Source organism: Legionella sp. PC1000 (assembly GCF_014109805.1).
GTDB lineage: Bacteria > Pseudomonadota > Gammaproteobacteria > Legionellales > Legionellaceae > Legionella > Legionella resiliens.
Genome location: NZ_CP059400.1, coordinates 3,365,515 through 3,423,185 on the forward strand (window position 1 = coordinate 3,365,515; position 57,671 = coordinate 3,423,185).

Below are 57,671 nucleotides of genomic sequence, written 5' to 3' on the forward strand. Positions count from 1 at the left end.
GGAACTACAGGTGATGTGCTCAACACAACTTCTGGTTGCACCATCCAATTTTGAAAAGACATAAACCTCTCCTTGTCACCAACTGTGCCCTAGATATAGCGCACCCGATTAATAGGATTTTATTTAGACCACGATTGCTTTAAATAAACTGCAGCCCCTAATATCCCTGGCTGCTCGGCAGTAATCACATAGGTCGGTATTTTTGCATTAAACGCTTTAAAACGACCTTTTTCTTCAAAACACGATCTAAAATCACTGCGGTCCAGCATTGAAATAAGCCGTGGCACAAGACCACCAGCGATATAAACCCCGCCCAAAGCTGCAAAAATTAATGCCAAATCCCCTGCATAAGAGCCTAGAATTGCAAAAAATTGCGCTACTGCCGCTTCGGCGACAGTACATTGGCGTGCTAAGGCCAATGTAATAATTTCTGAGGCAGGAGCATACGCTTTTTTTTGCTGGTGGAAAGCACTCAATGCTTGATACAAATTTTCCAAACCATGGCCTGACAATAAGCGCTCATAGGATACATGATCATACTTTTCCTTCAGATAACAATAAATGAACCACTCCTGCTCTGTTTTTGCACCCCAGCTCGTATGCCCACCTTCCCCTGCTTGGGCAGAATATCCGTCTTGATTTGATGCGAGGAAAGCAACACCCAATCCTGTTCCCGCCCCCAATACCGCTCTTGCACCATTTTTCTCTGCAGTGCCTCTTCCTATCTGGAGTAGTTGTTGGTCTGATAAGACAGGCAAGCTCATGGCAATCGCATTAAAATCATTCAAAACCTTGAGCTCTGTCAGACCTAATTTATGTTTTAATTCACTAATGGAGAAGCGCCAATGTGCGTTAGTCATACAAATAACATCATCAAGCACTGGACATGCAATCGCCAGAGCTGCGTGCTTTATTTCTTTTAATTCGTGTTTTGCCTTATAAGCTAATAAAACTGATTCAAGACTGTCGTATGCGGCACATGAATAAATTTCAATTTTATCCATTACCAAATTTTCTAAATTAACTCGACTGAAACGCGCAAAAGTTCCACCAATATCAGCAACAATCGCATAAGATGTTGAATCATCAAAAATCATAACAAGACTCTTTTCCCTGAAACAAACTACACGCTCCCTGTTCAGCCCCAGTAAACTGTACTCTTAGGCTGGTAAACAGCTCTCGGCCAATGCCCCGATTGAATTCCGCTTCATTTAAAACAGCACGGCTCCTTAGCCCCAATGCATAATCAGTAACTAATAATTGCAATATCCCTTGCTCAGCATCAATTAAAATCATATCTCCTGTTTCGATACGGCTTAACACTTCATTATCGATTGCCTCAGGGGTAACATGAATCGCCGCAGGAACTTTACCTGAAGCACCAGACATACGTCCATCAGTTACTAAAGCAACATGATATCCTTTATCCATGAGAACCCCAAGCTTGGGTGTTAATTGGTGTAATTCAGGCATTCCACAGGCTTTAGGTCCCTGAAAGCGAAGTACAACCACACAATCTTGCTCCAAAATACCTTTTTGAAACAATTGCTCAAATTCTTCTTGGCTGGAGCAAACCACCGCCGGAGCCTTAATCTTACTTTTCCCCGCGGCAAGTCCTGAGGTTTTAATTACAGCACGCCCTATGTTTCCGCTTAATACTTGCAATCCACCTTGAGCCCTAAAGGGAGTTTTAGTTGAAGTTAATACGCTTTCATCATTTGAAACAGAGGGTCCAGAAATCCATAGTAATTGCTCATTATCCAATAAGGGTTGTTGCGTATATCGTTGCAAACCATAGCCTATTACTGTATGCACGTCTTCATGCACTAATTGAGCATCCAGTAATGCGTGAATAAAATATGCCATTCCACCAGCTCGTTGAAAATGATTGATGTCCGCATGTCCATTAGGATAAATTTTGGCAATCAAAGGAGTTACTGCAGATAATTGAGCAAAGTCATCCCAATTGATCGAGTAACCCGCCATGGCAGCTACCGCAATTAGGTGCATTGTATGATTGGTTGAACCACCCGATGCCAACAATGCGACAATCCCATTAACAATATTTTTAACATCCATCAGTTGGCCAATAGGTAAATAATCTTCACCTAAATCAGTTAAAGAGAGAATCTGTTGTGCCGCAGCCCAGGTTAGCGCATCACGCAACGGTGTACCAGGGTTGATAAACGAGGAACCAGGAAGTTGTAATCCCATAGTTTCAATAATTAATTGATTGGAATTCGCAGTGCCATAAAAAGTGCATGTCCCTGGAGAATGATAGGAGGCAGCTTCTGCCTCAAGCAATGCATTTTTATCTGCCTTTCCTTCTGCATACAATTGACGTATACGCGCTTTTTCCTGATTGGATATACCCGACGGCATGGGGCCTGCGGGTATAAAAATAAACGGCAAATGCCCAAAGCTCAAAGCAGCCATCAATAATCCAGGGACTATTTTATCGCAAATCCCCAGCATGAGGCCGCCATCAAACATGTTATGCGACAAACCTATAGCCGCTGACATGGCAATTACATCACGGCTTAACAAGCTTAACTCCATTCCTATTTGGCCTTGAGTAATCCCATCACACATTGCTGGAACGCCTCCTGCAAATTGTGCCACACCTCCGGCAGCAGAAATGGCATCTTTGATTAAAGATGGATAATTCCAATAAGGTTGATGTGCAGATAGCATGTCGTTATAGGCAGAAACAATAGCTATATTTGCTTTGGTCATCCCGCTCAGATTTGCTTTATCCATCTTCGCACAAGCGGCAAAGCCATGTGCTAAATTACCGCAGTGAAGCATACTGCGCTGAGGGCCTTTCATACGCAATTTTTCTATATGTTTCAGGTATAAATCTCTGTTATGCGCACTACGTTCACGGATGCGATCTGTAACTTGAACTACAACGGGATGCATTCTTTTTCCTTAAGGTGCATACATCACCTGAACGTCATTATTAAAGTTATTTAAAAAAGCACTAACTGGCATAATCATCGGATCGTGCTCTGCCATTGCTTGATGCAATATAGTCAATTTTTTCTGACCCAGCACATGAAAAAAAATCTTGCGGCTGTTTAATAGTCTTTTTTTGGATAAACTTATTCGCTTATGGGGTGCTGTCTTCGGACTGACAAGAACTACTGCTGAAGCATTATCATCCATCCCCATTGCAAGCTCATCAGCGCAAGGAAATAAAGATGCAATATGCCCATCCTCGCCCATCCCTAACACAACCGCATCAAAAGTAGGTAAAGAAGCGATTATATGCTCTGTTTGCTCTAATGTATGGCCTTCTTTATATAAACTCAAAAAATGGGCTTTGGATGCATCATGCTGAAGTAAAAAATGTCGAACTAACCGCTCATTTCTATCCGGATCATCTGCAGGGACACAACGCTCATCGGTTAAAGTTACAGTAATTTTCTCCCAGGGAATATGAGTTTTTGCCAGTGCCTTGAATAAATCAACAGGAGTTTTTCCACCGGAAACTGCTAAATAAGCATGACCACGATATTCTATGGCCTCACAAAGAATTTGCTTTAGCTGACTCACTAAGTCATCAGTTAATAAAGGGGCTTCACTAAAACTACGTAACCGCATTTTGCTCCCCCCATACATGTGCTTTGCCATTATATAAACGAATTACTTCCAAAGGTCCCCAAGTACCCGATGGATAAGTATAGAGAGGGGTATCTTGTCTTTTCCATGCTTGCTCAATTTCATCAATCCATTTCCATGCTTGCTCTACTTCTTCGCGGCTAACAAAGAGATATTGGTGTCCCAACATCACTTCCAACAATAAGCGCTCGTATGCATCAGCAATTCTTTGTGAATTAAATAGATGATTGAAATTTAAATCCAACTTACTGTCCCTTAATTGCATGCTTTCACTCAGGCCAGGAATTTTATTCATCATTCGCAGTTCTACGCCTTCATCGGGTTGCAAACGAATAATGAGTTGGTTAGGAGAGAGTTCTTGTTTGAATTGTTTAAAAATATTGTAGGGTTGAGGCTTAAAGTAAATTACCACTTCACTTTGTTTTTTTGATAGTCGCTTACCTGTTAATAAATAAAAAGGAACTCCAGACCAGCGCCAATTATCTATGTATGCTTTAATCGCTACAAAAGTTTCAGTAGTTGACCCTTTATGAGCACCTTCCTCATTTAAATATCCAGGTAGCTGTTGGCCTTTAATCATGTTTCCCGCATATTGAGCCCGCACTGTATGTTCGTGAACATGTGTATCAGAAATAGGTCGTAATGACTTTAATACTTTTAACTTTTCACTACGAATACATTCAGCAGATAAGCTCATTGGCGGTTCCATCGCCAAAAGAGACAATATTTGTAATAAATGATTTTGCAGCATATCCCTTACTTGACCTGATTTATCATAATAAGCCCACCGTCCTTCAACTCCTACCTCTTCTGCAACGGTAATTTCAACCTTATCGATTGCCTTATTATCCCAATTTGAGGAAAAGATCGCATTAGCAAAGCGCAGTACCAGAAGATTCAAGACCGTTTCTTTACCTAAATAATGATCAATTCGATAAATCTGATCCTCAGCAAAAAAGTGAGCGACTTCATTATTAATTGCAATAGAGGAAGGCAAATCGTGGCCAATTGGTTTTTCTAAAACGACACGAGACGGTTGCCTGGTTAAACCAATACTTGAAAGACCCTGGCAGGTTTGTGCGTACAATGAAGGAGGAATCGCAAAATATGAAATAGTAATCCGCTCTGCACGATTTACATAATCCATTATTTTTGTATAGTCCTCAGGCTTTGTAAGATCGAGCGGGCAATAAGCCATCCTTTGAATAAGACGTGACCAAACCTCATCCTCCAGTTCCTCGCCAAGAAACATTTGTATTTTAGATTTTATTAACCCAGCACAGTCCATTAATGTTAATGAGTCGCGTGCACATCCTATAATACGTGTATTCGCGTGAAGCAAATGTGCACGTTCTAGCTGATATAAAGCGGGAAATAATTTACGACAGGAAAGATCCCCTAAAGCACCGAATATAATTAAATCACATGGATACTTTACAGTGACTTCTTCAATCATGTTCATCCTACACAATCCTATTTTTGAGGTTCAATACTAAATTGAAAGACCGTACAGATCAACTCCAATCAAATCATTGGGAAAATCAGTCACAATGTGCATGAAAAATTTTTAATGTGCTAATTTTCAGGGGTAATCATTGCAAAACCTTTTTTTTATGCTATATGAAATAAATAAGATAGCCGTTCGCTTCTGCCTGACATCCAATGGCTTAGCTATGGAGCGATGACTTAGATGAGTAATTTGTATGTACTTACCTTAACTAAATCATTATTAGGAGAAGCAGATGCTTAATAAGAGATTTTCAGAAAGACTTAATAAGGAGCTTGATAATATCGGTGCGCCCGAATCAAGTGCAGAGCGCATTGAAGTATTATCAAAGCTGGTTAAGATTCCCAAATTTAAAGCAGAAGCATTGCTTAATGGTGCCACAAGCCCAGATGAAAAGCTGCTCAACGCATTAGCACAAGAATTCGAAGTCAGTGCTGATTGGTTAGTTGGTAAAAGCGATAAAAGCGATTCATCTCATTAATAACATTTCGCACTATTGCTCGCATAAAACATTTATTGACTATAATTAAAGCAAAAATAGAGTAATTATGGGATATTGAATTATGCAAGCAATAATAGATTCCTCAACTGTAACTTCATTACAGAAACAAATCGGAAAATACACGTCCCAAGGACCATTTTGTATTGGCTTAGAGGGGGAACACGAATTATATAAAGGGATAAGTGATTATGACAACGGGCATATGCAACAAGTTCACGACTATAAATCAACCTATAAGAAAGAAGACAGTTTTGAAGAAGACAGTTTTGAAGAAGACAGTTTTTTAGAGTCTACTGATCCTCAATTTTTTAGAAAAAAATTCATAGAATATATTCAGATGTATTCCTTTCCTGAATACGACGGAGACCCTGAGACAAGGACAACTCATCCGGAAGAAGCAACCATAAGTATGTCAAAATTTCTTGGCGTACAAGGACTTGAATTATTTCAGCTGGCTTTAGAAGAAGAAATGTATAGCAAAGAATTCAGAGAGGCAGTAGTAATACAATCAACGTCGCATTTTGAGGGTCCTAAATGGGAAGAGCGTCCTGTAGTGATCGTCGCAGGCCCTTCAGGAAGTGGAAAATCATATGCTGCTAAAGCAGCAGTGGAAAAAGCGAATCAACTTTTATCAGTGAGTTCTGATCTAAGCGGAAATTATGTTATGGCTGCTGATGGAGGAATTATTCGTGAAGTGTCTCAAATGCGCAAGCTCGCAATTCAATTAGCGAATAATCAGGGATTTACCGGAATAAAAGATTTACATGATCAATGTAAAATTTTAGACAAAGTTAAAAAAAGGATGCGAAAAGCGGCTTTTCTAACCCCTGACTTAGGGGTGGTTATTCCAGAGACATTTTCCAAATGGAGAGATCCGCGGAGCAACATTCAAAGTTTAATGAAAAAAATTGATATGTTGGATAATACAAAACAGATTTTTACACGTGTAGAAGGCCATGATCCGGATAATTTTCGAAAAGTTGTTGCCTTTATGGGTTCCAGGAGAGCCTGGAAAACAAAGGACTTTGATCTGCAAGACTTCGATTTGAATAAAACAGGGCTATCAGAGTCCAAAGAGTATAACCAATTTGGATTTTCCTTCGGCGAAAGTGGATCAAAAGCTGCAGAAGCTTGGTTTATGGCGCATAGTAAAGACAAATTGCACATGATAATAACTAATGACTTGATTCTGTTAAAGCCCGATTCTGCACAACCAGGAAACTGGGTTGCTGCAACCCAAGATGACGAGGGTGCACGTCTATTCCCTGAGAACCTTTATAAACAATGGGAACAATTACAACACAAACCTGATCTGATTGACTACTGTAAATTAAATTCCAAAACTCAAATTGCAACCTCCGCCCACCTAGACTTTGCTATAGCAAAAAATATAGTTCTAGAAAGAATTGGGGCATGTCATAAAAAAATAGAGAAAACAATAAAACAAGAACCGCCTGATGAAGAACGCCTTCATTATCTGCAAGCACGACTTGATTTATTAGAAACACTTGCTCAGTTTCCAGCAGAGAGTTTAGGAAGTTACGATGAAATACAGAAAATGCAACGTGATGTTGATAATCGAGTTCTGATAATAAAAGAACAGCTTGGAGATAACTGGTCACGCGTTTTTACAAAAAAAACAGACAGAGCATTAAATGAGTTTAGAGCTGCGCTGGATAAGGCTACTTATGCTATTGAGAACACCCCAATATATTATGTAAGTCTTTCAGATACTTCTTCGAACTTTAAAAATAAATATAACGAAGTTATAAATAAGGATTCAGTTGAGGAAGCGACGGACCAAGATAAAGAAGGTACTGGAGCATGTCCAACATCCTAAAAGCATTTCTTCTTTTTAATTTGGAGACACTTCAGGATTCATTATCAATCCTGAAGTGTTCGCCTTTCTTTTTCATAAAACATTAAACGATCATTTTGATATTTTTCAATTCAATTAAATTGGTTGATGATAAAAATCATAAACGATAAACCCAAATATAAAGCACATAGAGACAAAAGACGTCGCATACAAAAGGAGGATAATGCGAGCTTTTGTAACACCAAAAATTTTATTCCTTGTTTTAAAATAGATATTACTTTACAATTTTTCCGCATAATTTGGTTAAAATTTACCTTTTCTAGATTTTTTTAAAACATAATCACTAGGATGAAACGTGTCTAAAGTCAATAGTTATCAATATAAATGGTATGCTTTTATTGGAATCGCCTTGCTCTCTTTTGGGTGTTATCTCGATTATACAGTCGTTAATGTTGCCTTACCCACCATACAACAGGAACTCCAAGCAAACCTTGTCTCAATGCAATGGGTAATGAATATTTACTTTCTCGCATTATGCGTTTTAGCGACAGTTATGGGAGGCTTTGGTGATTTATATGGCCGCCGGCGTTGTTTATATCTTGGTAGCGCAATTTTTGTTATTGCGTCGATTATCGCTGGTCTTTCTTCCGATATCCATTGGTTAATTTTGGGTCGACTACTCCAAGGAGTCGGAGCTGCAATCATCTTCCCTCTAGGCCTTTCATTGCTACCACAGTTTTTTCCTGAAGAAGAACGAGGTAAAGCCGTAGCATGGTTTGGTAGTATAGGGGGTATTGCTTTGGCTTTAGGCCCTCTTTTAGGTGGACTTATTGTCACTTATTTAGGATGGAGATGGATTTTTTTCATTAATATCCCTATCTGTTTATTAGGGTACTTATTTTGTTTCAAATCGGTTTCAGAATCGCAAACAAATGCTCATCAACTTGCTTTAGATATAAAAGGCATGTTCTTACTTGCATTTACTATGAGTGGCATAGTCCTTGGTTTAATTTATAGCCAAACCTATGGTTGGACTGCATCCCTTACTTTAATCTGTTTTGCAGTAGCCATTATTACAGGTATCTTATTAATTAAAGCTGAAGAGAATCACCCTAATCCCCTTATTGATTTTAAAGTTTATTCCAACTTGCTCTTTTCGGCAGGAGCTATTCTCTGCTTTTTAGCGGGAGTGTTAAGCTCTGTTACTTTGTTTTTTGATCCCCAATATTTACAAATCATAAAAAATCAATCTGCAGAATTATCCGGATTTATTTTATTCGCTATTCCTGTCTCTGTTTTTTTAATAGCATTTTTTGTAGGAAAACTTATTAGTCGTCTGGGATTATTACATACCATATTATTAGGATTGTTTTTGGCATGTTGTGCTACACTATTACAGGTGTTCTTTACCAGTACTATCTCACTATTTTATGTTATTTTTGCATTTATTTGTCTTGGTAGCATGTGGGCACTGGGCAACACTGTTTCAGTCATTGCAGCACAAACCGCTGTAGGTCCTGAACGTGCAAGCGTGGCAACAGGCTCTATGGTCACTTTGTTTAACATCGGGGGGTCTATAGGCTTAACACTTGCAATTGTTATTTATAATTATGTAACGAATAATGTTTTAACGAAAACTAATGAATTAAACGAATCACAGATTTCCAGTTTAAAGGATTTCATCGCAAATCCTACGCATTCGCTACAACTTCCTGAAAATGATGTAATTCATCAATTGTTTAATAAAATATTCATGAATGGTTTTATTGGGGTGATGGCTTTTTTATTCATCTCTTCCCTTATTGCATTCGTAGTGGTTTGGCGAGGTAAACGAGTTGAACGCAGAATTAAAGTAAATACCCTTGCCAATGTTAAGCGCAACGGTTCTATCGCCTAATCAATTATAATCCAGTTGGCTCTTTTGCCACTGTCTCTTGGTCCCATTCAGCCTAGGCCCTGCGGCTTGGGACCAGTGTTTTTAGCACCATCCTCTGGACCCCCGGCCAAGCCGCGGGACATCGGAGCAGAGTTGGACTGGGTTTCAGGGATGCGTAGAAGATTCAGTTGTAAATAACCGGGCACATAAGAATCTCATGGCATTTACCGTTAACCATGGAACCGATCATTAGCACTAATCGGTTTTGCATGCTTCTCAATATATTCAATAATTTTTCCAGCAATATTAATTCCAGTAGCCTTTTCTACGCCTTCAAGACCAGGGGACGAATTAATTTCCAAAACCAAAGGCCCATGATTCGAGCGAATTAAATCCACACCGGCAACTTTTAAGCCCATCGTTTTAGCGGCGCTGACTGCAATTGAGCGCTCTTGTGGCGATAGTTTTACTTTGAGGGCTTTTCCGCCTTGATGTACATTCGCACGAAACTCTCCATCTTTTGCTTGGCGTTTTACAGCCGCAACTACTTTCTCCCCTACAACAAAACAACGAATATCGACACCCTTTGATTCTTCAATAAATTCCTGCACCAGAATGTTGGCATGCATTTCTTTAAACGCATTAATGATACTCACCGCGGATTGATGACTGTCTGCCAGGATTACGCCTTTGCCTTGTGTGCCTTCCAATAACTTAATCACTAAGGGGGCCCCGCCAACCATGCGAACTAAATCCTCGGTGTCATCAGGTGATTGAGCAAAGCTAGTTAATGGCATAGGAATACCTTTGCGTGCTAATAACTGTAAGGAACGAAATTTATCTCGAGAGCGTGCAATCGCTAAAGATTCATTTAAAGGATACATGCCCATCGTTTCCATATGACGCAACACTGCAGTTCCATAATAAGTATTCGATGCTCCAATCCTTGGAATTACTGCATCAAAATGCGGCAAAGGAGACCCGCCCCGATAATGCACCTTAGGACAGGAGGCAGCGACATTCATATAACAATATAAAGGATTAATAATTTTAATTTCATGGCCAGCAGCTTCTCCCTCTTCCTTCAGACGCTTATGGGAGTACAAATGTGGGTTGGTGGCCAATATTGCAATTTTCATGAAAAACGCATTCCTCAACTTTTTTTATTTTTATTATTAGAAATTCCTGGGCTACTAAAAACCTTATTTACAACTGGTTCATATAAATAAAGCCTAGTCTAAAAAATGGAAATTCACATTGGAAAAACGAAAATATGTTTATAAAAAAATCCTCTATATCAAGAAACCAATAACAGGTAATCCTTGGCTAATAAATCAGCATGATGCGGCGTAGTAAAAAATGCATTAAGTTTTCCTTGAGGGTTAAATAGCATTAAAGCTCCACTATGCTGAATATCATAATTTGTTGAATCATTTCCATTCTCAATGACTTTAGCATAAGCAATACCCATTTCCCGAGTCATCGATTTAATAGATTCTTCATCTCCTCGTGCTCCGTAAAAATCAGGATGGAAAGAAGTTACATAACTAGCTAATTTTTCCTGGTGATCACGTTCAGGATCGATTGATATCATCACAATGCGTGGTAAATTCTTTACACCCTTATCTTCAAGAAGATGATACATTTTTGTTAATTCTGCCATCGTAGTTGGGCAAACATAACCACAGTTTGTAAAGCCAAAAAACATTACAGTCCATTTTCCTTTTAAGCTGTTATTATCAAATGATTTCGCATCAATTCCTGTCAAACTGAATCGATTAACTGGCCGCGGATTTTCAAGGTAGGTACCATGAAAAGTCGACACATCGATTTTTTTCTTAAAATGGACATGTTGGCCCACAAAAATTCCCGAAAATAATCCTGCAAGGGCCAGCAGAACAACTACTGTAAACGTAACGCTTTTAGCCTTCAAACTCATTTTATCTCCTTAGAGGAACGTATGAAACAACTCTCAAAAATCGATTTTCATAAGAATATCGATTCATATTGTTTTAGAGCTTATTTTCAGTAACTATTCCTATAAATAATGATCAATCAATAAAAAAACAAACAATAACATTAAATACACTATTGAAAATCTGAATGTTTGCATTGCTACCACAGGTTTATCTGTCCGATAGAGTTTATGCGACCAAAACAAAAATCGCGAACCAAGCACTAACGCACCAAGTAAATAAAATAAACCACTCATACCAATAACAAAGGGCAATAGGCTGACTACCAGTAATAAAATGGTATATAAATAAACATTCAATTTAGTAAATGCGATGCCATGGGTTACAGGCAACATAGGAATTTGTGCATGTTGATACTCTTCATAACGATAAATAGCCAAGGCCCAAAAATGAGGGGGTGTCCAAATAAAAATAATTAACACCAGCAATAAAGCTTGAGGATCCAGTTGATTTGTCACTGCGGTCCAACCAAGCAATGGTGGCGCAGCACCGGCTAATCCGCCTATGACTATGTTTTGTGAAGTAGCCCTTTTTAAATAGCCTGTATAAATACCTGCATAGCCAATCAATGTAACAAAAGTCAATACTGCAGTTAATTGATTAACAAAAACAACTAAAACAGTCAGCCCCAGAGTTCCTATGATTAAAGCAAACAATAAAGCTTGACCTACTGAAACTTGACCACTGGCAACAGGTCTTTTTTTGGTTCTCGCCATAATGGCATCGATTCGTTTATCCACCAAATGATTAATTGCAGCAGCGCTTCCTGCGCATAATCCAATTCCGAGTAATGAAAAAAGCAATAAAGGCAGACTAACCCATCCCGGCGTCGCCAAATACATGCCGACAATTACCGTCAATAACATGAGTAATACTACTCGCGGCTTACATAACTCAAGATAATCACGCCAAGCAGTTGACGAGGATTGAACTACATGATCAGCGCGCATCATTTTGCCCCTTACGCGTAAAATGCAGTGTACTAAATAGTGTTGCTAATAATAGTGCTGCGCCCCCATTATGAGCTACAGCAACACCAATTGGGAGTAAATAAATCACATTCAAGATACCTAAAGTAAATTGAACCAACACAAGTAACAACATCACTACGGCTGCTGTTTTAAGATAATTAAAATCGCTTCTTACTAAGATCCATAACGCGAGCACAAGTATATAAGCTGCGGTGATTATTGCTCCCAATCGGTGAATGAATTGAATTGTTACTCGGACCTCATGATCAAGTAAACCCCCTTGATAATTAGCTCCTACGGGTGAAAATAAATTAAATCCTTGCGCAAAATGCAAATCCGGTATCCATACCCCATTACACATAGGGAAACCAATACATGAAATCCCTGCATAATTTGAGCTTACCCAACCACCTAAAGCAATTTGTAGAAAAACGATAATCGCTCCAAGACGTAGCCAAAAACGCCATTGTGCTAAGTCTTTCCCCTTTAGCGAACTGATTTGTAAGCGAAAACGGCTTAAACATGCAACGATAAGCATCCCACCTAAAAGATGGCCCATAACTACCACAGGCAACAGTTTCAAGGTTACTGTCCACATACCCAAAGCAGCTTGAAACAGGACCAGTATGATTAATGCTGCAGGTAAATGCCAAGGCAAATCATTACCCTGTATACGCTTACGTACCACATAAAAACAGATAAAGAAGATTAACAATGCCAAAGAACCTGCGGCATAACGATGAACCATTTCTGTCCATGCTTTTCTAGACTCAATAGGAATTTGGGGGTATTGAGTTTGTGCCGCCTGCAATTTTTCCTTGGCACTGGGAAGGACCATCTGGCCATAACAACCAGGCCAATCAGGACAACCCAAACCTGCATCAGTCAAGCGTGTATATGCGCCCAGCATGACAACTAATAAGGATAAAAGCACAGCAAATGTTACGGCATATCGTAATAACTTATTCTGCATCAGACTAATCACTCTTGTTTTCCGTTGCATTGAGCAACAACTTTAAATCTTTATATACATCCTCAGGATTAGCTTGAGATGCATAGCTGAGAATTAAATAATTACCTGGATCAGCAATAAACACTTTTGCTTTAGACAATAAAGCATCTTTAGTAATCAAGTCAGCTGCAGATAATTTCGCCACTTTAAAATCAACTTCCTTTAAAAAGGCTTTTTGTTCTTGCGATAAAGAAGGTGATTTATCGCTGATAAGAAGCCACTGATCTACCTGGTACAATTTACGCCCTAATGCCAGGCGAATTCGGGCTAGAACATCCAACTTTTTCATGCATATCTGGTCGCAAGCTGCTGGACTCCAAAAAATGATACGCCATTTGGGCTTTTCGTCCAGAACACTCAACTTTACTGGGGGATTCAGTAAATCCCCTTTATTGACCCGTGAGGATCCCAGCCAGGAAGGATGCTGGTAAAATAGATATGCAGCTACTCCAGGAGCGACAAATATTATAACCAACAACAATAAAATATAATATTTACTAACTTGTTTTCTCATTTTCTTTCTTCAGATTTAATCCCACAAATATAATTAGTATCACCAATGCCATCACAAACCATTGTAAAGCATAAGCTAAATGGCGCTGTGGCGGCATGGATACCGTCTCCCACTCCCGCACAAATCCATTTGCATCATGCCTGTCGAGGCGAATAATAAACGGAGAGACTGATTTTTGCAAAATTTGACTTATCAATTGATCATCCACACGCTCCAAAATAATTATTTTATTCTCTTTTTCTTCCAAAGCAGGGCCCAAAACCCATTGAGTTTTACTGGGAAAGTATGCCGAGCCCTGCAAATTTATCATTCCTTTGGGAGACTGAATGTTTGGGAGAACGCGACGTGTCAATTCGCCTGGAACCCAACCTCTATCTATAATAATGATAGAGCCATCAGATAATTCCAAAGGTGATAACACATCGTAACCAAATTGATGATTATGATGCTGGTTATCCAGTAAAAAAACCTGAGATAAATACCGGCCTTTGATTACTATACGTTCATATTGCAAAGGCAATTTTTCCTTTGCAGTCCAGGGAACCGGTTTTTGCTTCTCTTGTGTCTTTTGTGCAACAATCATTTTTGTTTTTTCATCAGCACGATGAATTTGCCAAAAACCAAGGCGTACAAATAAAGAAAAAAATAAGAGGGCAAGAATCAACATCGACCAGCTTGGGGTGAAACGAAATTTAAAACAGGTTAAACTAGGCATCATATTAATTGTTCAAATGTTAGTCATGATAAGACAGCAATTTCGGGAGTATAACAAATGATCACTAAAATTATCATCATCTGCGTCATGATTATCATCGCCGGCTCTCTAGCAAGCGGTCTTTTTTTTCTTATTCGAGACTCAGGTAATTCCAAACGCACTGTTAAAGCGTTAACTATAAGAATAACTATTTCGGTGAGTTTATTTATATTTTTATTAATTGCTTTTAAACTGGGTTTAATTAAGCCACATGGCATTTAATTAACGTAAGTTCAAAATAAAAAGTTTTATTTTGCTAAACGAACGTTATCCCGTAAAAATGCGAAGCATTTTGTATGGGATCCATTCTAAATAACCTGACTTTAAGGATATATTATGCGTATCTTGTTAATCAGTTTTCTATTTGTCTGTAATTGGATACATGCCGACACGATAAAAAACTATATGAGCATTGCTGATAATATTCCACAGATGGAAATTAAAGCAGATCCCCAAGCTCAGGCATGGGCCCGGTCAGCTCGTCATGTTTTAACCATAACGTGCGAAAGCATCGCAGAAACAATGATTCATGCAAATGAAATTGCAAAAAATCAAGGTAACCCTATATTTTGTTTGCCAGCAGGGGTACAACTTAATGCCTTTACTCTTTGCGAGTTGATTCAGCAAACTTATAAGGAATTATCAAGCCAGCAAAGCGATAAAGATTCCATGACTGTATCACAGGTGGCCTGGTTAGGCGCGAGTAAACATTACCCCTGTCAACAAGCTAAAAATGCAATATCTCATGTTTCTGCGGCATTCGGACGACCTTCAGATCAGCATTAATCGAATGGCTGTATTTGCCGCATCTTGTGAGAAAATTGGAACGAAAGCATAGCAGCCTGGATTTTATTTCATTATCGCCCCCAGGCTACTTTAGGCATTACGTCAATTATTTGCTAAATTCTTCAAAAGCTTCTAAAGCTTCAGCAGCATACATTAAAGATGGGCCGCCACCCATGTATATAGCCATACCTAAGGTTTCCAAAAGTTCTTCGCGCGTTGTTTGTAATTTAACTAGGGTTTGAGAATGAAATCCGATACAGCCTGGGCATTGTTTCGCAACGGCCAAAGCCATAGCAATTAATTCCTTGGTTTTTTTATCTAATGCACCATCTTTAGTCGCTGCTTGAGCCAACGCTGAAAATCCAGACATTACTTCTGGCATTTCCTTACGCATTTTCGCTAATTGGGTACTGATATCTTTGGTGACTTGAGAAAATTTATCTGACATTAAGAAACTCCTTTTTGAAACCACTTATTTATATTTCATCTTTTTTATTATTCATGAGTTAACAAGTAAATGGTTTAATTTAAATTATTTTTAATAATAAATACCGAGAAGGAACTCTCGGGGCCTATTTACATTTCTACTATCTTGCCAACCTAGCGAAATGAAAACAGGTTCTAAATTTACCGCATTACGTTGTTTAGAAAAAGATTATTAATTAAGAAACAGCACGATTTAATGTTTCTTTTGCTAAGGTCAGGCGACGTTCTACTTCCCCTAATTCTGCTTTTAAATGCAAAATTGCACTTGAATTATGATTATGTTTCAAATGTTCCAAGGTCTTGGTCATTGCCTGCTGTTGTTCTAAAAGCGTATGAATTTCCATTTCAAGATCATTTATCCATTGTTGTCTGGTACTCAACATTTTTATGCCAAAATAAACTTTTTCCTTGGGTTTATTTTTGCCTTGATGCATTTGGCATAAAACGACTAAGACATTAATTTTTTGTCTGATCCGCTCTGCCAAATAAAAAGCACTGTGCCTGTTCGACTGTTTGGACAACGCATGAATGTCCGCCTTAATTTCTGCAATGCATGCAGAACCACTTGCGTCTGCATCAAAACGAAATAAGCCCTTAGGTAACTGGTGACTTGAAAAAAATGAGCCGAGCTCGCTAATTTTCCATTCCAACTCAGGTAATCGTTCCATTAACTGGCTCAGTAATTCATTCGATGCTTCTACGGGTATATCCATACTTTATCTCAAATGCCCTTAACTCGGGACTTTCTCTTAGGCACAATTCACCGAAAAGCTCTGTTTGGCGCGCCTTGGGTGCAAATGATTTAATCGGGAAGAGCAACCTCCAATACAGCTGTTTTTCTTTGTGACCAAGTACTTATAAACGGTGGTACACACATTAAAATTAAACCCCCAATTAAGGTCAACTCATAACGTGACAGGCTACCTACATTAATCCCTTCTGGTGGGATAAAACTCACTGCCAAGGTGGCACATACACCAATAATGCCTACACCTGCAACAAATAACATACCGATTAAACCGCCGGGAATTTGAAAAGGACGATGATGATGCGGCTCTGCAAATCGCAATTTAATTGCGGCTGCAAACATAATGAAATACATTAACATGTACAATTGTGCAGCTAAAGCCGTTAATAACCAATAAGAGCCATTCACGCTAGGCATAAACAAGAATAAGCCAGACAATACAGTAACAATGCTTGCTTGAGTGTAAAGCATGACAACTGGCGCACCTTTTGCATTAGTGCGTTGGAAATATTCAGGTAAATTGCCATCTTCCGCAGCAACCAATAATCCTTTTGTCGGTGCAATTATCCAGTTACTGACACCACCAAGTCCCCCTAAAACCAGCATTACCGCAACTACAGGCATCATCCAAAACAAGTGATACCTGGAAAAAAATGCTTCGAATGCTTGCATAATTCCTGCTACCAAATTAATGTCCTTTCCGGGTAAAACAATTGCTATGGCCAAAGATCCCAGAATTAAGGTACTTAAAATAATTCCTACTGAATAGATTAAGACTTTAGGAAATGTATGCTGCGGGTTGTCGACATCATTAGCATGAACTGTAGCAATTTCGATACCACAAAATGACATGATAATTGCAGTTAGGGAAACCCACATGGATTTATCATTTAAATGTGGCACGATGCTCGGAATATCAAATTGGATTTGCAAAGGATTACCTTGAGTAACCCAAACAACTCCAAGACCGATAATCAGCGACATGGGTAACAACAAACCTGCAAGAGAACATAGATTACTGAATGCGGCTGAAGATTTCATGCCACGCAAGTTTAATATCGTAGCTCCCCAAAACGAACTCACGATAATCGCCCAGAGAAAATAAGGATTACTTGTCAATGTCGGATTAATTAAATAGCCGATCGTTCCTGCGACAAATGATAAAATCGTTGGGTACCAAATTACATTTTCTATCCACTGTAGCCAAATGGCTAAAAAACCCATTTTTTTGCCGAATGCCTGTTTGACCCAAATGTAAATCCCACCCTGTTTTGCCCATCCTGAAGCCAGTTCAGCTGAAACCAAGGCTGTTGGGATTAGAAAAAATAAAGCACCTAAAACAAAATAAAAGATTAATTGACTACCAAATAAGGCTGTAGCAGGCAAATTACGTATGCTATCTACAGAACCAACTGTAATCATAGTCAAACTGAAAAGTGTCAGTGAATGTTTTTTATCGATCATCGCATTCCTTCAGTGCAGTTTTGGGCATGCAGAAGCCTAATTATATAGAAATTAGCTTAAGAAACCCTTAATAATAGGGTAATAATTAAACAAAATGTCCCTTAATTTCATTTACCAACCCACAAGCTTTTAGCGTGCACTGTAAAATAACATGATTTAATCAGAAAATCTCTGCCTTTTTTCCTGTCTTTATGCACAAAATCATTTACTCCGCTGGGAGGTGAACAACATCAAAAACTTGCTGCTAAATTAAAAAATTATCTATTTGCAGAAAATACCGACTTCGCTTGAAAAAGAAAAATCTCCGGTTAGCTCTCGCCTACCCAATTAAATATTCACGCACTGAAAAAATCATTTAAAAGCCTAATTTGAGCAAATTTTGCCAACCTTCATTATACTAATACCTATGGACTTAATCCTTAAGATTGTAGCTAGGATAGTAACCTTAACCTACTTCAAATTGGATGATGGGCTGGATAGTTTCATATCATAGCTTCTCTGTGCTATAGTTCCTATTTTTTTCGGGCAACATATCATGTTTGAAACCTTAACCGAACGTTTGACCCGCACCTTCAAAAATCTACGAGGGAAGGGTCGATTAACTGAAGATAACGTACAACACGCCTTGCGTGAAGTCAGGCTTTCACTGCTGGAAGCAGATGTTGCCTTACCTGTCATTAAAGAATTTATAGACCAGGTGAAGCAGAGGGCTTTAGGGCAAGAAGTTTTAACCGAATTAAATCCCGATCAAGCCTTTATTAAAATTGTTCATGATGAATTAATCCATATCATGGGCGATGAGCGTGCTGAACTTAACTTTAAAACCCAACCTCCTGCAGTATTTCTAATGGCTGGATTACAAGGTTCGGGAAAAACCACCAGTACTGCAAAACTCGCCCGTTATTTGAAAGAGTCTGAAAATAAAAAAGTAATGGTAGTCAGTGTCGACGTTTATCGACCCGCTGCAATCCAACAGCTTAAAGTATTAGCAGAACAAATAGATGTCACTTTTTTCCCGGCAGAAGCAAACGAAGAACCTCTCGCTATTGCAAAAAAAGCACTTGATACCGCGAAAAAGCAATACATGGATGTGTTGCTGATCGATACAGCGGGTCGTTTACATATCGATACCGATATGATGAACGAAATTAAAAGCTTAAATCAGGAACTGCATCCGATTGAAACCTTATTTGTTGTAGACAGCATGACTGGACAAGATGCTGCAAATACAGCAAAAGCCTTTCATGAAGCGTTACCATTAACAGGGGTCATTCTGACTAAAACAGATGGTGATGCGCGTGGGGGCGCTGCTCTGTCTGTAAGGCAGATTACAGGAAAACCAATAAAATTTATTGGTAGCGGTGAGAAAATAGAAGCTTTAGAGCCATTTCATCCTGAGCGAATTGCCTCAAGAATTCTTGGTATGGGTGATATTCTTACCCTTATTGAAGAGGTCGAACGCAAAGCTGACAAGCAGGCGAGTGAAAAACTGGCTAAAAAGCTGAAAAAAGGCAAAGGTTTTGATCTGGAAGATTTCAAACAACAATTACTGCAAATGAATAATATGGGTGGTATTGCTGGTATGATGAGCAAGCTACCGGGTGTCAGCCAAATGATGCCGCAACAGGCAATGAATCAAGTGAGTGATAAAGCCATGGCACAAACCATTGCGATTATCAATTCCATGACTCCCAAAGAACGCCGCATTCCCAAACTCATTGTGGGTTCACGCAAAAAACGTATTGCCTTGGGTTCAGGAACACAGATACAAGACGTGAATAAGTTATTAAAGCAATTTGAACAAATGCAAAAAATGATGAAAAAATTTACCAAACCCGGTGGGATGCAAAAAATGATGCGTGGAATTGGTGGTATGGCTGGGTTAAAAGGCATATTACCCGATGATTTTAAATAATTCGCAAGAATTACTTCACATGCTGAATTAATTTTCGTACAATACACGGCATTTTTACGTAACCACTCTAAAGTAGAGGAAAACAATGGTCGTTATACGTTTATCAAGAGGTGGCGCCAAAAAGCGTCCGTTTTATCATATGGTCGTTACTGACAGCCGCAAACGTCGCGATGGCAGCTATATTGAGCGCATCGGTTATTTTAACCCTATAGCACGTGGGCAAGAAGTACGGCTGCATATTGATACAGAAAAATTGAGTCACTGGCAAAAAGTGGGTGCGCAATTATCCGATCGCGTCAGTGCTTTAATTAAAGAATTTAATAAAAAAGGCGAAGCTGCTTAATAACGTGAATAATCAGGAAAACTGGATAGTGATTGCCCGTTTCGGGCGGCCTCATGGTGTTAAAGGTTTTGTTACGGTTCATTCCTTTACAGAGCCTCGTGATAATGTTCTAAAGTATGCAGATTGGCATGCATTTATTAACAATAAATGGCAACCAATCAAATTATTGCATGCCGAAGTACAAAATAAATCCATCATAGCCCAAATTGAAGGTTATCCTGAACGTGAACTCGTAGCAAACCTCACTAATATAGAAATTGCAGTTCAACAGGGGCAACTGGAAAATCTAGAACCTGGTGAATATTACTGGCACCAACTCATAGGGATGAATGTGATCAACCAACAAGGTGAACCTTTTGGAAAAGTCATTGAAATAATTCCTACAGGTGCCAATGATGTGCTGGTGATAGAAGGTAGCGAAAGACATTTAATACCTTATTTACCCGGCAAATTTATATTAGATATTGATACCAAGCAGCAAGTAATTACTGTTGATTGGGATATGGATTTTTAAGTGGTACTTCATCTTGGAGTTATCAGCTTAATACCTGAAATACTTAATGCCCTGAATTATGGGATTACGGGAAGGGCAATTGAGCAGGGATTAGTAAAAATTGATTACTGGAATCCCAGAGATTGGTCTTCTAGGCCCTACAGGCAGGTTGATGATAAGCCTTATGGGGGCGGTCCAGGAATGGTTATGATGTATGAGCCCTTAAAAGGGGCTATTATGCAGGCACGTAGTCAAATGCCGAGTCATTGCAAAACGATTTATCTAAGTCCTCAGGGTAAGGTAATCCGGCAAAATGACTTGAATCAAGTAGTAAATGACAAACAGCCCCTGCTTTTCATTTCTGGACGATATGAAGGAATTGATGAACGTGTTCTTCAACATTATGTGGATGAAGAATGGTCTCTTGGAGATTTTGTTTTAAGTGGCGGCGAGCTGGCAGCCACGGTATTTATCGATGCAATTATTCGCTTAATACCGGGTAGCTTAGGACATCTTGGTTCAGCAGAACAAGATTCATTTATGAATGGTTTACTGGATTGTCCTCATTATACACGACCAGCAACCGTTGATGGATTAGAGGTACCACCTGTTTTACTTGGTGGTAATCATAGAGATATAGAACTGTGGCGAAGAAAGCAATCTCTGGGTAAAACCTGGCTTAAACGTCCAGATTTACTTGAAAAAATACAGTTAAGTGAAACAGATAAGCAATTGCTTGCTGAGTTTAAGTATGAACACGGTGATTCCTAGAGGATGAACCAATTTGAGGAGTAGTCCATGACTAATATAATTGACCAACTGAATGCTGAGCAAATGCAAGGCAAGGAAATTCCTGAATTCAATTCTGGTGATACTGTTTTGGTTCAAGTGAAAGTAATCGAAGGTACCCGTGAGCGTTTGCAGGCTTTTGAAGGTATTGTTATAGCAAAGCGTAATCGTGGTTTAAACTCTGCATTCACTGTTCGTAAAATTTCACACGGCGTTGGTGTTGAGCGTGTATTCCAAACTTACAGTCCTATTGTTGATAGTATTACTGTAAAAAGACGTGGTGATGTACGTCGCGCTAAACTTTATTACCTGCGTAATTTGGCTGGCCGCGCAGCACGTATCAAAGAAAAATTAACCGCTAAAAAAGCAGATTAATATTTAATTTCTTTCTGTTCTAGATTCAATTTGTCCCCGCGCATGCGGGGATTTATTTTTAAGCTATTTCAGTAATAGTCCTATCTTCCCTATCCATTTTAATCCAGAGTTTTTCTAAAAATCAAAGTACCCAAAATTACAATAAATAAGGTAAATAAAATAATTGGCAACACATCGGGCCATAGAATATTAAAATCCGCGCCTTTCAACATAATATTGCGGGTAATTCTAATAAAATGAGTCAATGGGAGTATTTGACCGATGTATTGTGCCCAAATTGGCATTCCACTAAATGGAAATAAAAAGCCAGAGGTCATCACTGCAACTAATATGCATCCACTAATTGCTGCAACAGCTTGAAATTGTGTTTTAGCAAATGCTGAGATAACAAGTCCTAAGGACAGATTGCTAATAGCATAAAATGCCATGATGAATAGATAAAGGGGGATACTTCCATAAAATGGAACTGCGAAAACAAAAGAAGAAATCATGAGTAAAACAAATAAAATAAAATAACCAGCAATAAAATGGGGAATCACTTTTCCAAAAATGATATTTGTTGCACTAAGAGGAGTGATTAATAGCGTTTCAAAGGTTCCAATTTCATATTCTGAGGTAATTGACATTGCAGTAAGAAGAGTAAGGGTGGTAAAAATTAACACAGAAATTAGGCCTGGTACAATATTATATTGTGAAATACCTTCAGGGTTAAATTTAGCATGAATATCAAATGCAAAAGGTGGTCCTTTCGAAACAAGATAATCTAAAGAGCCACGCAACTCGCGTTCAAATACTTTAGAAGGGAGTTCAGATGCAGCTCGGAATGCATTTGATATCGAAATTGGATCGGATGCATCTGCTTCAATTAATACATGTGGCTTTTTTCCCCGTATTAAATCCCTTGAAAAATTAGGAGGGATATTAACCACAAAAAGTCCTTTTCCACTAAGCAATAACTTGTCTGCAGCTTTTTCTGACGCTGCAATAAATTTCAGGGAAAAATAGTCTGTGTGTTTAAGACCTTCAAGCAACGTACGCGTAAAGGAGTTCTCTTCGGAAGAAATCACCGCAGTAGGTAAATATTTCGGATTCGTATTAATCATGAATCCAAATAAAAGTATTTGCATTACAGGAATTAAGAACAATAATAAAAAAGTTGGACTATTTCGTTTGATTTGAATAAATTCTTTTTTAGCAACTGAAAAAACTCGCCAAAGTTCCATTTTTATCATTTATAATCTCTGTGCACCAAATGTTGCGAGCCAAACAAATGCATCTTCTAAAGTTGAATCAATTTCATTTCCATAAAAAAATTCATTATTAATGTAAGGTTGTATCGCCTGAGATAATTCTTCGCGATTTTTACCACTCACGTGCAAAGTATTATGGAATCGTAAAACTTGATCCACTCCCTCTGTTGCTTCTAATTGATGTGCCAACATTGCTAAATTGACTCCCTTTATAGCCCAAGTAGTCAAGTCCACTGTTCTTAAAATTTCTTCAATAGTTCCAGACATCAAAGTACGACCATAATACATGTATGCAATCTTGTCACACTTATCCACTTCATCCAAATTATGTGAGCTCAATAAAATGGTAATACCTTCTCTTGATAACTGATGCATAAGCTCCCAAAATTCACGCCTGGCTTTAGGATCAATATTTGCTGTAGGTTCATCCAATAATAACAACAAAGGATCGTGCAACAAAGAAACCGCAAGGGAGAGACGTTGCTTCCAGCCTCCTGATAATGTACCTGCAATTTGATGTTTATGCTTGTATAAATCAAATTTGTGCAAATATTTTTCAATCTGATTTTTTCTATCGATGACTCCATATATTTCTGCAAAAAAAAGCATATTTTCGTAAACGGTAAGATCTTTATATAGGCCAAAATTTTGTGACATATACCCAACTAAGGTTTTGATCTGACGTGATTCAGTTAAAATATCAAAACCAACACATTGCCCTACCCCTGAATCAGGAGTAATAAGACCGCATAACATCCTTATCGAGGTAGTTTTTCCTGCTCCATTTGGACCAATAAAACCAAAGATATCACCATATTCCACTTTCAGTTCAAGATCCTTAACTGCATAATTTTTATTAAATCTTTTGGTAAGGTGGCTTACGTCAATGATATAATTGCTTTTATCCATAAAAATCCTATAAAGATTTTGAAAAACGGAGGCTATTTGTTTTTTCTAAGTTTAGAAACCATTTTTTGAAATAGTGATGATGGTTCATCAGCGAAAAAATTCTTAACAATCTCAGCTTCCATAATTAATACCTCACTGTCATATCTTGCATAGGCGCTTTCTTTTCTTCTCATGTTGGTTAAAAACTCACTGTCACCAAACATTTGATTTATTGCAACTGTGGTAGAGCTACTCTCTTTTAAATCTAAAAGAACGACTTCTCCATTTAGAAGATAATAACAGGTATCCGCTATATCTCCTTCTTTATACAAACATGTCCCTTCAGAAATCTTAATATTACGCGCTGTCTTTACCATAGTCTGTATTTTTTCATGGGAAAGATTTTGAAAGGTATGATGAGAACGAATAAATTGGATTAAAAGAAACGCTTCACTCAATTTTTTTAAATTGGGATATCTTATTTGGGGTTGTTTTAAAAATTGCAGAAAATCATAAAGACTTATTTTAAGTAAATGCATCCTGGTAAGCGCATTTACCGAGGCAGCATGCAGACCAGTAGTTGATGCAAAACCCTCTGATGATAAACCAATAATCTTTCCTTCCTTCAATTCAGCAATACGCATTTCCCTATGTTTTCCCAAGGTATGGACTGAGCGTGTTACTTCTGCTCTTCCTGAAACAATAAGGTAAATGCAATCAATCGGATCTCCATCCACTACGATGTGTCCCTCTTCTATAAATTCAGGTTTCGAGTACTTTAGCAACTGCTGAGCACTCTGATAATCAAGCAGGCAAAAAAGCGGATGATGTAAAATAAGATTTGCATAATGTTCTGAATTCATCTTCATAGATACCCGTACCTTTCAAATTCGGATTTTTTTAGCATCGTTTTCATTAGTCTAACGTTCTTCTAAACAGGAGGATGGCTAAAAAAATAATGAATACGGTAAAAAGAATTATTGGCCAAGTATCTGGCCATAAAATATCTAAATCAGCCCCTTTTAACATACTGTTTCGCGTTATTCTTAAAAAATGAGTCAGCGGCATAATCTGGCTGAAATATTGTGCCCAATGAGGTATTCCATTAAATGGGAATAAAAATCCAGAAATTAAAGTTGCAATAAGAATATATGCATTTGATAAACTCACCGCAGTAAATTGTGATTTGGTAAGTGCGGAAATAGCAAGCCCAGTCCCTATATTGGATATTGAGTAAGGAGCCAATAACAACAAATAGAGAGGTAAACTGCCATAAAAAGGAATCGAAAAAATAAAATAAGCAATTGCTAAGAGCACAAAAAAAAGCAAATAAGCCAAAATAAAATGAGGTATCACTTTTCCAAAGATAATATTTCCGGGTGTTAATGGGGTAATTAATAACGTTTCAAAAGTACCTCGTTCAAATTCGGAGTTAATGGATACCGCCGTTAGAACAGTAAAGGTTGCAAAAATTAAATAGGCGATTAATCCCGGGATAGTATTATACTGAGGAATATTTTCAGGATTGAATTTAGCATGGATTTCAAAGTCAAAAGCACCTTCCTCAGGGGCTAGGTATTCAAGAGCACCATGCAAATCACGCTCAAATACTCGTGCAGGAAGTTCAGACGCAGCGCGGAATGCATTTGCCACAGTGAGTGGATCTGAGGCATCTGCTTCAATTAATACATGTGGATATTTTTCTCGAATGATGTCTCGAGAAAAATTAGGTGGAATATTAATAATAAATAATGACTTACCACTAAGTAATAATCGCTCTGCTGTTTTTTCATCTTTGGCTGCTGTGTCAATTGAAAAATAATGAGTGTTTTTCAATCCCTCCAATAAACTTCGTGTAAAAGGGGTATCTTCTGAAGAAATAATTGTTGTCGGTAAGTTTTTCGGATCCGTATTGATGATAAAGCCAAATAAAAGAATTTGGATCGCAGGAGCAAATAATAGCCATAAAAAAACGACTCTATCCCTACGAATTTGGATAAACTCTTTTTTTGCAATACCCCAAACTCGAAGGAACGTATCCTCTATCATTAATTTTCCTTAATATCGAACCTAAAAAACTTCCAAATATTTAACTCAATATGAAAACCACTTCATGAAAATTATTTTGCTGATATCAGTTCAATTTCTTCATGTAATTCAAACAAGAAAAATTGATTTTGCTGCGCAAGTGCAAGAAGAATTCAGTATGAATATACTATCTTAATAGTAACCGTACTGACAATTATTGATTCTGGCAAAGCGATATATTTACCTTTTAGATCAGATACTTTACCGTTTAGCTTCTTGTCAATTATTGTCAATTGATGATAATTTTCTAATCTTACCTATTGGAATGCTTAAATGAATAATGAGATCATATGCAACAGTTCTTCCTAAGATGGTTGATCGTTTCAATCTTATGCCTGCCGCTTATTGCGTGTAAAGAGGAAAAAAACTCGCTGCAAGGATACGTTGATGCGGATTATACCTACATCTCAAGCAATTTTTCAGGAAATCTCATTAGCTTAGATACCACTAAAGGGACTTTGGTCCAAAAAGGGGAGCTTTTATTTACGCTGGATGTGCAACCACAAGAATCCCAACTTAAAAAAGCCAAAGCAAATCTTACCCAAGCCATGGTTCTAACTGAATTAAAACAATCTAATCTTGACTATCAAAATAATTTATTACAAAGGTATCAAAAATTAATAACTTCAGGGGGGGTAAGTCGAGAGCAACTTGAAGAAGTAAAAAACAATTACCGTCATGCCAAAGCCTCATTAACAGCTCAGGAGGCGGCCGTTGAGTCTTCTATGGCGGAACTGACCCAAGCTCAATGGAGTAAGTCAAATAAAAAGGTATACTCTTCAATTTCAGGATATATATACGACACCTATTTTACAGTTGGCGAATTGGTGGGGAAGGAACGTCCTGTTTTATCGATTCTTGCTCCTGAAAACCTCAAAGTTATTTTTTATGTGCCAGAGCCTTTACTTGCAAAACTAAAATTAAAAAATCAGGTCATGATCAGTTGTGATGGATGTAGAGAGACTTACCCGGCAACAGTAAGTTATATTTCTTCTAAAACGGAATATACGCCTCCTTATATATTTAGCGAAACCTCAAGAACAAAATTTGTGTACCGCATCGAAGCCAAACCAGCCATTACAGCGATTAAATATTTACACCCTGGTCAACCTGTAAGTATTTATTTGAATCATGATTCGGCACCTATTTGAACTGAAGTAGATTGAATTGTGGTACGGTGTAACGTGGAATTTATTTTATAAGAAGACTAAATGCAAAAAATTTCTTTATTTTTATGCACATTGCTACTCCTTACAAACTGTAGGGTTGGACCTAATTTTCATTCTCCTGAAGCGCCCCATACTAGTCGTTATAATAATGGTCGGCTCATCACAAAAACAGCAAGCGCCCCCAATCCTGCAGGAAAATCGCAGCATTTGCATTACAATCGCGATATTTCCAATTCCTGGTGGGTTCTTTTTCATTCTCAAGAATTAAATGCTCTTATTGAACAAGGATTAAAAAACAATCCTACAGTAGAGATGAGTAAAGCAAATATTCGTAAAGCTCAAGCCAATTTGCGTGTTGTTGCTGGTCCAAAATTGTTCCCTACTGCCGATACTCAATTTTTTGGAAGTCGTGAGAGGAATACTTTACTTGCTACAGGAATAAACCTTGCACCTCTTCCTGGACAAAAACTTCCATTTTCCATTAGGAATCAATTCGATCTTTATAACGCATCAGTTAATGTTTCTTATAATTTAGACTTATTTGGCGGCAATAAGCGACAAGTGGAGGCTTTGCGTGCTGCGATTGATTATGAACGTTTTGAATTAGAAGCGGCTTATTTAACTTTAACAGCAAATATAGTTACCACGAGCATCACGATAGCATCGCTACAGGATCAGTTAAAAACGACACAAGCCCTCATCAACTGTCAAAAAAAATTATTAAGAATGACAATAAATAATTATAAACTAGGACATCTTTCTCGTCTTGATGTACTGAACCGCGAAAATCGCCTTAAAAAAACTTTAGCAACGTTACCACCTATTAAAAGTAATTTAGCCCAAAAATACAATGCTCTTGCTGTACTTGTTGGATCATTACCTAGCGAGAATCATCTGCCTCATTTTAATCTAAGAAGTTTTCACTTACCTACAGAATTACCAGTAAGTCTCCCCTCTCAACTTGTAAAGCAACGTCCTGATATACGGAGTGCTGAATCGATATTACATGAAGCCAGTGCAGAGATTGGCGTTGCAACAGCGGACCTATTTCCTAAATTTAATATATTAGGTAATTATGGATGGTTCTCAACAACATTAAGTACTTTATTTAATCCTATGAACAATGTATGGAATTATGGGGGGCAAATCGCACAAACCCTACTTAAAGGAGGTGCTTTACGTGCAAAAAGAAGAATGGCAATTGCAGAATACGAATATGCATTCGCCCGATATAAAAAAATTATGCTTGAAGCGTTTTTTGACGTAGCGGATGTATTGCATGCACTTGAGTTTGATGCGGAACTTCTTCACGCACAAGTGGGCGCAGAACAAAATACACAAGCTCGATTAAATCTCATCACCAATCAATACCAACTGGGTAAAACAAATTATATATCCGTCTTAAGTGCAAAGGAGGCTTATCTGCATGCTCATTTAAATGTAATTCAGGCAGAAGCAGCACGTTACAGTGATACTGCAGCACTTTTTCAGTCCTTGGGAGGAGGATGGTGGAATAATCCCATCCCAGGTTAATTTGTAATAAGCTTACTCTGTTGATGCAAATAACAACCTAAGAAGAGTGCCTCCCAGCAATTTCTTATTATTAATCTATAATTTTAAATTATAGTTTTTTCGTTTTCTTTAATCGACAGTATCATTCAAAGGTTTGTAAATGAAACCCATTGCTTGGATTACTGGTGCTGCTTCTGGTATAGGTGAAGCAGTAGCCAAAGAAATGTTTGCTCGCGGTTATCAGCTTATTCTTTCTGACTGTAATCAAACAGCCTTGAAGCAGGTAGCCTCTAGTACTCAAGCTGATATTTTTGTTTTTGACGTAAGAAAAAGAAGTCAAAATTTAAAAGCAGGAACGAAAATAAAAGAAAAATACGGTTATGTTGATGTTGTATTTCTTAATGCAGGTAAGTACGAAGCTGTTGATGTAAAAAATTTTGACAGCATGATTGTTGAAGAAATTATACAAACCAATTTCTTAAGTATGATTTATGGTGTTGAGGCAGCCCTTCCTCTTTTACGAGCTAGCAAACAACCACATCTTGTAGGCATGAGTAGCGCCATGTCCAATATTTGTTTGCCAAGAGCAGAAGCCTATGGAGCAAGTAAAGCTGCAGTTCGTAGTTTTTTTCAAGGATTAAGAATTGAATTGGCAAAGGAAAAAATTGCTGTCTCAACGATCCTGCCTACCTTTATAAAAACCCCCTTAACAGAAAAACTTAAAATCCCCCAATTCTTTCTTTACAATACAACAAAAGCTGCAAAAAAAATCTTAAATGGGATTGAACGAAAAAAAGCAGAAATCAAAATCCCTCCATTACTGGTCAATGTCACTAATTTATTGAAATATCTCCCAGATAAGTTCATTTTGTTCTTAATTAATCAGCTTAGTTAGCGTGAATATTTAGATAAACATCCTTTTATCCTCTCTGTATGGGACAAATTACACCATCCCTTCCTCAATTGCTCAAAAGTTAAACTATACTATAAAAATTATGGTCGTCCTTTCGTCCATAATTCTAAAGAGGAGGACAAATTGGAAAAACATGGGTAGTAACTGCTGGATATGTGCAATTTCTAAAGTTTATCTCAAGAGTACCTGGAGAAGGGAGTTCTTGAATTTTTTTAGGTACTGTCTAAAGTTGTAGAAGGTGTTTGCCATGAAAAAATCTAATTCAGCTCTAATTGAATCGATTATTCTCTCAATTATTGTATTAGGAAGTACGTGGTCATTGGCCATAATATATCCCTCATTGAGAGAAGGTCTTTTAGGAATAAATTGGTTATATATTTCAATCTTCTTTATATTTTCCTTACACTTAACTGAGATTATCATGACGATTTACTTACATCGAGGAGAGTCTCATAGAGCAGTGAAATATCACCCTTTGTTGACCCATTTTTTCAGATTCTGGATGTGGTTAACGACAGGTATCTCAAGAAGCAAATGGGTAGCAACTCATCATCTCCATCATAAATACACGGATACTGCAAAAGATCCGCATTCACCCATTATTTTTGGACTCAAAAATATGTTTTTTTATGGCATAGAAATTACTCATTTATCACGAACTAATGAAATGGTGCGTAACTTCAATGACATTCGTGATAATGACTTTTTAGAGAAACAATTATATGAAAAACATTCAAATAAAGGCCCCTTTGTTTATTTTTTCTTAGAATTTCTAGCCATAGGACTTTGGGCTGTCCCCGTATGGAGCGCTCAATTGATTCTTGAGACATTTATTGCAACATTTTATGTTAATGGCATTGCTCATAGCAAAGGCTATACTAATTTTGCAATTGATAATACATCCAAAAATGTTACCCGATGGGGTATTTTCGCTTGTGGTGAAGAATTGCACAATAATCATCATGCTAATCCTGCAAGTGCCCAATTTTCTTTTAGAAATGATGAATTCGATCTCGGTTGGTTTTACATCAAGAAGCTCGAATCACTTAATCTTGCAAGGGTACGAAAAGAATAGGTGCAAACCTCAGCTGAAAACACCTTGTATCGATGTGATGCTTTTAAAAGCATCACATCGACGCATTTAAAAGGGCATTCATATTATTAATAGCATTGATTGAAGCATACAGAATTATTTTAGATCGTGTAAACAATATGAATTGGTCTTTATGAATACGTTGATTAACCAGACAACGCTACACTTTATTTGACGTCAAAGAGGTTTTCATCAGTTGTTTTTTTGCTCGCTTACCTTGCTCTTTTTTAATTCCAATGGAACCTTGTTAATTTCATAAATAACTTTAATCTTTTCTAAGCCGCATAATAAATAATAAGTGATGTCTATTTGCCACCAACGAAATCCCTGGCTAGTAGAGCGTGGATAATAGTGATGGTTATTGTGCCATCCCTCACCCATAGTAAGTAACGCCAGAAGAAAGTTATTACGGCTCTTATCTTCCGTTTGAAATGTTTGTGTACCCCATAAGTGCGAAACGGAATTAATAGAAAAGGTAGCATGAAATAGGGCAACAGTTGAAATAAAAAAGCCCCAAATCACTAACTGCATTCCGCTGGTATGCAGGTCTGGGTAATAAGCTTCTAATAAAGTGCCTACTGCAAATAGTATCAATATCAAACAAATAGGCACGATATTATCGTATCGATTCAACCAAAGCAATTCTGGATATTTTGCAAAATCCCGTACCGATTTATAATCTGTTTTAAAATTATCTGAATAAAAAATCCATCCAACATGACTCCATAAAAAACCGTGTTGGATTGGAGAATGCGGATCTTGTTGTTCTTCGGTATAGCGATGATGCAGACGATGATGCCCTGCCCACCAAAGTGGACCACGTTGAGCTGCTGAATTACCTAATACAGCGAAAATAAATTGCCAAAAGCGGTTCATTTTAAACGTTTTATGTGAAAAATAACGATGATAAAAACCTGTAATAGCAAACATCCTAAGATAAAAAAGGAATATCGCAGTAAAAACTGCGGTAAAACTCCACCCAACCCAAAAAACTGCAAAACAACATAAATGGACTAATATAAAAAGAAAAGCTCTAGCCCAATGTATCGTTCCTTGTTTTAAATTTTTTTCTTTTAAACCACTATCAAACCATCCATGTACGGAGAACATTAACGATTTGAATTTCATTTTTACCTCTTCGAAATATATGAAAAGAACTAATCGTGAAAATATTAAAGTAGGCGAGAGCCTGTATATCGAGTTAGATTTACAAACCCTACCTCTTATCTTTTCCGATATAGAGATACGTGATTTTAAGTGTAGCAGAAATGAACAATGCAGTGGAAAATACTAACGACAAGACTAAAAAATTACCAAATCTTAACTAAATTTCCATAAAAACTCTTTTGCTTGGACAATTTATTTTTTTAGTTCAGAATTAATTGTGTCAATTGAATTAATCGTCATAGTTGACCCGGTAATTAAATCACCAGGTGTTTTCTCATGTAAAACAATACTAAAAAAACTCATTCCTATTCCTGTTACCCACCTCCAGGTATGAACCAGAATGGAAGGAGGTGAAATTTCATCCAACCGCTCTACCTCTCCTTTCCCCGGGTGCAATTCACGAAGTGAGTTAACGTAAGTAGCAATTACCTCCGTCACCTCTGCGGTCAATTCAGTTTGTTCATATAAATAACCCAGAAAACGTCGAGCCATACTTAATCGAGTAGCATAAAGCTGATCATCTTTTAATTTGATACGTTCCAAGTGTAAAATATAATCCTCAAGAAGATATCTCGGTTTCGTAATAGCATCCACCTTTTGAAAAACATCAGTCTTTTCCTTTGCATCAACATGTTCTACCCATTGATAAAACCGAGTTTGCGTCCCTTCCAAACGTTCCTGATAAATAAATTGATTCACCTTCCTGAGACTTCTTTCAATGAGTGGATTTACGGTATCCCTCTTTACTTTTTCCTCTGAAGGCAACGTGACATCAACACCGGATTTCTGAAAAACCATACAGATAAGTAAAGCCATCGTAATGATTTTGAGCGAATACTCTAACTTTCCTTGTAATGGTCTAGACTCCAAATCACATACCGCTTGCAGGACAGCTAATTTTTTAGCATCTTCTTCTAAACAACCATTGTTTAACCATTCAAAAATCAAAAAATTCACTGTGTCATCTGCATCCTCAAGCGCATAAGTACGGGTAATAAAATCAGTCCATCCTAAAAATTGAAGATATTTTCCTTCGCGCAGAGCTTGAATGTATTCAGAACTGGATGAGAGCATAACGATCCTTTAATGCTTTTTTTGAATCTTATCCTATACTTAAAAAACATAAACATGCAAATGGTGCACACTATGAAAAGGAAATGGTATGTTACTTTTGCTGTATCTCTTTTACCCTTTAATCTTGCTTTTGCAAATTGCGATTTAACCCAATTTCGTTGGGAATGTGATTTGCCGGTACACGTTAAACCTAAGCCTGGAGCCACATCACTTGTATATTGTGGTAACTCCTATGGCTATATTACAAAACAACAATACGACATATTGGCTCGATATCAACGTGCCAATGTGAATATGGTTTTGGATATTAATGGCGAGTATATTGACAGTCCTTGTATCGGAGCGCAGAGATAGTACAATAGCTTGGATTTGGCTCCCTTATTAACTTTTGGGGAGTTATTATGGCCTGAGCGCAGTGCAGCAAAGCTTGGGTTTTCTGAAGCTTAGCGATTGGGGTTCTGCTGCGCTGCACCCAGGCTACACGTAGTTGAATGAGATGATCATTGAATTTGATGGTATTCCCATAGAAATATCAAGAAAAAAAATCAAAAACATGCACTTACGCATTTATCCCCCCGATGGTTTAGTTAAGGTAAGCGCACCTCTTCGATTCAGTGAGCAGCTTATCAGGCAAAGTCTTGAATCTAAAAGCGCATGGATTCATCAACAAAGAGAGCGGATTCGTAATCGGTTTGTTGAGGAAGATTGCAGCTTTAAAATGGGATCTACTGTAGCATTCCTGGGAAAAAAGTATTTATTAATCATTGAAGAACATCAGGGACCTACACAAATTAAAATCAATAATGAGCTGATGTACTGTTATGCTCAACCCAATAGTTCACCTACTCAGATACAAACCATTCTTGAGCGTTGGTACAAACAGCAAATGCAGATATTATTGCCTGCTCTCATTCAAAACTGGGAAGCTGTTATCGGTGTCAAAGTAGCTGAATGGGGAATAAGGAACATGAAAACACGTTGGGGCTCATGTAATACTAAAGCTGCACGTATCTGGTTAAATCTCAACTTAATCAAAAAACCATCTATTTGTCTTGAGTATGTTCTTGTTCATGAGTTAGTCCATTTGTTAGAACCAAGTCATAATAAACGCTTTTATGGGTTAATGAGTAAATTTATGCCACAATGGCGCGAATATGAATATCAACTTGAAGGACGGGTACTTTGATTGATTACGACCAACTTATTCATAAGCTTTGTAACCAGGGATTCTATATTATTGATGGATTTCTTGAACCATCTCAATGCCAATCATTACGTGCAATGGCCAAAGAACTCTATGAACAAGGCTTGTTTCGAGGCGCTAAAATAGGCCTTAAGCTTGAATCGCATAAAAATAATGTCATTCGCACCGATGAAATTTTTTGGCTGGATGAAATAGGAACAAATCCAGCAATACACGTCTTTTTAGAGCGAATGCAGCAGTTAGCTCAAATATTGAATCAGTCACTTTTTTGGGTTTACATGAATTTGAAACTCACTTCGCCGCATATCAACCCGGTACTTATTACACAAAACATATCGACCAATTCGCTACGCAAAAAACACGAAAAATTTCATGTGTGTATTATTTAAATAAGCAATGGGAAACAGAATTTGGAGGCGAATTAAAACTTTATAATACCCAAGATCAGTTAATTGAAAACGTTTTGCCATTAGAAAATCGTTTCATATGTTTTAATAGTGAATTACCCCATGAAGTGTGTATCACGCATCAGCCTCGATACAGTATTACAGGATGGATGAAAACTCATTCTCATTTTGTGCTGAATCAAGGGGTGTTTTCGATTTAAGCAGAGCAAATTAAATGCTACTTGCTTAATTCGCATTGCTTTTAATCTGAACCAAAAGCATGCTCGCGAAACAATGTAATTATTGTGTATAATGATATTTTTTATTTTCTCTTAATCTTTTATGCATGCCTTAGATATTAAACAATTATATAAAACCTATGCTAATGGGGTACAAGCATTAAAAGGGATTGATTTAACCATAAAAAAGGGTGATTTTTTTGCTTTATTGGGGGCTAACGGTGCCGGAAAATCGACAACTATTGGTTTAATTTCTACTTTACTGAATAAAACATCAGGCAGTATCAGTATCCATGGTTATGATTTGGAAAAAGAGCCAGAGAAGGCCAAATCCTGTTTAGGCCTTGTACCTCAAGAAATCAACCTTAATATTTTTGAGAGCTGCATACAGACCCTGATAAATCAAGCCGGATATTATGGAATTTCACGAAAAAATGCACAACCGCGAGTTGAAACCCTCCTGCAACAATTAGGTCTTTGGGAGAAAAGGCATTCTATAGCACGACACTTGTCCGGCGGAATGAAACGTCGGCTCATGATCGCCAGAGCATTAGTGCATCAACCTAAGGTACTCATTCTTGATGAGCCTACAGCTGGTGTAGATATAGAAATCAGACACAGTATGTGGGAGTTTCTCACTCGAACTAATGCAGAAGGAACAACCATTATTCTCACGACCCACTATCTGGAAGAAGCAGAGCAGTTATGTAAAAACATTGCCATTATTGATAAAGGGGAAATTATAAAAAATTCCTCGATGAAGGCTTTACTACAAACACTGCGTCATCAGACTTTTATCTTTAACACAGAAAACCGTATCGATATTTTACCCGATTTACACCCCTTTAAAGCCACTCTTATTGATAGCACAACTATAGAGCTCCGTGTCGATAACAATTTGAATTTAAATGATGCATTTGCATTGTTTACCCAGCACGGAATCAAAATTCACAGCATGCGAAATAAAACCAATCGTTTGGAAGAACTCTTTTTGGATCTTATAAAAAATGGCCATTAAACAACAAGTTATTGCATTATATACTTTGGTAAGGCGCGAACTTGTGCGAATGTTCCGCATTGCAAGCCAAGTTTTTTTACCTCCGGTAATTACAACCACACTATACTTCCTCATCTTCGGTAGTTTAATCGGACCTCGTATCGGCTCCATTCAAGGAGTCAGCTATCCAATGTTCATTGCTCCTGGATTGATTATGATGTCGGTCATTGTTAATTCTTACGGGAATGTATCCTCTTCGCTTTATAGTGTCCGCTTCCAAAAAAGTATAGAGGAAATGCTTGTCAGTCCAATGCACAACAGCCTCTTACTCCTTGGTTATGTTTTGGGTGGGGTTTTTAGAGGACTAATCGTTGCTGCTTTGGTTTATCTAATTGCATGTTTTTTCTTGACCATTGAATTTAGTCACTTACCGATGACCCTATTGGTTGTATTGCTCGTATCTGCTGTATTTTCCCTGGCAGGTTTTACCAATGCAATGGTTGCTCGAAATTTTGATGATATTATGATTATTCCAACCTTTATCCTTACTCCACTCACTTATTTAGGTGGAGTATTTTACAGCATTAATATGCTTCCAGAGTTTTGGCAAAAAGTGTCATGGCTAAATCCCATTTTATATATGGTTAATGCACTGAGACAAGCAATGATTGGTCAAAGTGAGGTTAATATCAGTTTAGCCATGGGAATTATTTGTCTTATGTTAGCATTACTTACATTCATTAATATGACTTTATTAAAAAAAGGAGTAGGGTTTCGCGAATAGTCCTATTCATGCTTAAAAAACAGAACAAAATGAAAAAACGCACTATAATCACAAGTTCTACCTATACCAATCCCGGGCTGCAACCAATTGTCTCTTGATCACATCTCTGCCTACGCCCCGCGCTTGTCCGTGGGGTCCAGTGTTTTTAGCAAATCTTCTGGATCCCGCGGACAAGCCGCAGGACGTCAGAGTAGGCGGGGCTGGTTTTTCAGCGATGTATAAGATTCTGGTGCAAGCAACCAGGATTTGGTTATGCGTCGCTTGCTTCTTCACCCAGGGCTACAGTAACTCCTTAAAGGGTAACAGGAGTCTGACAAATTAATGAGATATCAGCTATAGCAGCAACCTGAGCAGCAGCTGTTGCGGTAGTTGTTGATGTACTCGTAACTTCAACGGTTGAAATAAAGGATACGCTATCGGCACCACTACCACTCCCTGTATTAGCTGTACTTCCAGTTTCAGTTTTGATTACTGAAACAGCTGTAGCCGCCGCAGTTTTAACCTCACCCTCTTTAGGGAAAGGGGCATTTATCATGCGATCAGCGGTAACCCGAACACTTGCACCAGGTCGAAGATATTCACCCCTCGCCAAAACGAGACCCTCAATCACTTGAATGTAAGTCTCTTTTCCAACTACGTAAACTCGAACCTTTGTTCCAAGTATGGCAAGCGATAAAATTGGAGTTTTTAGTGATTCTTTTATTTTTTCTGGTGTGTTTATTTCCAGCTTACCCTTACTTAACTCCGCTTTAATTTGTACCGCTTCCTTAGGAGCATAAGCCAAAATTTTGTAGTTCGAATTTGAGCCCATACTAACCAATGCACCATTTGAATATTGAAGATTCGCTGCGGCATCATCACCAGTTACAACTTCATCACCAACTTCTACGCTAGAGCCACGAGTAATCCCGCGCTCAGCACCATGCTGACGGACCACGACTTTTTTCTGGGTGAATAAAACAGTGGCCGCAGATTGAGCAAATAGCTGGCTGGCTAGCATCAATAATCCTGTAAATATTACTTTTTTCATATATATTCCTGTACAATTTTTTCCATTACAAAGTAGTTACAATCCTTGGCCATTAAGAGTCTTTCAATAAATAAGAAAGATCATTTATGCTGATGCATGTAAATTCCGTCCCAGTTTTCTGGAGGAGGTGTTTCCATAAATGCTTTAACGCGGTCAAGATAGATCTGATATAAATAAACCTCTGGACATTTGGTTTTTAGCATAGCAAATTTTTTTTCAGCGGACGACCAATTCTGCGCATAATACTCTTCTAAAGCTTTATGATACTCGTCTAACTGAGTTAAAACCTCTTCAGAAACATCACTAACCTTACCGAGAGGCTGATAGATAGTCAATCCACTTTTTCTTCCCTTAACAGTAATTTTATCTATGGCTCGCCAGGCAAACTGATCTTGTCCTGCACATGTTTTATCACTCACCAAAATAGTCACTTGGTAAAATTTTGTTAAATCTTGTAAACGCGAAGCAAGATTCACTGTATCTCCAATGACTGTATACGCACGGCGAAACTCTGAACCCATATCACCCACATTCATCAACCCTGTTGCCAGGCCAATGCCAAAACTAACAACTGGCAAGTCTTTTTCCTGCATTTTTTCATTGATTTCAGGTAGTTGTTTTACCATGGCGAGAGAGCACATAATAGCATGAGTTGCGTGATCTTCATCAAGCATAGGAGCTCCCCAAAACGCCACGATCATATCCCCCACATATTTATCAATTGTTCCTCTAAAGCTAAAAATTATTTCAGTAATTGGTGTAAAAAAAGCATTTAGCAATCGTTTCACATTAGATGCCTCCAAGCTCTCGCTAAGGCTTGTAAAATTACGAATATCACTAAATAGAACCGTCATATTTCGTTCTTGTCCTTCCATGCTGTACTGCTCAGGAGATTCTATGAGCTCTCTAACATAATCTTCTGGAACGTATTGCCCAAACAGCTGATTTATTTTTCTTTTTTGTCTTCTTTCGATAATAAATAAATAGCCATAATTCGTTATAGTCTGAAGCACGATTAAGGTTAAAATCAGGGCTATAGGAAGATATAAACTTTTATAGACAAACAAATAAATGGATAAGGCCCAGATACCTATAATACTTATTATCGCCAGGATCAAAATTCTGGAAACACTCAAAAAAGAAAATAAAAAAGTAAAAAACAATCCAATTAATATCAAGTACAATCGAGCTTTAGGAGTCTTCCAATCATATTCTGATACCAATTGCTGCCCGACAATGCCTTGAACCATATTTCCTACCATCTCCACCCCAGGATACGATTGTGCAACTGGAGATTGATGCAGATCCGCCAAAAGGATTATCGTTGATCCAATAATAGCAATTGCCCCTTGCAGTTGCTCTGGATTAATTTTGTCCTGGATGATATCTGTAGCAGAGTAATAATTATGTGCGCCAATATGTCCCCAAAATGGAATAAGAATCTGTCCATACGCGTTTGTAGGTATAAATACATTACCCATTTGAATTCCGTACAATTGATGATGATGCGTTTTAAGGGTAAGGTGTTTTACCATCAAATAATTCATAGAAGTTGCAAGAGCCAATGTAGCGTATAATTTGTTGTCATAGCTTGCTAACATAAGCCCATGTCGTATCGTTCCATCCAAATCCGGTACATTTGTAACTGCCCCCGCTTGTGTCGACGCTTTTAGAAATAACGGCAAACAACCGTTATATCCGGAAAATTGATAGAGCGGGAGGTTATCTCGGTATAAATAATTATTTTCTGGATTAGTTAAAGGTGTAGGTAATTCTCCCCTCCTGATTTCTTTGTCATTATGAAATAAAAAACCCAGCACCACATTATGATCCAATAATGAGTCGGCTAAAATACGATCGTTGTCCACTCTAGGGGCAATTTGCTCAAGCAAATCAGGTAACTGTTTTTGACCTAAGGATAATTGAGGCATTAATTTCTGCAACTCATTCTTGAGTCCTATTGCATAATTTACTTCTGCCTCAGCCATAACTATATCTGTTGCTATGGTCACAACACCATTTTGTTTTAACTTATTGATTAAATTAGCTATTTTATTTCTAGGCCAAGGCCATCGTCCTTCTTGCTCCACTGACTTATTATCAATATCAATGATAACAACTCGAGGAATTGTTTGATGTGGACGCCAGTTTAATTGAACGACTTGATCATAAGTTCGATGGTCCAGCTGAGTAACTAATGAACTGAGAAGAGGCATGTGAATTACATCAACTAAAAAGACAAGAATTAACCAGAAAAGACCTAAAAGGACTTGTGTCCCTTTAGATTTTATTGATTTTGGCGAGAAATATCGATCCTTCTTCACAAAGTATTGTCCTTAAATACTTTCCTTAACAAAACCAGAAAGTGGGCAAAGATAGAATTACGAGCTAAGACCCTGTTTACAATTCACTGTCACAAGGCTTTGAGTTTCGAGTACCAAAGACACAGCATGCATAAAAGCATGTGGGCATCGGGGTACAGAAAATCAAGGCCTTGCGGCCAGGATAGTAGAATTGTAAATAGGTCTAACCAAATTGATATTCTAATGCAGCTAGAGTTTGATAACTCTGAAAAATTCCACCAGCATTATAATATTTTTCCTCAACACGAATGGTTGCTTTTTTAAAGGTTATGGCAATACCCCCGCCTACACGAAACCCGCTTCTATCCATGTTCAATTGAGGAAGGGAACCATTTATTATGCTTGCGGGATCTACAAGTGGACGACTATTTGAAAATTGTGCTACCTGAATTAATCCCCCGCTGATAAAAGGCATTACTGAAGGCTTAACAAAATAACCTAATTCAATATTTTCCAAAATTAAAGTCGCTTTATTTGTTAATGGCTCAATCACTTGAAAAGTAACCGTAGAGGGGAAAAAGTAATTATATCTTCCAGTATTAATCTCACTGTACAATACCCCGAGATTAGCTCTCATGAGAAGCTGTTTCCAAGTTTTTCTATAAATTCCATTTAGGCTGACAAACCAGTTGTTATTATTATTTGTTGCTTGAGCGATTAGCGGGGTTGGGGCCATAGCAATTTCAGTTACAGTATTAAATTTATTGTAACCATAACCTCCCGACACATCAGCATAAATCTGGGGAGTGAACACTTTAAATAGATGGCCGAAAATTGTATTGTTATGTATGGTCTGTTCCGAATTAGTTACAAATCCTGGGTTTAGTAAAAACTCCGAACTAAGTGCGCTATTAATTCTAAAATAATAAATGCCTGCCATCATCGTCTGACCTAAGGTAATGTGGTCAGCTCCCGCAGAATAAAGATTTGAATGTCCGTTATATCGGTTAAAATTTACACCTGAAGTCGAATCAAAATCAAAATCGGTATATCCATAGAGAAATTCTGGGGTTATTTTCCTCAGATATTCCGAAATCTTTGTAGTATTTGTTGTTTCATCTTTCGACAACGTATTTGCATTGACGCAGAATCCATTGCATATCAAAAAAGCTGATAAAATTAAGGATTGTATTTTCATCACATCTAAATTCCTTTTCAGAGAAGGTGTTCGCTTTTGGGGTATAATCATAAACTTAAAATATAAGATTATACAAGAACAGAGTCATAGAGAAACAATAAACATTATTCCTATTTTCGAGTTTTTCATTTAGGCTTAAATCCCAAAGCCCGTAAACGTTGCTCAATCGAAGGATGTGTTGCAAAAGCGCTGCTTAAAGATTTCACCGGATCAATATCTGAGGGATTAAAGAGATAGGACGCCTGCCTTATCTGCTCATGAGGAGTATTACCGTATTCCGCTGAATAATGCTCAGCATATTGCTGATGATCGTCGCTAATTTTGAGTAATGCCCGAGCCAAAGGTTCATTGTCACGCATTAACTCTACGCAGCCAGCATCCGCCATATATTCACGCGTTCGACTTAAGAATAAGGTCAACAAAATAGTAATTAAGGGCAAGACATAACGAAGAACTATAATGACCATTAATAATCGATTATCTCCACGTTTTCCGTCTCGTTTAAATACTGCTGAATAAAACAGTATATCCACCACAATTAAAAGAATATTACTCAAAACCGCTACCATTAGAGTTAATTTAATATCATAGTGACGAATATGACTTAATTCATGAGCCATTACTGCTTGCAGCTCTGCCCTGTTCAACTTTTCTATTAAACCTCGAGTAATTGCAACCATTGCTGATTTTTCACTATACCCACTTGCAAACGCATTCATGTAGTCTGCTTCGATAATAAAAACTTTGGGCATATACTGCAAACCAGCAGCAACTTTCATTTCCTCAACTACATTATATAGTTGCTGTTCCTGCAAATTTTTAGCTGTTTGGGGTGTAATCTCACGGTACTCGGTACCTAATAACATAATTCGATCATAAAATGCATATGTGATTAACAACGATATTACGGCGAAACCAACCATAAGAAGAGTCGCATAGGGAATGACCTGCAGGCGAATCAAAGCAAGAAAAATTTGCTGTAAAGGAACCTGTGGGTAGGTCGATTGCAAAACAAACAAATCAGCAACGAAACCCACAGCAAAAAAAATTGCAACAAAAAAAGCAATTACCGCACGTGTCTTGCGTTGATTCAACTGGATTTGCGCACGCCAATTCGCTACGTCGCCATGATAGTCTTCAAGACTCATTTTCTAACTCAAAATTTTACGGTATAGTCTTCTTTCGCTTGAATCTGTTCTTCAGGGAGTCCCCAGTAAACAAAGTCTTTATCAAGAGAAGAAGCAAACATAGATACCACCATGGATTCAAAGAACGATTTCTTTTTAGCATAATAACGCTCTACCCCATCGTTATAAGCCTGTTTAGAATATGCCAATTTATTTTCGGTATTGACGATTTCTTCCTGCAACTGCATGACATTTTGGCTTGCTTTCAAATCAGGGTAATTTTCAAATACTAAATTAATTCCAGATGCAATCTGTGAAATTTGGTTTTCTGCAGCAATGCGCCCTTCTTCGTCCCCTGCTGCTTTAGCTGCTTGAGCTTGATTACGCAAAGCCACAACATCTTTCAAGGTGGTTTGCTCGTAATCCATATATTTTTTTACCGCTTCAATTAAAGACTCAAATACCTTAAAGCGGCGATCCAGCTGGATATCTATTTGTTTTTTGTCGTTATTAATCGCCTCAATTAATTGAATTAAGGTATTGTAGATGCTAATAGCCCATAAAAATATAAGTACTACAATAATAATAAGGGCAATAAAAAAAGTACTCATTTTTCTTCCTATGTAAAATTTTCTACAATTAAGTTATAGATCGAAAATGATAAAAAAAACAGGAGAATTTTTGTGGAGTTTGAACTAAACCGTAAGAGCTAAAGCTGATGAGTAAAAGTCAAATTGGATGGTGTATCCATTTTCTGTCCTATTATTTATGTTGGATAGCCTGTTTCTATTTTGCAGCACAAAATGAAGTATATCTTGGGCCAATGATTGGGTTCCTGTTTATTGCCGTACAAATCGCCTGGCAGTCAATTAATCGATTGCCTTACTTAAATGCGCTCTATTTTGCACTTCTGATCGGATTTATTGGTGTAATTACGGATATGATTTGGCTGCATCAAAATTATATTTATTTTAAAGCAAACCCTTTTAGTTCTTATTTTACAGCGCCATGGATGATTTGCATTTGGTTGAGTTTCGGATTGAATCTTATTTTTCTTAATGAAAAATTGATCCATTACTATTTTATTTGGTTCCTACTTATCCTTTTTTTAATGCCATTTGCCTATAAAATTGGCGAAATATGCAATATAGTAGTTATCGAAAACGCGTATCCATTCTATTTTTTTGTGGGAATTACTTGGGCATTACTCTTACCAGCGAGCTTTTATGCATACAATTATTTAAAAAATTCAATATCATAGATACGCGAGTAATTTAACTGGGAAAATTATCACCCGTTCAAAATAGCTTTCAAAAATTGTCCCGTATAAGAACGCTCACATTCAGCAACTTGTTCTGGCGTGCCTGTTGCCACAATACGCCCACCTTTGCTGCCGCCTTCAGGTCCTAGATCAATAATCCAATCTGCCGTCTTAATCACATCCAAATTATGTTCAATAATTACAATCGTATTCCCTTGCGACCGCAAACGGAATAATACTGCCAATAATTGCTTGGTATCATGAAAATGCAAACCTGTTGTAGGTTCATCCAGAATATATAAAGTGCTTCCTGTATCCCGTTTTGAAAGCTCACGGGACAACTTAATTCTCTGAGCCTCCCCTCCTGAAAGAGTAGTCGCACTTTGTCCTAATTTAATATAAGACAAACCAACATCCATCAAAGTCTGACATTTTCTAGCTAATGCTGGAATCGCCGCAAAAAAATGACTTGCATCTTCAACAGTCATTTCTAGAACTTCGTGAATATTTTTACCTTTATACTGAATATCAAGAGTTTCTCGATTGTAACGTTTTCCTTTGCATACATCACATGATACGTAAATGTCAGGCAAAAAGTGCATTTCAACTTTAATGAGCCCATCCCCCTGACATGCTTCACAACGTCCGCCGCGGACATTAAAACTGAAGCGCCCTGGCTGGTAACCTCGTGCTCTAGATTCAGGAGTTGCCGCAAATAATTCGCGGATATGAGTAAAGATACCGGTATATGTAGCTGGATTGGAACGAGGAGTTCTGCCAATCGGACTCTGATCAATATCAATTACTTTATCGCATAAATTTAACCCCGTAATTTCTTTGACAGAACCGTGAGTAAATAAACTTGCCCTATTTAACAGATTCGCGGCACTTGGATATAAGGTATCATTGATCAGACTCGATTTGCCTGACCCCGAAACACCCGTGATGCAAGTAAGTAAACCCAAAGGAATACTGACATTGACATCCAGTAAATTATTACAAACCACTCCTTTTAAATGAATCATTTTTTCAGTATTAACGGGTAACCGAGTGTCAGGAATCGCTATGGATTGTTTTCCGGATAAATATTGTCCCGTCAAGGAAGCAGGCGATTGCATAATTTCTTGAGGTGTCCCGTACGCTACAATTTCCCCACCATGTACACCAGCCCCAGGTCCTATATCCAGAACAAAATCAGCGCTGCGAATCGCGTCCTCATCATGCTCTACTACGATGACCGTATTTCCCAGATTGCGTAAATGCATCAATGTTTTTAATAACCGATCATTATCTCGTTGATGCAATCCAATAGAGGGCTCATCCAAGATATACATGACACCAACCAGGCCTGAACCAATTTGGCTGGCTAAGCGAATGCGTTGTGCTTCTCCTCCTGATAAAGTTTCAGCACTACGAGTTAATGAAAGGTAATCTAGGCCTACATTGACCAAAAATCCTAATCGCTCAACAATTTCTTTATTAATTTTTGCCGCAATTTCACCTTTATATCCCGTCATCCGTAAATTTTTAAAAAATACATAAGCGTTTTCAATCGAATATGCAGTAACTTCAGGTAAATTTTTGTCATCAATAAACACATGTCGTGCTTCTTCGCGTAATCGTGTACCATGACAACTCTGACAAGGACGAGATGATAAATATTTAGCAAGCTCCTCACGTATCATTCCCGAATCAGATTCACGGTAACGCCGCTGCATATTCGGAATAATTCCTTCAAATGAATGCCGTTTAACCATATACCCACCATTGGGTCGATGATAATGAAAGTCTATAATTTCACGTCCACTGCCATAGAGAACAATTTGACGCACTTCTTCAGGCAAATCACAAAATGCAGTACGGGTATCAAAACCATAGTGCTGTGCAAGCGACTCAAGCATCGAGAAATAATAAGTGGTTTTTTTATCCCAACCGCGAATAGCCCCTTCGGCCAAACTGGCTGTTTGATCATGTATGACCCGCTCAGGATCAAAAAACTGATCAACTCCCAATCCATCGCAATCAGGGCAAGCTCCTACAGGATTGTTAAAAGAAAAAAGCCTGGGTTCTAACTCACTGAGACTGTACCCGCATTCAGGACACGCAAATTTGGAAGAAAAAACGAGATCATTAAATTGATCCTCCATAGAAGCCACTATTGCAAGGCCTTCTGCCAAATTTATAGCATTTTCGAATGACTCACTTAAACGCTGAGCAATATCAGGTCTGACTTTAAATCGATCCACAACGACTTCAATGGTATGTTTCGTACGTAAGCCTAGCTTAGGAGGAGAATCCAACTCATAAAGCACGCCATCAATTCGCGCACGTACATAACCTTGGGCTTGTAACTGCTGCAACAGCTGAACCTGCTCTCCTTTGCGTTCACGTACAACAGGAGCCAAAATCATTACTTTACTGTCAACAGGTAAAGTTAAAACATGATCCACCATCTGACTAATCGTTTGTGCATGCAAGCTCACGTGGTGTGTAGGGCAACGAGGCTCTCCTACGCGTGCATACAGTAGACGTAAATAATCATATATTTCGGTAATAGTACCCACTGTGGAGCGGGGATTGTGGGAGGTTGCTTTCTGCTCAATAGAAATTGCCGGAGATAAACCTTCTATCGAATCAACATCAGGTTTTTCCATCATTGCTAAAAATTGACGCGCATAGGCGGATAAAGATTCCACATAACGACGCTGCCCTTCGGCATATAAAGTATCAAAGGCCAAAGAGGACTTACCTGAACCCGATAAACCCGTTATTACAATTAATTTATCACGTGGCAAATCCAAGTCGAGATTTTTAAGATTGTGGGTTCTTGCACCACGTATGGTGATTGTTTGCATAAAGTTCGATAATTTGGTTTAACAACTGAGTTTTGGTTTTTATATTTCGCGGCTATAAAGCCATAGAATTATACGCAAAAAAAAATAAAAAATCACATTAAATCTATTTCACTCAGCATTTTGAGAAACAAAAGCCGTAATTAGCGAAAATGAATTAATGGATTCAATTATTGAAACAGTGTTTAAATTAGTCCCTGTCTCTGTTCACCTCAACAATTTTGCGACGACCCGCAATTACTCCATTCATCGAAATAATGGATTGCTTACAAAAAGAGTTGGATACATATTTTTAATGCAAAAATTATACTAGAATAAAAAACTTAAGTTATTCTTTTTTAAAAATTATCGGATTTCAAATATGATATTTCTTTTACAAAGAATTTTATCGCTCATATTTTTCATATCTCCATTTACTCTTTATGCCCAAAATGATAATCAAGTGTCTCTCAGGGTACAAAAGGAAAATTCATGAATACCTTAACTCGTTTTAAATTTTTTCTCTGGGCCTTTAGTCATTTTAAAGTACCCATGCTCGGCTATTTAAGACCGCGACTGATCCATCTTACTGACACGGACATTATTGTATGTCTACCCTTAAAAAGACGAAGCCGTAATCATTTAAATTCCATGTATTTTGGAGCCTTGTGTGCTGGTGCTGACTTAGCGGGAGGCTTACATGGTTTTTATCATGCATCACAGAAGCAACTTAAAGTTTCCCTTGTTTTTAAATCATTCCAAGCACAGTTTTTAAGTAGGCCTGAATCTGATGTTTATTTTGTTTGTCACGAAGGAGCACAAGTCAAAGCTATGCTAGAAGAATCGCAAAAAACTGGAGAACGAGTGACTCAACCCATTCAGATCAAAGCATATACAGATTATCCTGGTATGACGGAATTGGTTGCAGAGTTTATTTTAGAATTGTCAGTAAAAATAAAGTCTTAAGCCCAAGCTCGACTTTTTAAAGGACGACCGAGATATTCAAAAACCAGTCATTGATTTATCTACAATAACAGGCGAAAATATTGCCAAACTGTGATATTGTTAGTGCACAGGCGAATATATTGACAGTATACAATTTATGAATTCATTAGGCTATCTGTAATGATATTTGAAGAATATATAAAATTATTAGAGTCATTTAAGCAGAACCAGATATCTAAATTACTGGAACGAATTGACACTAAAATTTTTGACATTCTATACAGTAAGCACGTCAATCCTCGAATAATTCCTTATTTTCCTCGCTATGAACTCTGTTTCATGACCAATGAGACAGAATTAGAACCTGGAAAGATCTACGTAAGAGAACAACAGGGAAAAATAGCCTATTCAGTCATCACACCCGACAAAAAGACAATTAAAGATGCCCTTTTAGAAGAGCTTGATGCCCCATCACCATTTGCCTATAAAATTGCCTTGATGACTGGGGGCGGAAAACTGGAGAAAGGCTTATTTTATGTACGTATGCTCGAAACAGGTCTTGAGTACACTGTTCTTGATCCCACGGGTAAACCAGTAACTGCAGTAATCAAAAAAGAAGAACTCAAAATTAATTTAAACCAAGGCTTTACTCCTAAAGACTTAGAGCCTTTTATGTCTGAGATTCTTGAGATTACATCAAAAAGAACTCATACCCTCCCTTTTACCCTGGATGCTTTTAAAGCACGAATTTTGTCCGCAGTTTCGAGAAAAGGCCATATCTCGTGGGCTCCTTTTTCTAACTACTCTCTTGATCCTGATAATATTTCTCAAATTAAAAAACTAATCAATGCGCTTTACTATGCACGCTTGACCTTTTTAGATTTGGAAAATATAGATGTCAGAAATATAAAACGAAGCTATTCTGATCTCAAATTACTTTACAGTAAAACAATAAACCTAGCTTATGAAGCAAGTTACCTGCTCACTCATTTAGATGTTGATCTCAGAGACATGTTTCAAGAGGAGTTATCCTTTATTTTGCCTTTATTCAGCAAAATACAATCTTTTGCAGAAAAACATGCTAAAGAGAAAAAAGCTATAGTAGAAGCACTTGGGCCCATGCCTTTAGCCTATAAAGTAGGAGAGGTTGCAGGAATCACTGTAGATCAGCTGCGTCCCCTTAATGGGGATGTAGATTATAATTTTCTTACTCAATTCAGTGCGGTCTTACCAAGCTACATTGATAAACTAACCCATTACATAGAACAATTTTCTTCGCAAATTAAAGAGTCAGAACCCAAGCTTAATCAAGAAAAGCTGGATGAGTTACAAAAAGCCGCACTTCATCTATTAAACGATATAGAAAATTTAAAAGGAAACAGTATCTTTGTTTCACTTAAATTTTTAAATTACATTCATATAATTCGCAATATAATCACTTTATCCATGAGCTCTTTGGAACAAATAGGGGAGCTTAGTGAATCATCTCAGGATGTGATCCGTGATAAATTAGCCCAACTTAAATACGAAGTATTTCCTACTTTATTTGGTTTAGTCGATAAAATTGAAGATTACGCCATGCTTAAGCCTGGGACTTTGTCTGTTCCCCTCATGGAGAAGATCAAAGTCTTATATGAGAAAATACTTTATTTACCTAAAAAAGCAATTGATTTTAAAGCAAAAGGCGAAGAGTTACTTGAAATTGAAGACTCTCGATTTATCGAATTAAGATTGGAAATGACCTATAAAAGGATCGATAAGGCCAATAAAACATTATATAAAATTCAAAAAGCATCCGCCGCGTGCACACAATTTTTTGCGCTATTAAATGATCCACGTTATAACAACCTGCGCCTGTACCAACTTCCTCCTGAGGTTAAGAAAGAATTAACAAAACATTATAAGCTTCTTAAGCCTTATATGGCCAAACTGGACATTGACTTAAATGAACTCATCATCTCGAGATTGACAGGGCCTGAAAAAGAAGACTGGTACTCCTTCATGGGAAGACCCGTTCGTTTCGTAAGAAGACAGCTTCCCGCAGACCATGCGAGTGTTGTTTTGGCAAAAGAAAAAACTCTGGCTGATTTAATTACTAAAGATGAGAACAGTCAGATTTTTCATATTAATTTAAATAAAGACTTAATTGATTCAGTTCATAAAAAAGCAAATTTAGCTTTATTCCCATATAGCGAAAAAACGAATGCATATACTCTTGATGAGTCAATACCACTACAAGTCGAGCAAGATAAAGCTAAAAAATCCAAACTCACAAAAGCAGAGTTTCAACACATTCAAAATGCTTATTTACGCTTTGCGCAGCTAGTAAAAGGCCAAATAGCAGCAAAACCCGCTTTTTATGAAAAGAATTTGGATCTAAGCAATTTTGACGATACAGTTAAAAATGAGTGCCATCAATTATTTAAGGTATTCCAACCTTACTTAAGGTCAATAGTCTCATCTGAATTTAAAGATTCAAGGAAAAGCCTTGAACATTATTTAACGGATGTATTTGCCGAAAAACAGGTCACAAACATCCCATCGATAGACCTTTTTCTGGGATTGGATAAAAATATCCAAGAGTTCCTTGACCGTATCAATTTTGAGTGGATTAATAAAGATGACTTTCAAAAAATTCTGCGTGCCTATACACGCTTTGCGCTCATAATAAAAAAACAAATCGAGGAGAAACCCGAGCTTTACGGTAATCACTTGCTGTTAACAAATTTTAATGAGCAAGCAGAGGAGTGTCGTAATTTATTTCCAGTTTTTCAATCCTATTTAAAATTTGTAATACCGCCTGAATTTAAAGAGTGTGCTCAAAATCTTGAACAATACTTCGCTGCGTTACTTGCAAATAAGCCAATAGAACTATTAGAAACACCCCCTGCATCTTTGTTTTTGCAACTGGACAAATATGCTCAGGATTTTTTTGCCAAGTGGGGAGATAAAAGCCAAACCTATTACAATTTTGCAAAAAAAACATTTCTTGACGAAAAAGAGTCACAAACCCTAGCTACCAAACGCGAAGAAGATGCAAAACTGCATTTTAAAACAATAGAAGGCGATAAATTACTGCAAAACCCTGAGCACTTAAGCGCAGATCAAACTCTTGAGGTCTATCAATGGTATCGAAATAAACATAACAAATTTCTGGTTGTGCAAAATGCTTACGTTCAATTTATTACCTTGCTTAGAAAGGAACTACGGGCAAGACCACAGATCCAGGGTAATATGTTGCTTCTGAATCGTCTGGATCCCAAAGTAAAAGATCAATGTCGTAATTTATATAGTATTTTCCAACCTTATTTCATTTGTGCTGTCCCCCCTGAAATGAAAGAGGATGTTCTGAAGTTTGATAAATATTTGGTTACTCTCTTATCAAACAGAAAAATGAACAGAAAGGATGCTCCATCAGTTCGAATGTTCTTGGATCTAGATGGACATTTCCAAGAATTCTTTTCTCGGATCACGGATGAATGGAACCGAAGGGCGCAACGGTTTTATGACTTGGCTCAAGAAAAATTTACCCTCGAAAATAATTCAGCTGTACTAAAGCCAGACCCAAAAACGGGTAGAGAGCACTACGTCATACCCCACAAAAACTATTCCAGGTGCATTCATGGGTTCAGGATATCCTTATTTGAAGTAACCAAACTGTTTAACCAAGCAGTGCAGCATGAATTAATACCGTATTCGGCTAGAAAAACCAACTCCTCTGAAACAATCGATCTTTCACCGACAGGAATTTTCCACGATGTGCGAGAATCAGTCTCACCCTCATCTCCCCCGCCATTCCCTGAAATGGAGGATAATAATCTGAGGTTGACACAAAGTAGGCAAGTTTGTGCTTTAAAGGACATTTTTAACAGTATGTTTCATTTGGAAGGGATTGTCCTTGAACTAGAAAATTTAAACAATCAAAGTGCAAAAAGTCGTTATGTTTACTATTTATTACAAGCTTATGGACATCTAAATGAAATTATTAAGTCAGCCAAACGTTTGGCGGCAGATCCCCATTTAGGATTGATAGCGCGTGATTTACTTGATAAAGCACAAAATCTTTATGCAATCTTCCAGGAACATTCTGATGCATACCAGGTTGGACCTGATCAGGTCCCCTATGGATCAACAAACGTGCAACACAATTCACTTTGGTATGTGCTTAATGCCTTTTATATTAGTCCCAAACACATTAGAGCCTTAAAAAACACGAATTACCTAACAACTGAAGAGCTGAACGAATTACATCAGCGAGCTAAAAAAGCCACCTTAATTATAGAAGCTCTGATTAATAATTCTGATTCTTATTTTAAATTGTTCCTGCAAACACCCAATATGATTTACCTGTATCAGGAACTTACAGCAAAACTCAATGAATTTACGAGCACCTCTCATGATGGAGTAATGGATAACCTAGAGAAGATGCGATCTACAGTGTTTACTCCGATGCTTCTTGAAGCAGATCGCTGGGAAAACAGATTAGGACTTTCCCCAGGAACATTCTCAGGTCCATTAAGACAAATCACTGATGAATTCTTCAAAGGATTATTACATTCTCTGGACTTGAATTCCGCAACCCGTATACAGTTAGTTTGTGATAAGGAGCCTTTAGAGACTAGGACTTCAATCATTAAAAAACAGATAAAAAACGCAAACCGATTTCTAAAAAAAATAGATAAAGACTATCAAGATATTGAAAACTTGTACCATTGGTATCTTGAAGTGACAACGCCTTTTGAAATTTTGGATATTTCCGCTCCTATTCAGCCAAGAGTTCCTATGGAGCAAGCTAAAATTGAGTTATGTGCTGCTTATAAAAAAGCATTACCCAAACTGGCGAAACTCAAACGAGATAAACACGTTGAAATCGCACCCAGCCAATATCCAGAAGACCATCTACTTGATCAACTGTGTAACTCTGGACTTAAAGCCTACGATCCTCATTTTACTGAAATCCAAGCATTAATTGTTGCCAGTCATCATTACTACCTAGGCGTAAAAGCATCCCAACAAATGCGGTTAGACACCGCAAAAGAGAAATTGCGTTACCTTGAGAGCCTGGTTCCAATTCAGAAACAAGAGAAGCTGACTTTTATCGAACAATATACTGCCGAATCATTCGACAAACATATGAAAGTGATGTGCAATCGCCATATAGGCTTGCAATACACCGATAAAGAATATACGGATTTACTTCAATCCTATTTACTAAAACTCAGGAATGAAATAATTGCCCAATCAAAAACAGCTGAGGATATTGATCAAAACATCAAAAAACTGTTGAAAGATGAAATCAGTAAATTTGAGAAAAAGTACTATGAGGAATATTATCAGCTTGATACCATAAAAATCGCTTTGGCTCAGTTCAAAATTTATTTCAGCAATTCCAGTATCGCGATACACAATCAGAGCGCTTTATTTGAAAGTGATGAGACTTTAAGAGAAAAGTCTACGCGTATTAATAAATTAGATATAATTGCTAGCAACACGAAATTGAAAGTTAAAGATCGTATCAAACAAATAAAAGATGAAGTGGATATTATTAAAAATCCTAATTTCTCAAGAATCATTCTAACACATAGGAGAGTAGATACTTTTAGTTTTGCTTACTTAAAAATATGCTTTTTCTCGCTGCTTGAAACGTTGGGTTTGTTTACCCCAACCCGACAAAAACTGCTTGATGAGCTCAACGATGTTATAGAAAACCCACTCCCAATTGGTAAGCTAGCCAAACGTTTTGGTTTATTTGCTACCGCCCCAACAACAAAAGATACAGAGGCTAAAAGGTATGAAGCACCGGCTATGCCCGTTGCAACTCCCTCAGTTTGATCCGCACATCCGTAACTATCCTAATGATTCTTCCTCATCTAAATGTTCTGCTGCAGCTTTTTTTGTATGATCTTCCGCTAACCACAGATACATTGCGGGAACAACAAAAAGAGTAAACAAAGTACCAATTGAAATACCCGTTGCGATCACTAAACCAATATTATAACGGCTTTCAGCGCCAGCACCTGTAGCAAAAATTAAGGGTATAACTCCTAAAACCATAGCTGCTGTGGTCATTAAAATAGGTCGTAAACGAATTGCAGCAGCTGACTTAATGGCATCTAACTTGTTTTGCCCATTCGCTTGTAAGTCATTGGCAAATTGCACGATCAAAATACCATGCTTACTGATAAGACCAATTAATGTAACCAAACCCACTTCACTATAAATATTCAGATTAGCATTACCAATACCCAAACTAACAAAAATCATTGCACCACAAATCGACATAGGCACACTAATCAAAACAATAAGTGGGTCACGGAAACTTTCAAACAAAGCAGCTAATGACAAAAAGATAATAATTAATGCAAAGAAAAACGTGATGATCAGATTTGCGCCTTCTTGAATAAATTGTCGTGATTGCGACGCGTAATCTATGTAATAGCCCTGGGGCAAAATTTCTTTGGCAATATTAGCAAAAGTACCCAAGGCTTGCCCCATAGATACACCTGGAAAAGCAACAGCTGAAATTGTTGCGGAATTGAGCTGTTGGAAATGATTTAAAGATTGAGGGACTATTTGTCGCTGCAAAGTAGCGACTGTAGAAAGAGGAATTGAATCTCCTGACGCAGTCCTCATGTAATAATTTAATATTTGATCTGTGTTTAAACGCGTCTCTCTCTTTACTTGTGGAATAACCTGATAGGAACGGCCCGCAAAATTAAAATAGTTAATATATCCCTCGCTCAAAGCCGACCCAAATAAATTACCAATATCCTGCATGGTTAAACCAAACTGGGATATTTTATCTCGATCTAAATTGACCTTAGTCTGAATTTTATCGATTTTAAGATCAGGATCAATAAAAGCAAAAAAACCTGTAGCATAGGCCTTATCTAAAATACGCTGTAACACTTCATTCAATTTATCAAAAGTTTCTGTCGTATTAATCACAAATTGAATAGGAAGCCCACTCCCGCCTCCTGGTAATGAAGGTAATTGAAATGCAGCTACTTTAGCCCCAGCAATCTTATTGAGTTCTTCTTGAACTAAGGGCTGTAATTGATTTGAAGTTCGTTGACGCTGATCCCAGGGTTTTAAAACCATACCAATTATGGAGGTATTTAATCCTTGATAACCATCAACTTGAAAAATGTGGTCTGTTTCAGGATATTTTTTAAAAATTTTATTCACAGCGTTTGCGTAAAGTTGGGTTTGGGCTAATGATGCGTTTGCCGGTGCAGTAACTTGGGCAATAATAATCCCTTGATCTTCTTGCGGTGCCAACTCCGAATCTGAAGTGATAAAAAGAAAATAATTACTAAAAAGGATAATCGCAGCAAATACTAGGACAACTGGCAAATGATTTAATGTTGCAGACAAAATTCGTTCATAAGATTTCTCGAGTTTTGCAAACGAATTATCGACATAAGTCATAAAACGTCCCTTGTTGTCCCCCTTCCCTGTTTTAAGGAATTTGGAACACATCATAGGCGATAAAGTTAATGCAATAACTGCGGAAACAGTTACTGCACCAGCAAGCGAAAAAGCAAACTCGGTAAATAAAGCTCCAGTCAACCCCCCCATAAAACCAACAGGCAAGTAAACAGCAATTAAAACAATGGTAATTGCAATAATAGGATTCGCCAATTCACGTGCCCCCAATAACGCAGCTTTAAATCGGGTTTTTCCTTCCTCGATGTGGCGTTGCACATTTTCTACAACAATAATCGCATCATCAACTACCAAGCCAATCGCAAGCACCATAGCTAATAAAGTGAGCAGGTTAATTGAATAACCCAAAATGAGCATAATCCAAAAAGCTCCAATAAGAGATAAAGGAATCGCAATAATTGGGATAACAACAGAACGAATCGATCCAAGAAAGAGAAAAATAACGACGGTTACAATAAAAAATGCTTCTAATAAAGAAAGGATGACTTCATGGATCGAAGAATTAACAAATAAGCTGGCATCATAGACAATGTTTCCCCGCAAACCTTGAGGCAATTGCTCCTGAATTGTGGGAAATATTTTTTTAATATCATCAATTACCGTCAAAAGATTAGCCGAAGGTGCTACAACAATACCGATATAAACTGCCGTTCGCCCATCAAAACTCACTGAAGAGTTATAATTTTGTGCTCCTAGATCTACGGTAGCCACATCACCCAAACGAATAATGGCTCCATTTTGAGCTTTAATAATCATATTCCTGAATTGATTGACGTCAGTGAGATCGGTACTTGCAGTAAGATTTTGCACAAACATCTGTCCATCGGTACGACCCACTGCCGAAATAAAATTATTATTTGCAAGAGCAGTTCCGATTTCTGCTGCAGAAATACCGTATCCTGCCAACTTCACTGGATCGAGCCATGCGCGTAACGCAAAAGTTTGATTTCCAAGTATTTCTGCTTTTTGCACTCCATTAACTGCCTGTAATTTCGGCTGTACTACCCGAATCAAATAATCGGTAATTTTATTAATGGGTAATTCATCGCTATAAAATCCTATATACATCGAATCAATCGTTTGTCCAACCGTGACAGTAATTACTGGTTGCTGTGAATTTTCAGGGAGCTGATTCAATACTGCATTCACTTTGGTAGTGATATCCGACAATGCTTTCAAAGGATCGTAATTTAGGAGGAGATTTACGGTGATCGTACTTGTACTAGAAGAACTGATGGACGTCATATAATCAATACCACCAGCCTGAGCTATTGAATTCTCTAAAGGTGTCGTAATAAAACCGGCAATGACATCCGGGTCTGCACCAGTATAAGTTGTAGTAACAGTTACAACGGCATTTTGTGTAAACGGGTACTGCATTATCGGTAAAGAATTAATAGAGCGTAAGCCCATTGCTAAAAGCATCAAACTAATCACTGTAGCCAGTACTGGTCTTCTAATAAAAATATCCGTAAACCGCATTCTTACAATCCTTAGATTCTCAACCCAAACTACATAAGCGTAGCCTGGGTTCTGGTGTACCCTTTTTGAGGGATCTTCACAAAACACTCCATTTCTTACCCTGTGCTTTCATACTCTTTATCAGCAGCTCCGTCTTTGAAACAGAATTCAAAAGTACATCAAGCATTGTTCTGGATACCGCGCATAAAGCGCGGTACGAGAGTTGTTATTTCTCAACCACCTTTGGTGTTGCTTCATTGCTTGGTTGTATTTTATTATTGATTAGGACGCGACTGCCATTTTTAAGCTTCAATTGACCACTAGTAACCACAATATCTCCCGCGCGCAATCCTTTTAAAACAGCAATTTGATCCCCTCGTGTATCACCAACAGTTACAAAAACCTGTTTAACTACAAGAATGGGTTGATTATTGCTGTCTTTTTGTTTGCTTTCTTGAACCAGATATACAATATCACCATAAGGATTAAAACTAATCGCTGATTGCGGTAAAGTCAGATAGCTTTTTTTCATTCCTGCAGCAACCTCAACGCGAGTAAACATACCTGACTTCAATTGAAAATCAGGATTAGGGATAGTCGCTTCTACCAACACATTACGGGTAGCGCTATCTACAATAGGTTCAATGGTAGTGATTTTCCCTTGAAAAATCTTGTCGGGAAACGTATTAGTAGTGAGCTTTACTGTTTGTCCAATCTCTAACGCCCCTAAATCTTGCTGAGGTAAATAAAAATCAACATAAATCGGATCTAAGGCCTGTAATGTAGTTACCGTATCCCCTACATTAAGAAACTGCCCTGGATTAATTCTATTGATTCCTAATTGACCTGCAAAAGGAGCACGGATTGTCTTTTTTTCCGCAGTTGCAGCTTGCTCTGCAACTTGGGCTTGTAAATTCTTGAGATTCCATTCATCAGCATCTACTGTTTGTTTGCTTACTGCATGAACAGCATATTGCGCTTTATTTCGTTTATAGGTAATTTTTGCTAATTCCACCTGGGCTTGCAATGAATGCAATAATCCAAGTTCGGTCCCCGCATTTAATTGCACCAAAACAGCACCTTTTTTAACCATTGCACCCGGTGTAAAATAGATCGTCTGAACCATACCCGCAAGTTCAGTAGTCACATTCACCCCAAGGCGTGTACGCATACTACCTACTGCTTTTAAAGTAGGTTGCCATAATGAAGCCTCAACTTTCATTGTGGATACCGTAACCGCAGGTGACTTCGATTTGAGGAAAAATTGATTTCTCATGTAGTTGCCAAAAGCCTTCCAACCAAAAATCAGGCTGAAAAGAATACCCACCAAAACTAACATAATAATCAT

General features: G+C 37.8%; 49 protein-coding genes and 1 pseudogene (2 of these 50 only partly in view). 22 read left to right on the top strand and 28 right to left on the bottom strand.

Annotated elements, in window-relative coordinates; genetic code table 11:
- The 5 genes in view from FOLKNPGA_RS14735 to zwf are tightly spaced (at most 57 nt apart) and all read right to left on the bottom strand, a layout consistent with a single transcriptional unit that may run on beyond the window.
- Nucleotides 1-62, bottom strand: partial view of a bifunctional 4-hydroxy-2-oxoglutarate aldolase/2-dehydro-3-deoxy-phosphogluconate aldolase gene (locus FOLKNPGA_RS14735; RefSeq protein WP_182350612.1) — the 5' end (the start) only. Its footprint begins 598 nt before the window's first position; 62 of the gene's 660 nt are visible here — the first part of the coding sequence; its start codon is at nucleotides 60-62; its stop codon lies beyond the left edge, outside the window.
- A gap of 57 nt (nucleotides 63-119) precedes the next feature.
- On the bottom strand, nucleotides 120-1,097 hold the full coding sequence (gene glk / locus FOLKNPGA_RS14740; RefSeq protein WP_182350613.1) for a glucokinase: 978 nt from the start codon (nucleotides 1,095-1,097) through the stop codon (nucleotides 120-122).
- Complete coding sequence (gene edd / locus FOLKNPGA_RS14745) at nucleotides 1,087-2,922, bottom strand: phosphogluconate dehydratase (protein WP_182350614.1); 1,836 nt, start codon at nucleotides 2,920-2,922, stop codon at nucleotides 1,087-1,089. The genes glk and edd overlap by 11 nt, the downstream gene beginning before the upstream one ends.
- A gap of 9 nt (nucleotides 2,923-2,931) precedes the next feature.
- Nucleotides 2,932-3,606 (bottom strand): 6-phosphogluconolactonase, encoded by a 675-nt coding sequence (gene pgl / locus FOLKNPGA_RS14750; RefSeq protein ID WP_182350615.1) that lies wholly within the window; start codon nucleotides 3,604-3,606, stop codon nucleotides 2,932-2,934.
- Nucleotides 3,593-5,080: a glucose-6-phosphate dehydrogenase gene (zwf, locus tag FOLKNPGA_RS14755; protein ID WP_182352878.1), complete on the bottom strand. Its 1,488-nt coding sequence runs from the start codon at nucleotides 5,078-5,080 to the stop codon at nucleotides 3,593-3,595. The genes pgl and zwf overlap by 14 nt, the downstream gene beginning before the upstream one ends.
- A 286-nt stretch (nucleotides 5,081-5,366) precedes the next feature.
- On the opposite strand from zwf, the gene FOLKNPGA_RS14760 reads away from it, so the two are divergent.
- The 3 genes from FOLKNPGA_RS14760 to FOLKNPGA_RS14770 all read left to right on the top strand — a co-directional run bounded on the left by FOLKNPGA_RS14760 (nucleotide 5,367) and on the right by FOLKNPGA_RS14770 (nucleotide 9,349).
- Complete coding sequence (locus FOLKNPGA_RS14760) at nucleotides 5,367-5,612, top strand: hypothetical protein (protein ID WP_019233460.1); 246 nt, start codon at nucleotides 5,367-5,369, stop codon at nucleotides 5,610-5,612.
- A gap of 82 nt (nucleotides 5,613-5,694) precedes the next feature.
- A complete protein-coding gene (locus FOLKNPGA_RS14765; protein ID WP_182350616.1) occupies nucleotides 5,695-7,473 on the top strand; it encodes a hypothetical protein in 1,779 nt (592 codons plus the stop codon).
- A gap of 334 nt (nucleotides 7,474-7,807) precedes the next feature.
- Entirely contained in the window at nucleotides 7,808-9,349 is a 1,542-nt protein-coding gene (locus FOLKNPGA_RS14770; RefSeq protein ID WP_182350617.1) for an MFS transporter, read from the top strand.
- Nucleotides 9,350-9,558: 209 nt separating this feature from the next.
- Here FOLKNPGA_RS14770 and rimK read toward each other — a convergent pair whose 3' ends face one another.
- From rimK to FOLKNPGA_RS14800, 6 genes are all read right to left on the bottom strand, one after another.
- Entirely contained in the window at nucleotides 9,559-10,467 is a 909-nt protein-coding gene (gene rimK / locus FOLKNPGA_RS14775; RefSeq protein WP_182350618.1) for a 30S ribosomal protein S6--L-glutamate ligase, read from the bottom strand.
- Nucleotides 10,468-10,625: 158 nt separating this feature from the next.
- The gene (locus FOLKNPGA_RS14780) at nucleotides 10,626-11,267 is read right to left on the bottom strand and encodes an SCO family protein (protein ID WP_182350619.1); all 642 of its coding nucleotides are present in this window, start codon (nucleotides 11,265-11,267) and stop codon (nucleotides 10,626-10,628) included.
- Nucleotides 11,268-11,366: 99 nt separating this feature from the next.
- Entirely contained in the window at nucleotides 11,367-12,254 is an 888-nt protein-coding gene (gene cyoE, locus FOLKNPGA_RS14785) for a heme o synthase (RefSeq protein ID WP_182352879.1), read from the bottom strand.
- Nucleotides 12,244-13,248 (bottom strand): heme A synthase, encoded by a 1,005-nt coding sequence (locus tag FOLKNPGA_RS14790; RefSeq protein ID WP_182352880.1) that lies wholly within the window; start codon nucleotides 13,246-13,248, stop codon nucleotides 12,244-12,246. Before FOLKNPGA_RS14790 ends, cyoE begins: the two co-directional genes overlap by 11 nt.
- A gap of 4 nt (nucleotides 13,249-13,252) precedes the next feature.
- The gene (locus tag FOLKNPGA_RS14795; protein ID WP_182350620.1) at nucleotides 13,253-13,801 is read right to left on the bottom strand and encodes a hypothetical protein; all 549 of its coding nucleotides are present in this window, start codon (nucleotides 13,799-13,801) and stop codon (nucleotides 13,253-13,255) included.
- On the bottom strand, nucleotides 13,785-14,516 hold the full coding sequence (locus FOLKNPGA_RS14800; protein ID WP_182352881.1) for an SURF1 family protein: 732 nt from the start codon (nucleotides 14,514-14,516) through the stop codon (nucleotides 13,785-13,787). Before FOLKNPGA_RS14800 ends, FOLKNPGA_RS14795 begins: the two co-directional genes overlap by 17 nt.
- A 57-nt stretch (nucleotides 14,517-14,573) precedes the next feature.
- Here FOLKNPGA_RS14800 and FOLKNPGA_RS14805 point away from each other — a divergent pair, with 57 nt between their 5' ends.
- Together FOLKNPGA_RS14805 and FOLKNPGA_RS14810 are read left to right on the top strand one after the other, a co-directional pair.
- Nucleotides 14,574-14,777 carry a twin transmembrane helix small protein gene (locus FOLKNPGA_RS14805; RefSeq protein WP_019233451.1) on the top strand — a complete coding sequence of 68 codons (204 nt, stop codon included), beginning with the start codon at nucleotides 14,574-14,576 and terminating at the stop codon, nucleotides 14,775-14,777.
- A 114-nt stretch (nucleotides 14,778-14,891) separates the two neighbouring features.
- On the top strand, nucleotides 14,892-15,341 hold the full coding sequence (locus FOLKNPGA_RS14810; protein ID WP_182350621.1) for a phosphatase: 450 nt from the start codon (nucleotides 14,892-14,894) through the stop codon (nucleotides 15,339-15,341).
- 106 nt (nucleotides 15,342-15,447) lie between these two features.
- On the opposite strand, the gene FOLKNPGA_RS14815 is transcribed toward FOLKNPGA_RS14810, so the two are convergent.
- The 3 genes from FOLKNPGA_RS14815 to FOLKNPGA_RS14825 form a co-directional block, all read right to left on the bottom strand.
- The gene (locus FOLKNPGA_RS14815) at nucleotides 15,448-15,789 is read right to left on the bottom strand and encodes a carboxymuconolactone decarboxylase family protein (RefSeq protein WP_182350622.1); all 342 of its coding nucleotides are present in this window, start codon (nucleotides 15,787-15,789) and stop codon (nucleotides 15,448-15,450) included.
- Nucleotides 15,790-16,003: 214 nt separating this feature from the next.
- On the bottom strand, nucleotides 16,004-16,540 hold the full coding sequence (locus FOLKNPGA_RS14820; RefSeq protein ID WP_182350623.1) for a hypothetical protein: 537 nt from the start codon (nucleotides 16,538-16,540) through the stop codon (nucleotides 16,004-16,006).
- Between the two features lie 89 nt (nucleotides 16,541-16,629).
- Entirely contained in the window at nucleotides 16,630-18,039 is a 1,410-nt protein-coding gene (locus FOLKNPGA_RS14825; protein ID WP_182350624.1) for an APC family permease, read from the bottom strand.
- Between the two features lie 535 nt (nucleotides 18,040-18,574).
- Here FOLKNPGA_RS14825 and ffh point away from each other — a divergent pair.
- From ffh to rplS, 5 genes are all read left to right on the top strand, one after another.
- Nucleotides 18,575-19,954, top strand: a complete 1,380-nt coding sequence (ffh, locus tag FOLKNPGA_RS14830; RefSeq protein WP_182350625.1) for a signal recognition particle protein — start codon at nucleotides 18,575-18,577, stop codon at nucleotides 19,952-19,954.
- An 85-nt stretch (nucleotides 19,955-20,039) separates the two neighbouring features.
- Entirely contained in the window at nucleotides 20,040-20,297 is a 258-nt protein-coding gene (gene rpsP / locus FOLKNPGA_RS14835) for a 30S ribosomal protein S16 (protein ID WP_058458735.1), read from the top strand.
- A gap of 4 nt (nucleotides 20,298-20,301) precedes the next feature.
- A complete protein-coding gene (gene rimM, locus FOLKNPGA_RS14840) occupies nucleotides 20,302-20,811 on the top strand; it encodes a ribosome maturation factor RimM (RefSeq protein WP_182350626.1) in 510 nt (169 codons plus the stop codon).
- A complete protein-coding gene (gene trmD / locus FOLKNPGA_RS14845) occupies nucleotides 20,812-21,561 on the top strand; it encodes a tRNA (guanosine(37)-N1)-methyltransferase TrmD (protein ID WP_182350627.1) in 750 nt (249 codons plus the stop codon).
- Between the two features lie 27 nt (nucleotides 21,562-21,588).
- Nucleotides 21,589-21,954 (top strand): 50S ribosomal protein L19, encoded by a 366-nt coding sequence (gene rplS, locus FOLKNPGA_RS14850; RefSeq protein WP_182350628.1) that lies wholly within the window; start codon nucleotides 21,589-21,591, stop codon nucleotides 21,952-21,954.
- Nucleotides 21,955-22,052: 98 nt separating this feature from the next.
- Here the strand turns inward: rplS and FOLKNPGA_RS14855 are convergent, their stop codons facing one another.
- Genes FOLKNPGA_RS14855 through FOLKNPGA_RS14870 form a run of 4 tightly spaced genes read right to left on the bottom strand, consistent with a single transcriptional unit; the run spans nucleotide 22,053 to nucleotide 26,141 of the window.
- Nucleotides 22,053-23,186 (bottom strand): ABC transporter permease, encoded by a 1,134-nt coding sequence (locus FOLKNPGA_RS14855; protein WP_182350629.1) that lies wholly within the window; start codon nucleotides 23,184-23,186, stop codon nucleotides 22,053-22,055.
- Nucleotides 23,187-24,113, bottom strand: coding sequence for an ABC transporter ATP-binding protein (locus FOLKNPGA_RS14860; RefSeq protein WP_182350630.1), 927 nt, complete (start codon nucleotides 24,111-24,113; stop codon nucleotides 23,187-23,189). It abuts the gene before it with no gap.
- 32 nt (nucleotides 24,114-24,145) lie between these two features.
- The gene (locus FOLKNPGA_RS14865; protein WP_182350631.1) at nucleotides 24,146-24,961 is read right to left on the bottom strand and encodes a cyclic nucleotide-binding domain-containing protein; all 816 of its coding nucleotides are present in this window, start codon (nucleotides 24,959-24,961) and stop codon (nucleotides 24,146-24,148) included.
- A gap of 46 nt (nucleotides 24,962-25,007) precedes the next feature.
- A complete protein-coding gene (locus FOLKNPGA_RS14870) occupies nucleotides 25,008-26,141 on the bottom strand; it encodes an ABC transporter permease (RefSeq protein ID WP_182350632.1) in 1,134 nt (377 codons plus the stop codon).
- Nucleotides 26,142-26,470: 329 nt separating this feature from the next.
- On the opposite strand from FOLKNPGA_RS14870, the gene FOLKNPGA_RS14875 reads away from it, so the two are divergent.
- The 4 genes from FOLKNPGA_RS14875 to FOLKNPGA_RS14890 all read left to right on the top strand — a co-directional run bounded on the left by FOLKNPGA_RS14875 (nucleotide 26,471) and on the right by FOLKNPGA_RS14890 (nucleotide 30,849).
- On the top strand, nucleotides 26,471-27,331 hold the full coding sequence (locus FOLKNPGA_RS14875; protein WP_182350633.1) for an HlyD family secretion protein: 861 nt from the start codon (nucleotides 26,471-26,473) through the stop codon (nucleotides 27,329-27,331).
- A 60-nt stretch (nucleotides 27,332-27,391) separates the two neighbouring features.
- Nucleotides 27,392-28,882 (top strand): efflux transporter outer membrane subunit, encoded by a 1,491-nt coding sequence (locus FOLKNPGA_RS14880; protein ID WP_182350634.1) that lies wholly within the window; start codon nucleotides 27,392-27,394, stop codon nucleotides 28,880-28,882.
- 139 nt (nucleotides 28,883-29,021) lie between these two features.
- A complete protein-coding gene (locus FOLKNPGA_RS14885) occupies nucleotides 29,022-29,756 on the top strand; it encodes an SDR family oxidoreductase (RefSeq protein ID WP_182350635.1) in 735 nt (244 codons plus the stop codon).
- Between the two features lie 265 nt (nucleotides 29,757-30,021).
- Nucleotides 30,022-30,849 carry an acyl-CoA desaturase gene (locus FOLKNPGA_RS14890; protein ID WP_182350636.1) on the top strand — a complete coding sequence of 276 codons (828 nt, stop codon included), beginning with the start codon at nucleotides 30,022-30,024 and terminating at the stop codon, nucleotides 30,847-30,849.
- A gap of 210 nt (nucleotides 30,850-31,059) precedes the next feature.
- Here the strand turns inward: FOLKNPGA_RS14890 and FOLKNPGA_RS14895 are convergent, their stop codons facing one another.
- Nucleotides 31,060-31,995, bottom strand: coding sequence for an acyl-CoA desaturase (locus tag FOLKNPGA_RS14895; RefSeq protein WP_182350637.1), 936 nt, complete (start codon nucleotides 31,993-31,995; stop codon nucleotides 31,060-31,062).
- A 231-nt stretch (nucleotides 31,996-32,226) separates the two neighbouring features.
- The gene (locus tag FOLKNPGA_RS14900) at nucleotides 32,227-33,108 is read right to left on the bottom strand and encodes a helical bundle domain-containing protein (RefSeq protein WP_182350638.1); all 882 of its coding nucleotides are present in this window, start codon (nucleotides 33,106-33,108) and stop codon (nucleotides 32,227-32,229) included.
- Between the two features lie 72 nt (nucleotides 33,109-33,180).
- On the opposite strand from FOLKNPGA_RS14900, the gene FOLKNPGA_RS14905 reads away from it, so the two are divergent.
- The 5 genes and pseudogenes from FOLKNPGA_RS14905 to FOLKNPGA_RS14925 all read left to right on the top strand — a co-directional run bounded on the left by FOLKNPGA_RS14905 (nucleotide 33,181) and on the right by FOLKNPGA_RS14925 (nucleotide 36,718).
- Complete coding sequence (locus tag FOLKNPGA_RS14905; protein WP_019233437.1) at nucleotides 33,181-33,462, top strand: hypothetical protein; 282 nt, start codon at nucleotides 33,181-33,183, stop codon at nucleotides 33,460-33,462.
- Between the two features lie 142 nt (nucleotides 33,463-33,604).
- Nucleotides 33,605-34,294 carry a M48 family metallopeptidase gene (locus FOLKNPGA_RS14910; RefSeq protein ID WP_182350639.1) on the top strand — a complete coding sequence of 230 codons (690 nt, stop codon included), beginning with the start codon at nucleotides 33,605-33,607 and terminating at the stop codon, nucleotides 34,292-34,294.
- Nucleotides 34,291-34,919: pseudogene (locus tag FOLKNPGA_RS14915) on the top strand (2OG-Fe(II) oxygenase). Before FOLKNPGA_RS14910 ends, FOLKNPGA_RS14915 begins: the two are co-directional and overlap by 4 nt.
- 121 nt (nucleotides 34,920-35,040) lie before the next feature.
- Nucleotides 35,041-35,955, top strand: coding sequence for an ABC transporter ATP-binding protein (locus FOLKNPGA_RS14920; RefSeq protein WP_182350640.1), 915 nt, complete (start codon nucleotides 35,041-35,043; stop codon nucleotides 35,953-35,955).
- Nucleotides 35,945-36,718, top strand: a complete 774-nt coding sequence (locus FOLKNPGA_RS14925; RefSeq protein WP_182350641.1) for an ABC transporter permease — start codon at nucleotides 35,945-35,947, stop codon at nucleotides 36,716-36,718. The genes FOLKNPGA_RS14920 and FOLKNPGA_RS14925 overlap by 11 nt, the downstream gene beginning before the upstream one ends.
- Before the next feature lie 292 nt (nucleotides 36,719-37,010).
- On the opposite strand, the gene FOLKNPGA_RS14930 is transcribed toward FOLKNPGA_RS14925, so the two are convergent.
- From FOLKNPGA_RS14930 to FOLKNPGA_RS14950, 5 genes are all read right to left on the bottom strand, one after another.
- Complete coding sequence (locus tag FOLKNPGA_RS14930) at nucleotides 37,011-37,748, bottom strand: FecR family protein (protein ID WP_182350642.1); 738 nt, start codon at nucleotides 37,746-37,748, stop codon at nucleotides 37,011-37,013.
- Between the two features lie 80 nt (nucleotides 37,749-37,828).
- Nucleotides 37,829-40,072, bottom strand: a complete 2,244-nt coding sequence (locus FOLKNPGA_RS14935) for a CHASE2 domain-containing protein (RefSeq protein WP_232891329.1) — start codon at nucleotides 40,070-40,072, stop codon at nucleotides 37,829-37,831.
- Between the two features lie 202 nt (nucleotides 40,073-40,274).
- Nucleotides 40,275-41,249 carry an autotransporter outer membrane beta-barrel domain-containing protein gene (locus FOLKNPGA_RS14940; RefSeq protein ID WP_182352883.1) on the bottom strand — a complete coding sequence of 325 codons (975 nt, stop codon included), beginning with the start codon at nucleotides 41,247-41,249 and terminating at the stop codon, nucleotides 40,275-40,277.
- Between the two features lie 125 nt (nucleotides 41,250-41,374).
- Entirely contained in the window at nucleotides 41,375-42,397 is a 1,023-nt protein-coding gene (gene htpX, locus FOLKNPGA_RS14945; RefSeq protein ID WP_182350643.1) for a zinc metalloprotease HtpX, read from the bottom strand.
- An 8-nt stretch (nucleotides 42,398-42,405) separates the two neighbouring features.
- On the bottom strand, nucleotides 42,406-42,987 hold the full coding sequence (locus FOLKNPGA_RS14950; RefSeq protein ID WP_182350644.1) for a LemA family protein: 582 nt from the start codon (nucleotides 42,985-42,987) through the stop codon (nucleotides 42,406-42,408).
- 107 nt (nucleotides 42,988-43,094) lie between these two features.
- Between FOLKNPGA_RS14950 and FOLKNPGA_RS14955 the strand changes: the two genes are divergently transcribed.
- Nucleotides 43,095-43,637 (top strand): DUF2878 family protein, encoded by a 543-nt coding sequence (locus FOLKNPGA_RS14955; protein ID WP_182350645.1) that lies wholly within the window; start codon nucleotides 43,095-43,097, stop codon nucleotides 43,635-43,637.
- A gap of 29 nt (nucleotides 43,638-43,666) precedes the next feature.
- On the opposite strand, the gene uvrA is transcribed toward FOLKNPGA_RS14955, so the two are convergent.
- The gene (gene uvrA / locus FOLKNPGA_RS14960) at nucleotides 43,667-46,492 is read right to left on the bottom strand and encodes an excinuclease ABC subunit UvrA (RefSeq protein ID WP_182350646.1); all 2,826 of its coding nucleotides are present in this window, start codon (nucleotides 46,490-46,492) and stop codon (nucleotides 43,667-43,669) included.
- A gap of 468 nt (nucleotides 46,493-46,960) precedes the next feature.
- Here uvrA and FOLKNPGA_RS14965 point away from each other — a divergent pair, with 468 nt between their 5' ends.
- On the top strand, nucleotides 46,961-47,434 hold the full coding sequence (locus tag FOLKNPGA_RS14965) for a DUF4442 domain-containing protein (protein WP_182350647.1): 474 nt from the start codon (nucleotides 46,961-46,963) through the stop codon (nucleotides 47,432-47,434).
- Between the two features lie 159 nt (nucleotides 47,435-47,593).
- Entirely contained in the window at nucleotides 47,594-53,245 is a 5,652-nt protein-coding gene (locus FOLKNPGA_RS14970; RefSeq protein WP_182350648.1) for an SdhA, read from the top strand.
- Between the two features lie 15 nt (nucleotides 53,246-53,260).
- Here FOLKNPGA_RS14970 and FOLKNPGA_RS14975 read toward each other — a convergent pair whose 3' ends face one another.
- Both FOLKNPGA_RS14975 and FOLKNPGA_RS14980 read right to left on the bottom strand, forming a co-directional pair.
- On the bottom strand, nucleotides 53,261-56,344 hold the full coding sequence (locus tag FOLKNPGA_RS14975) for an efflux RND transporter permease subunit (protein ID WP_182350649.1): 3,084 nt from the start codon (nucleotides 56,342-56,344) through the stop codon (nucleotides 53,261-53,263).
- Between the two features lie 205 nt (nucleotides 56,345-56,549).
- Nucleotides 56,550-57,671, bottom strand: the 3' portion of a protein-coding gene (locus tag FOLKNPGA_RS14980; protein ID WP_220471068.1) for an efflux RND transporter periplasmic adaptor subunit. 27 nt of this gene lie beyond the right edge of the window; the window shows 1,122 of its 1,149 coding nt (coding positions 28-1,149); its start codon lies beyond the right edge, outside the window; its stop codon occupies nucleotides 56,550-56,552.

Coding starts and splice junctions, on each gene's coding strand:
- glk (WP_182350613.1), bottom strand. CDS start 1,097: ATGATTTTTGATGATTCAACATCTTATGCGATTGTTGCTGATATTGGT.
- edd (WP_182350614.1), bottom strand. CDS start 2,922: ATGCATCCCGTTGTAGTTCAAGTTACAGATCGCATCCGTGAACGTAGT.
- pgl (WP_182350615.1), bottom strand. CDS start 3,606: ATGCGGTTACGTAGTTTTAGTGAAGCCCCTTTATTAACTGATGACTTA.
- zwf (WP_182352878.1), bottom strand. CDS start 5,080: ATGATTGAAGAAGTCACTGTAAAGTATCCATGTGATTTAATTATATTC.
- FOLKNPGA_RS14760 (WP_019233460.1), top strand. CDS start 5,367: ATGCTTAATAAGAGATTTTCAGAAAGACTTAATAAGGAGCTTGATAAT.
- FOLKNPGA_RS14765 (WP_182350616.1), top strand. CDS start 5,695: ATGCAAGCAATAATAGATTCCTCAACTGTAACTTCATTACAGAAACAA.
- rimK (WP_182350618.1), bottom strand. CDS start 10,467: ATGAAAATTGCAATATTGGCCACCAACCCACATTTGTACTCCCATAAG.
- FOLKNPGA_RS14780 (WP_182350619.1), bottom strand. CDS start 11,267: ATGAGTTTGAAGGCTAAAAGCGTTACGTTTACAGTAGTTGTTCTGCTG.
- cyoE (WP_182352879.1), bottom strand. CDS start 12,254: ATGCGCGCTGATCATGTAGTTCAATCCTCGTCAACTGCTTGGCGTGAT.
- FOLKNPGA_RS14790 (WP_182352880.1), bottom strand. CDS start 13,248: ATGCAGAATAAGTTATTACGATATGCCGTAACATTTGCTGTGCTTTTA.
- FOLKNPGA_RS14795 (WP_182350620.1), bottom strand. CDS start 13,801: ATGAGAAAACAAGTTAGTAAATATTATATTTTATTGTTGTTGGTTATA.
- FOLKNPGA_RS14800 (WP_182352881.1), bottom strand. CDS start 14,516: ATGCCTAGTTTAACCTGTTTTAAATTTCGTTTCACCCCAAGCTGGTCG.
- FOLKNPGA_RS14805 (WP_019233451.1), top strand. CDS start 14,574: ATGATCACTAAAATTATCATCATCTGCGTCATGATTATCATCGCCGGC.
- FOLKNPGA_RS14810 (WP_182350621.1), top strand. CDS start 14,892: ATGCGTATCTTGTTAATCAGTTTTCTATTTGTCTGTAATTGGATACAT.
- FOLKNPGA_RS14815 (WP_182350622.1), bottom strand. CDS start 15,789: ATGTCAGATAAATTTTCTCAAGTCACCAAAGATATCAGTACCCAATTA.
- FOLKNPGA_RS14820 (WP_182350623.1), bottom strand. CDS start 16,540: ATGGATATACCCGTAGAAGCATCGAATGAATTACTGAGCCAGTTAATG.
- FOLKNPGA_RS14825 (WP_182350624.1), bottom strand. CDS start 18,039: ATGATCGATAAAAAACATTCACTGACACTTTTCAGTTTGACTATGATT.
- ffh (WP_182350625.1), top strand. CDS start 18,575: ATGTTTGAAACCTTAACCGAACGTTTGACCCGCACCTTCAAAAATCTA.
- rpsP (WP_058458735.1), top strand. CDS start 20,040: ATGGTCGTTATACGTTTATCAAGAGGTGGCGCCAAAAAGCGTCCGTTT.
- rplS (WP_182350628.1), top strand. CDS start 21,589: ATGACTAATATAATTGACCAACTGAATGCTGAGCAAATGCAAGGCAAG.
- FOLKNPGA_RS14855 (WP_182350629.1), bottom strand. CDS start 23,186: ATGATAAAAATGGAACTTTGGCGAGTTTTTTCAGTTGCTAAAAAAGAA.
- FOLKNPGA_RS14860 (WP_182350630.1), bottom strand. CDS start 24,113: ATGGATAAAAGCAATTATATCATTGACGTAAGCCACCTTACCAAAAGA.
- FOLKNPGA_RS14865 (WP_182350631.1), bottom strand. CDS start 24,961: ATGAAGATGAATTCAGAACATTATGCAAATCTTATTTTACATCATCCG.
- FOLKNPGA_RS14870 (WP_182350632.1), bottom strand. CDS start 26,141: ATGATAGAGGATACGTTCCTTCGAGTTTGGGGTATTGCAAAAAAAGAG.
- FOLKNPGA_RS14875 (WP_182350633.1), top strand. CDS start 26,471: ATGCAACAGTTCTTCCTAAGATGGTTGATCGTTTCAATCTTATGCCTG.
- FOLKNPGA_RS14880 (WP_182350634.1), top strand. CDS start 27,392: ATGCAAAAAATTTCTTTATTTTTATGCACATTGCTACTCCTTACAAAC.
- FOLKNPGA_RS14885 (WP_182350635.1), top strand. CDS start 29,022: ATGAAACCCATTGCTTGGATTACTGGTGCTGCTTCTGGTATAGGTGAA.
- FOLKNPGA_RS14890 (WP_182350636.1), top strand. CDS start 30,022: ATGAAAAAATCTAATTCAGCTCTAATTGAATCGATTATTCTCTCAATT.
- FOLKNPGA_RS14895 (WP_182350637.1), bottom strand. CDS start 31,995: ATGAAATTCAAATCGTTAATGTTCTCCGTACATGGATGGTTTGATAGT.
- FOLKNPGA_RS14900 (WP_182350638.1), bottom strand. CDS start 33,108: ATGCTCTCATCCAGTTCTGAATACATTCAAGCTCTGCGCGAAGGAAAA.
- FOLKNPGA_RS14905 (WP_019233437.1), top strand. CDS start 33,181: ATGAAAAGGAAATGGTATGTTACTTTTGCTGTATCTCTTTTACCCTTT.
- FOLKNPGA_RS14910 (WP_182350639.1), top strand. CDS start 33,605: ATGATCATTGAATTTGATGGTATTCCCATAGAAATATCAAGAAAAAAA.
- FOLKNPGA_RS14920 (WP_182350640.1), top strand. CDS start 35,041: ATGCATGCCTTAGATATTAAACAATTATATAAAACCTATGCTAATGGG.
- FOLKNPGA_RS14925 (WP_182350641.1), top strand. CDS start 35,945: ATGGCCATTAAACAACAAGTTATTGCATTATATACTTTGGTAAGGCGC.
- FOLKNPGA_RS14930 (WP_182350642.1), bottom strand. CDS start 37,748: ATGAAAAAAGTAATATTTACAGGATTATTGATGCTAGCCAGCCAGCTA.
- FOLKNPGA_RS14940 (WP_182352883.1), bottom strand. CDS start 41,249: ATGAAAATACAATCCTTAATTTTATCAGCTTTTTTGATATGCAATGGA.
- htpX (WP_182350643.1), bottom strand. CDS start 42,397: ATGAGTCTTGAAGACTATCATGGCGACGTAGCGAATTGGCGTGCGCAA.
- FOLKNPGA_RS14950 (WP_182350644.1), bottom strand. CDS start 42,987: ATGAGTACTTTTTTTATTGCCCTTATTATTATTGTAGTACTTATATTT.
- FOLKNPGA_RS14955 (WP_182350645.1), top strand. CDS start 43,095: ATGAGTAAAAGTCAAATTGGATGGTGTATCCATTTTCTGTCCTATTAT.
- uvrA (WP_182350646.1), bottom strand. CDS start 46,492: ATGCAAACAATCACCATACGTGGTGCAAGAACCCACAATCTTAAAAAT.
- FOLKNPGA_RS14965 (WP_182350647.1), top strand. CDS start 46,961: ATGAATACCTTAACTCGTTTTAAATTTTTTCTCTGGGCCTTTAGTCAT.
- FOLKNPGA_RS14970 (WP_182350648.1), top strand. CDS start 47,594: ATGATATTTGAAGAATATATAAAATTATTAGAGTCATTTAAGCAGAAC.
- FOLKNPGA_RS14975 (WP_182350649.1), bottom strand. CDS start 56,344: ATGCGGTTTACGGATATTTTTATTAGAAGACCAGTACTGGCTACAGTG.